The organism is Bosea sp. ANAM02, assembly GCF_011764485.1.
GTDB lineage: Bacteria > Pseudomonadota > Alphaproteobacteria > Rhizobiales > Beijerinckiaceae > Allobosea.
In genome coordinates this window covers 395,526-448,697 of record NZ_AP022849.1, presented here as the reverse complement: position 1 = coordinate 448,697, position 53,172 = coordinate 395,526, and the positions used below count along the sequence as shown (strand labels likewise).

The window sequence follows — 53,172 nt, the reverse complement described above, 5'->3', positions numbered from 1 at the left end:
GGCAGTTCGTCTTCAACGGGGGCTCCGAAAAGGGCGTCGTCGAAGCTGGGCGATTGTGTCGGGGTGGAGCGGCGAAAGACCTCCCTGTCATCTGTGCGGAGGTCGAGAAGGCGGTCGATCGCCGGAATGTGCGGCATCTGGTTGGGAGGTAGCTTGTCGGCTCACGGCCGGGGCGCAGCCCTCGTCAGCGCCATCTCAAGCCGTTCGCGGATCTCGTCCATGCTTGCCAGCTGAGCCTGAAGCCGCTCGACCTGCGGGTCTCGGAGTTCGCGATCGTCCTCGGCGCGGGCGATGATCTGAGCGCCGGCGTTCTCGATGGCGAGGAGGCCTGCATCGATCGTGTCCAGATGGTTGACGTGCTGGCCGTGCTTCTTGGAAGGACCGAGGGTGCGGCCGATGACGTCGAGGCCCTGTTCGAAGGCGAGCAGCTCCCAGAAGCCTTCGACGATCTCGCGAGCGGGTTTGTCCCGGGACTGCTTGCCGAGCGGGCCTGCAGTCGTCAGCCAGCGAGAGAAATTCCCCGACACCGGTGAGCCGCCTTCCTGGTGCTCCAGCACTGAGGCTACCATAGGAATTTCGGTCTGGCGCCCATCGGAGAACGAATATGGCCTGCCACGACCGAGCCTCAGGTCCCGCAGCAAGATGAGCTGCATGGTTGCCAGGTCATCTTTCTCTGACGACCGCCGGGCGAGATCGTCCGCAATGGCCATTACGGTGTTGACGTCCTCGTCGCGTTCGCTTCTTGCCCAGCGCATCGAGACAATCTTGTCCCACGATGAGCGCGCGAAAACAGCGAGGCCGAGGATCTCCTTCACAGGTTCCTTCTGACCCATGATCGCCGAGATGCGGTCGATCGGGTACGCCATCCCGCCATCACGAAAGTTGGTAGCGAGCGCAAAGGCGTCATCAAATTTGGGAAGCCCGACCATGCTCGTGAAAATAGAAGCGGCGAGTTGGCCCGCATGCGGCACGATTTCGCCCATGTCGCCCATCTTGCCGAATATCGGCAGGCTCGCGGGCTCGAAGATGTCGGTGGGCTTGAGCGGGCCGACCGCCAGAGCCGTCAGCGCGTCGGGATAGCCACCGGTGCGACGCTCGACCATGAGGCCGACGACCTCCTCGTGGCGGTCGATGGCGAGGCCGGTGACGCCGTCGTTGACCATGAAGCTGCCCATCTCGCCATCCGTGCCAATTCGAAGGAATCGGGATCGAGTCCTTATCTCCGGTGCAGGATATTGGGCCGATGCGAAAGCGGCAAAGAATGGGGCGCCTCGATCAGCCGAAGCGGGGCTGGGGAGCCTGTGGCTCGATTGCGAAGGCCTGCGCGCGAGGATCGTCGCCTGCGAGGACCTCGGCCACCTTGTCGGGTCCGAACACCAGAATCTGGCCAGCACGGCTGCGGAACGCGAACATGGATCGCGCGCCGACAGGCCGGAGCTCGTCCGAGACTGCCGAGAGTTCTGACCAGGTCCTTCGGCCCACGGGGAGGGTGACGCCGGTGATCGATTCGACTGGCTCCCCGGCCCAATCAGAGAGGCGCTTGCCGTCGGTGACGTCGCGGACTGCGAGGAACCGGGGATCGTAGGAGGCGACCTTGATGAGATCGCCGACGGGAACGAGGGCGCGCGCGGTTGTAGGGTAGTCGCAGGTCAGTCGGCCGGCAGCGACAACAAGCCGGTCGTGGAAGGAACGGAGGTTCTGCGCTCCGTGGACGTTGCCTTCGAAGAAGCAGGAAGCCATGTCGGCACCGTCCTCGATCGTGGCCACAACCGCGCTATGAGGACGGATCATGGTCTCGGCTGGTGAGCCGGGGCGCGGGACATAGATGCCGATCATGGGTTCTCCGATCAGGGAGCTTCAAGGTTTCACCCATACTCGCTACTCTGGGCGCAGGTTTCAATGTGGGATACGGCGATGGCTCTCGTTCTTCTCCCCGGCTCGCCAGCCGGGCGCCATAGGGGCGCACCGGCAGAAGTCGGAGGACATCGTGCATCACAAACGCGTTTCGAGGGCGACCAGGCGCTGCTGCGCGCTGTGCAAGCCCCACAAGCAGCCAAGCTGCAGTAAGCCCGGGAAGAATATGCGCTTCGGAAACCGCCGTCGCTTCGAGGCAGGGCGTGCGCAGTTGAAATGCGAAGGTCTTCGCTCCGGGTCTTAATTGGAGTGAGGGTCTTGAAGGAATGGGAGCGCGCCCTAAATGGATCGTTCGCCCATTCCTGTGGATACCTTCCAGCCTTTGGTTGGACCCGAGAAACGAATCCTTTACCACGGTAAGGTCTTCGCTAAGGGTCCTATCATGTCCGCGCTCAATCAGACCGTCGTCCCCTTCCCTTCCCCGAAGCCCGGAGTTGTTGCGGCGGAGCCGACCAACATCGTCGATCTCGACGGGCGCAGGGCCGAGCATTTCCTGCTGACGTCCGTTGACGTGTTTCTGAAGAATCCTCCCTGCAACGAGTTCGAGCGCGGGTTCTTGGCTGCTCTGACCGCTGTTTACCGGCAAGGCCTGCGCCGTGGAGAAGGCGACGCTCGGCTCATCGCGGCGTCCCGCCTCGTCGGCGTCGTGTGATGCCCATCCCCGGTAAACAGAGGCTGGCAGGTTGTGTCTCGCATAGGGATAGAGATCAATATCATTGATTGAGGGCGCATTCCTTGCGGCGCCCTGAGAGGTGTCGTGATGCCCGTTTTTGAGCCGATTGATCAGTTCGTTCTCGCCCAGGTCATGTCCGCGCCGTATCTCGGCGCTGAAGAAGAGCGCGAGCTCGTTCAGGCGTTCCAGGAGACCGGGTGCACTCGTGCCCGTGATCGGATCGTCCTGTCCCATGGACGCATGGTGCTGAAGGCCGTCAAGAAGATGGCGGGCTACGGCATGTCGGAGACTGATCTCTTCCAGGAAGGACAGATCGGTCTGATCGAGGCCTTGAAGCGCTTCGATCTCGGCAAGCGTGGGGAAGTTGAAGGCGATGCGGGCCCGGCGGCGGGCTATCGGTTCGCGACCTATGCCTCCTATTGGGTCAAGGCGATGCTCAACGACTTCATCATGCGCAATCAGAGCCTCGTGAAGATGGGCACGACCGCGGTCCAGAAGCGGCTGTTTTTCAAGTTGAAGGCGACGGTGCGCGCCATCGAGGCCGAGTTCCCCCACCTGCCCCGTAAGGCGGTGATCGAGCGAGCTGCCGTGCAGCTGAACTGCCTTCCCGCGGAGGCAGCTGCGATGTTCGATCGGCTGAGCAACGCCGACACCTCCCTGAACCTCCGAGTGGGCGAGTCGGAGGACGGCGCCGAGCGGGGTGATTTCCTCGTCGACCCGTCCGATACGCCGGATGTCGTCGTTGGTCGCAAGATCGACAATGAACGCCGCGGCTCGGGCCTCATGGCGGCGGTGGCCGAGCTCGACCCGCGCTCCCGCCGGGTGGTCGAAGCTCGCTACCTGGTCGATTCCGACGATGTCGCCACCCTGGAGACGCTCTCTTTCGAATTCGGGGTGAGCCGCGAACGCATCCGCCAGATCGAGCAGAAGGCCCTGCAGAAGCTGAAGCGCGCTCTCTCTCGGCCGGCGGTGGCGCCTGAGCCCCTGTCGGATGGGGAGGTGGCTGTCGAGACGATCGCGCCCGCCACGAAGAGCTTCCAGATCGCTGAGCACGCGGTTGTGCCGGCAAACGAGGAGGTCGACCCGGCCAAGGTCAAGCACTTCCTCGGGCTCGGGATGAGCGCCTCGTCGATCGCGGCCGAGATCGGTGCCGAAGCGGCCGATGTGATGGCAGTGATCGCGCAGCAGAACATGCGCCGCTCCCGGATGGCACACGCGGCCTGAATTGCTCGTCCACCATTTTGGTGGTCGCCGGCTTGACCACGCGCAGAAGGATTGTCATCCTTGCAGCAGGTTTTGGATCACCCAACCTGCTGCCGGGTTAGACGATCCTTCTGATCACCAAGAATTTCGCTGCAACTTGACCTCGCGGTCCTTTGTGGAATCGGCAGACGACGGACCTCAAAGGTGTTGCATGCGCATTCTGCTCTCTGATGAGATTGTTGCCTCCGTTCGCGCGTCGATCGGCGAGGCATTCCCCGGGACCAAGGCGTCCCATCGTGCCGAAGCCCTCGCTGCTGGGCTCGGCTTCCGAAACAACGCGGCCCTTCTGGTTTATCTGGCGTCCACGCCGCGTCACGAGGTGCGGGCGCGCGAGGTCGTCGCCGGTGCCTTCCTGTCCCGGCTGAGTGAACTCTCTGGAGCTGAGCTCCGAGACAACGGGGCTCTTGAGGCAGCGGCGGATGCTGCGGGCGCGACCGTTCGCACGACCGGCTATGACGAACTCTCGAATTCAGGGCGGGAGAAGTTCTTCGGGCAGTCCCAGGTCGGTGACTGGCGCGCGCCGAACATGAGTAATGCCGAGCGGTTCGCCTACATGGCGTTCCTGCTGCGGTGGCGCATGATGAACGGCGGGATCGCAAACTTCGTCGCCGACTATGCCGATGTCGTGCCGGTTCATCTGCATCTCGCTGCGGCCTGCCAGGCCAACCCGAACTATGATCCGCAGGTGTCCGCCTTCCTCGTCGATTGGCTCGTTGCCGCCGGCGAGCAGGAGGAGGTTGAATGGGGAGATCGTATCTACGAAGCCATGCGCTTCCGGATCAACGCCTACCTCGATGCGCTTTGCCTTTCTTGGGACCAGGCGATCGATCCCATGAGCCTTATGCCGGCGGGCCAGCCGGAGCGCCCCCGCATCAAGGGGGTGCCGACGATTTCGTTGTCTCTCGCGCCGGGAGAGCTGCTTTCCCTGTTCGAGGCGGGGCAAGTCGAGGCCTCCTATCTCGACCTCACCGGGCTTGCGCTGATGGCTCATTGGCGCACGGGCGTCTCGCATGCGGTGCTCCGTCAGATGACCGAGAGACTGCAGCAGGCCTCCCTTGGTATCGGTGTGCCGGCCGAGACTCGGATCGTCAGTGGCGGCGGAGCTGTCGTCTCATGGTCAGAGGCACGCCAGCTTATGCGGCCTCCTCACGCGCTCGATCCGATGGTGCCAGGCAAGGCGGTCGATTGGGACAAGCTGGAGTTGCTGCCCACGGATCGAGCCGGAGCGTCAAAGGCTGCCGAGCTGCTGGAGGCAGGCGGATTGGATTACGCCGTGATCCCGGACGACGACGGCTTCAGCGCCGGCCTCAGGTCGGCCGCGCGTCGTCACGCTTATGCGGTGATTGTCGACATGACCCGACGTGAGGTCTCCGAGATCCTGCCTATCATGATGTCGGGCATCATGGTGATCGCGACCAATCTGGATGTGAACTCGCCGGACACACTGCTCCAACTTCGGGGCTGCAAGGTCCTGTCGCCGGACGGGACTGTCTTCATGGCGTATGGCGTGCCTCCGGAGCTTCCTCCGGGGCACATCGATGAAGCTGAAGCCAAGCCAGTGCTACGGGCATCCCACTTCATCAAGATCGGCGATCGCAAGCCCAACGTCGTCTTCGAGGAAGAGGAGCCGGAGGAAGGGCTCAGGCCGCCGGGGCGAGGCTAGGAGCTGCTCGAAGCCCATCGACCCGTGAGCGAAGCTCCGCTGCCCAGTCCAGCAGGTACGCGCGGTGTCGAACGGGGTCGTTGGGCTTCAGCGACTCGATGGATCTCAGGCCAAGATAAAGATCGGTCTGTGATCCGCCGTTTCCAGACGGATGCGGGAACGAGCCAAGGATATTCACCTCGGTGATCAGCTTCCGCTGAGCGCACCATTTGAGTGCCTCATGCGGCGTCGGGCCGAGGCCAATGAAGAGGCAGTCGGAAGGCAGTTGCTGAAGCGAGGGTATGAAATCCTTCTCGAAGCTCGACCGCATTGCTTTGGATTTCAGGACATCGGCGAAGGAGCCGTTGAAAGGCGCGCCTCTGTGAGAGAAGGCTGCGTGCGGCACAACAGACGTCGCGTGTAGAAGATGGGCGCCGGCGTCCTCCCAGAGCTGCTGCCCGGATTCCAGGCCCAATAGATCGGTTACGCCGGTTCCATCCAGAAGCTTCACCAGGTTGGGGCGGACAGCAGAGCCGCTGAAGGTGGCGTAGCGCTTGATCTTCTCGAAGTCGGACGGATCCTCGGCGCGGATCGCAAGCGAGCGAATGCATCCATAGGCGTCGATGACTTGGGTAGGGCCCGGCGTGATCCCGACCAGGCACAGCCGCGCATTGGGGTTCACGCCCTCAAATGGGGTGTAGACTAAATAGTGGCCGGGGTCGCGTTGGACAACGACGCCGGGCATGGTGGCAGCGTCAACTCCGAAGCGGGTGATCGTGTCTTTGAAGCGGGAAAACAGAGGACGCACGCAGGCTCTCCAACGGTGGCGTCCCCATAAGTTTCCCTGATCCCCAAGCGCGTTCAAGAGGCAGGGCAAGAACCCTTAATGAGTTCTTTCAGGCTTCGTAGGATTTCCAAGGTTTGCGAGCCAATGTCGTAGCAAGGGCGGATCCGCCGTCAGGGTCTGCGGCTTGCGTAGCGCTCGCGCCAGCGACGGGACGAGCACATAGACAGGCATGGGAGCGAGGTAGAGGACGTCGCGGCCGCCGTAGCTCGTCGCGGCCGCAACGTTGACCCGAGAGGTCGGTGTTCGGAGGTCGATTCTCTCCATCAGGCGCTCGCGGGCTAGTCCTGATGCAGGGCGCCACTGGGACGAGTATTCGAGCCTTGAGGTCGAAACCGACGGGACCTCGACCTCGTCGCCGCATTCCGAACCGCAGGCGATTGTCGGCAGAACCCGGAGAATGGTCTGTCGCTGGAGGTAGAAGACCGATCCGATCTTTCCGCTTTCGGCGATCTTGCGCGCTATCGCCTTGCCATCTTGCGACTTTACCAGGACGCTTTCGACGCCTTGCGGGATGCCGGGGAGAAGCTGGGGAACCGTAGGTGCCGCACGACCTGGACCGGAAAGAGCGATCACGGCGATGGTCGAGCCGATCGTGTATATGACCGGGGCCAAGGCTATCGCGGGCGAACGGAGCCAAACCGAGAGCGCAGCAATACCGATGAACACGGCGGGCATCGCCCCGTAGTAGAGCGCCTTGAGCCAGGGTGTGCCGAGACCTGGCACGAACAACTGGCTGGCAATGACGAACGCAGCAAAGCCAGCGAATGCGATGGCGAACCGCATGGCCTCGGAGCGCAGGGCGTGCGGGCGTTCGATGGAGGAGGCCTGATGTCTCAAGGCTGGATCTCTTCACTTAGTGCAGTGCCACCGAGCGCCTGGGTGGGTCTGGGATGACGGTTGAGTTCGTTGGGCCACGATTCGAGGCGCCGTCATGGATCATCCGCGCATTTCCACGGATATCAAAGCGTGGACGGCCAGCTCGGATTGATTGCGGCTCCAATCCTTGGTGCTTAAACCTCTTTGATCACCTGAACCGGAGAAGAGTGGCTGCCAATGGGCTTGCGTGAGGATCTCACCGCCGAGATCGGTCGCCTGAGGGAGCAGTTTGGTTCCTCAGGAGCCAAGGCGGAGGTGGTCGAAGCGCTCAACGAGATCGAGCGCTTCGTGACCGACTATGCCATCGAAGAGATCCCGCCGGCGGATCATATCGACCGGGCTGAGCTTGTGCCCGCGGCCAAAGCGCTCGCGAGCTGGATCGGTTACGCCTGGAACGGTATGGATCGCGGGCGCATCTCGGATCGGGGCCACAGGCCGTGGGTGTACGCGCAGTGGGGCGGACAGCGTTTCCAAGGCGGTCAAGCTGACATCATCGACATGGTCGCGGCCGTGGCGTCGAAGATGAAGGGCGACAAGGCCGGCGCCGGCGGTAGCGCAGCTCTCCTCGGCGAGGTCGCACGCTTGCGGCCGTACTATCAATCCTCGACATGGACAGACCAGGCTCGGCGCCAGCTCCTCGATCACTTCGAGAAGTTCGGACGGCGCGGGGCGGAGCCGACGTCAGAGCCCCTTCTCCCGGTCTTCGCTCCAGGTCAGATCGGCTCGGATCTTCTGGAGGCGGCCGAGCGCTACCTGGACGGCTACGTCTACTCGACCGATGAGACCGAGCACGCGCCGAACGAGTTCGAACGGGGGATGCTGGAGGATTTCTCGAACGGGTTTCTGTCGCAGCCAGAGGTCAATGGCATCCTTCAGAAGGTCGCCCGCGCGCAGAAAGCCGGAGGTTCCGATGTCTGAGTTCTACATCGTCGACGTGCGCCCTGCTTGGGCGAGAGAGCCATACCTGACGATGTGGCGGGCGAATGACGCGGGTTACGCGCAGTCGGTGCCCTGGGCGGGCCTCTACAGCCTTGATGAAATCTCGGCCGGGCACTGTAAGAACGAGGCCGGGCGGATTGTTCGCATGGCGGTTCCCGCGGAAGTCGTCAGGAAGCTCGCCGCGCCGCCGATCCCGGAAAGGCCGATCGACGGTCCGGGGCCGGTCCTGCACAACACGCCGGCGGTCGTGAAGGCATTGAAGCGGGCCCGATTGATTATCAAGGAGGCCGACACCAGCGAGACCTACCCGATAGGAGCGCAGACCAGCATCTTGAGCCCTGCTGGTCGAGGCCTTCTTCATGCCATCGAAGCCGACCGGGGCAAGCGGAATCGACGCTCGCTCGCCTCTAGCTAGTGTCTTTCAGGGTTGCGGGATTGGGTTGTCAGTAGCCCAAGGAATCCGAGTCGATGCACACCATTCGCGCCTACGCTGCCAGGAATCGACCCTTCTCTCCGGCCCCGGAGCGTCCGCACGTCCTGCGGCGCTTCTCGGTCAAGCTGATCGAGTTCGTCCGGCCGGATAGCTATTGGCCGAGCCCCTACAGTCTCGAACAGGCATTCTGCACGCTGCAGCACTTCGTTCGTACGGGATCCGAGCCTCAGTACCAGACGCCCGGACAATGGGGCCGCTCCGGCCCCTGGGAGCTCATGAACGGCAATGGTGTCGTCAGCAGCCCGGGGCTGAATGCGATCACGAGCATTGCTGGGTTGAGAGAGGTCTTTCATCGCGCGCTCCTGGCGCGGCCGGTCTCCGACGGTCAGGTGAATTGGCGCCGCGATCACAAGCTCGATCTTTCCCAATCGCTCGTCATCGCGCAGCGGGTCTACCGTCCGTTCGACGGTGCCAGGCATCTCGGTCTTTCCTGCGAGGCCGACATCCACAGGCGGCTCGAAGAGATGTTCGGCAAGGACGATGCCGGCAAGCAGATGGCTATCTCGCTCAATAGCGTCCACACGGATGTGAGAACGCTCCATGGCATGTCGGTGAAAGTGACCTCGAACGGGTTCCTGTTCTCGCTCAAATATGGCGATCAGCACCCGACCGAGTTTGGAAGCGCTTGGGAAGAAACGCTCGCGATGAGCCGCTCCGGCGAGACGTTCGTCGATACCCTTGATCGGGCCTATCGGGTCTATCGCTGCCTGGTCCATGGCGAGGCGAACAACTGCGACGCCGGCGACATGCATCGCTTCTACAAGCAGGACTACGTTTCTGATCAGATCGTCGCGCTCCACGAGGGCGCTGGTGCCGAACTGTCATCTCCGATGCTGTAGAACTCGTTCGCGGCCGCGCGATAGGGCGCGGTCAGCTCCATCAGATCTTTTGGCGAAATCCCGTCCAGGCGAGCAAAAGACCTGGTCCACGGCAGGGCAGCGGCGATCGACCGAATGCGTCCCCGCTCTTCGGTGTCGAGGAAGTCGTCGTCCCAGTGCTTCCCGACGCCGATCGTGACGCGGCCGAACGCCTTCTCCAGGCCGGCGATCGCATCGCTCAAGTTCATCCGCCCCATGATGTCGACGCAGTCGCCTCGCGGGCGCTCGTTCGGGTACTGGGGCGCGCAGGCAAAGACCGCGTGGAGAAGGCGTCCGTCGGGGCGTGAAATTGTCACGACGTGGTCTGCACCGGAGACTTCGCCCAGCACGGCTGCAAGCTGCAGGCAGTCTCCAAGGGTGAACTTGTGAGCGAGAGAAAAGACGGTTCTGGCGACGAGATCGCCTGACAGCCCGAGATCGTCGCGCAGCTCGAAGAAGTGGCTCATCAGATCACTGGAGAGCAGTCTCTCATGGAGCCAGGTTGTCGCCGAATCGGAATCCATCCACAGAACTTGATGGCTTGAGGCCCGACCGGCAACCCGGGGATGGGTCACGCAGCCTCGGCAGCGGCCTCGAACCCTTCGGCCAGAAGCAGGCGCGAGATGGATTCGGCGCGCGCGGCTTCACCCGCCTCGAGGCATTTTTTCAGCTGCCGCCGGAGGCCGCATTCGCGGCGAGAGGCGCCCTTGTCGCGCCGCGGTAGGTCCGGCCGGAACGAGAAGAGCTCGTAATGCGAGAGGTGCGTGAAATCCCGGCTGCCTGGTCCGTACACTGCCAGCCACCGCGAGTTGATCCCGCCGGCGACAACGGCCCGTGCCAGGCAGCCATTTCTGGTCCGGAAATAGCGCACCGCGCATTGTTCGAGCCGGTTCCCATCGGCATCGCTGCGATCCCAGCAGTCGATTTCGCGATCGGATGGCCATCCATCCTCCCGGCGCTCGAAGCGATTTCGCCCGTTGCGCACGTCAAATGTGCTGTTCCAGGTTGAATTGAAGTAAGCGAGGGGGTCTGGGTTCGCCGAGCTCGGCGGCTCTACGCGCTCCATGCCCTCACGCTCCCAGCTCGCCAGGATCTTGAGCGAAATGTGTTCAAAGGCCTTCCCTAGAAGGTAGGGCATCCGAGCACGCTTATTGAAATCGTAGCGACCACCGTTGCGGTTGACCACGACCAAGTCCTGCCAGAACTCGGCGATGACGCTCATCGAGCAGATCTCGATCCGGACCTTCAGGTCGCCGCGACGGCCCGTGAAATAGTTCCTGCTGATGCAGCGGTGGCGCCTCAGAACCTCCGGGTCGGGTTCGATGTGAAAGCCGTTGGCTCGCATCAGATCGATAGTCCGGTGGGCTAGCTCTCTGTGGCGCTTCTCGCCGTCGTCCCGATGCGGGATATCGATATAGGCGATCAAGCTCGTGTCGTAGGTCTTGAAAGACCCGTGGGTGAGATGGATGTCGTTAGCGATCATGGAGAAGGCCCCTTTCGCCTGAGACATGGATTGTCGACCTGATTCTTGAATGCATCTAGATGCTAGGTAGCCCCCATCCACCGAACGCATTCGACGAAACCGGGTCTGCGCGTAGAATTGTCGGGTCGCCAACGAGTCGGGGTTGCTCTGTGAAGATCGCTTGCGCCGTAATTCTCACTTTGGTCTGCGCGGCAGCATCCGTGGGATCGCGGGCTACGGAAATCGGCGTCCTGAGGAGCTGCTCGTTCGGCGCGTTCGTGACGGATATTGATCCGGCCGGTCTGAATGTTCGGGCGGGACCGGACGCCTCCTCAGCAATCGTCGGGAAGCTCCCGCCGCCGGCTCTGTCGGACGATGACCCGCCGATACGCGCCTATGTCGAGGTCGAGGTCGTTGCCGCGCAAGGGGGCTGGTTCAGGATACGCAATGCGCACGACAACGCTCTTCTGGCGCCACCTGGGCGGAAGGTGTTCAGCGGAGCGGGCTGGGTGTCAGGTCGGCATCTAAGCGTGAAGTCGCAGGCGGCCGTTGGACGGGACGTCGCCAGCGCCAGAGGACGACCGGTCCGGGCGGCAGTCGACTTTGACAGTGACGCCTTCGTTCGATCAGCACGGCTGCACGACTGCGTCGGCCAATGGGTGTTGGTGTCGAGTCCCGAGCATCAGTTCAACGGGTGGCTCAACCGCATCTGCGCAACCCAGGAAACGAGTTGCGACGGTGTTTAAGGCTTTTTGGTACTGCAGTCGTGGAAATCTGTTTCGGCGCTCGATGAGTAAGCAGCAGGCTTGATAATGCCGGCGCAGCAGGCGTTCGCCATCCATTTGCCGAGCTGTATCGCTGCTACCCTCCTGGCTTTCAACGGGATGTGTTACGATTTTTCCGCGGGAATGATGATATTTCCGCAGAGGGAAAGATATGCTGATCCGTGCCATTCGTGAGACCGGCCGCCACGGGTATCGTCAACCGTCCGGGACGGTGCTGACCGGATACTCCGCGCTGATCCATCATTTCGATCTCCCTGTTCCGATGCCGGATATCCTGGCAGTGACGTCGGATGCGCGACAGCGAACGGAGCGCGGCCGGAACCACACCATGGCCGCCGGCGGTTACGCAGTCTACGAGGTCACCTATCGGGGCACCGACGATCGCGAGCGAGGGAGGCTGTTGCGAGGTGACATGACCTTCGCCGAGCACCTGGTCTTCGCGTTGAAGCACGAGGCAACGGATCTCCACGTTCTGCGCAAGCTCTTTCTCAAGGTCGATCCCGAGCTCGTCGCCGATATGATCCGGCAGAGCCCGACCGGCGCTTACGCGCGCCAGGCGTTCTTCTTCTACGAGTGGCTGACGGGCATGAGGCTCGATGTGCCCTCCGCCGGCGGTGGCTACATCGACGCGCTTGACTCCGAGATCTGGCACACCGCCAGCCCTATCAATTCTCCGCGGCATCGCGTTCGTGACAACATTCCCGGCACGCCGGTGTTCTCGCCACTCGTTCGTCGGTCTGCGACCTTCCAAGGGGACCTGCGCGAGGAGTGCAACAGGAAGGCCGGCGCGGCGTTGGCCGAAGGTCCGCCCGGCATCATCACGCGTTTGAGGCGCCGTCTTCTCCTCAGGGACTCGCGATCCACATTCGCGATCGAGAACGAGAACCCCTCCGTCGATCGGTTGGAGAAATGGAGCAACCTGGTTGCCGACTCCGGTAAGACCCGGCTCGATCTGCCTTTCCTGGTCGGTCTGCAAAAGATGATCGTCGACTCCCGCTGGATCACGACCGGGATACGGCATAATGGCGTGTGGCTCGGAGAAGAGGTCGACGGATCGCTGATTCCGAATTGGATCGGCGCGAAAAGTGAGGATCTGAAGGACCTCGTCGAGGGCATCTTTGCCGCCGATGGCCGCATGATGGACACGCCGGGGTTCGACCCCGTCGCGCACGCGACGGCGGTAAGTTTCGGCTGGCTTATGGTTCATCCCTTGGCAGACGGAAACGGCCGGACGCACCGCTACATCCTCAACCACATCCTCAATCAGCATGGGGTGAAGCCGCAGGGCATCACCCTGCCGATCTCGAACGCTATCTTCGCTGACATGGATGGCTACAGGGAGACCCTGACGGCCTTCGACGAGAAGCGTATCGGGCTGATCAAATGGGAAAGGACGCCGAACGGAAACGTCGAGGTCGTGAATGACACGCGCGATCTCTACGGGCACTTCGACGCGAGCCACCAGGCAGCCTTCATTACGAACCGTCTGGCCTATTGCCTCGACTACAGCATCCCGGAGGAGATCACCTCGATCGCTTTGCGAGACAGGATGGTCGAAGGCATGCGTGAGGTGATTGACATGCGGCCAGAGCGACTGGATCTCTTTGCGAAGCTGGTCATGCAGAACAGCGGCCGGCTCTCCAAGGCCAAGCGCGAGAAGATGTTCTCGGAACTCTCCGATGAGGAGCTGGAGGGCATGGAAGCCGTCGTTCAGGAGGTTTATGGCGCCGAAAACGCTCCTTCGAGCGCATTCAAGCCGTAATCGATCGCGATATCGTTTTTCCGCGACACGCCTCAATTATTCGCATTTTTACGCAAGAGTGTCGATTTTTACACGTCTGGGGCTCGGCTATGCGGCGAGCCGTGAGAGAGTGATCGCGGCATTATGCGCGGCGATGAGAGCGCCGGCCACCTCCTGAGGGATGCCGGTGGCGATGCTGGAAATGGGCATGCAGCCGGCCTGAACGGCGGTGTGCGAGTTCCACTGCCAGATCTCGACCAGACCGGCTTCGTTCGGGTCGCTCGCATACCAGAGGTCGCTTGCGTCGTCCGGATAGCCTTGCGGTTGAACCTCCTTCGCGGCGCGCGTCGCTTCAGAGGTCGCGCTGTCGATCGATGCCGCCCAGGCTGGAGCTCGGTTCGCCGCAGCGCGGGTCGCGGAGAGCAGCATCGAGGCGGCGCTGATAGCTCGGGTCAGCAGCTGATTACGTTTGATCTCGCAGTCGACGGAAATCGTGGTCATGCGGCGATCCTGTCGTCATCGGCGACGAAGGCCTTCCCCTCCAATAGGATCGATTCCGGAACGGGCACGGAGAAGGCGATGGCGAAACCGCCCGGAAACTGCCGAGCGACACGTCCGAACAGTCGCTTGCCCACAACAACGGTGTCGCCGAGGCCGGCGGACAGGGTCGTTTTGAGCGCAATGCCGGTTCGGGAGACGTCGATGATCACGGCATCGCGGATGTCTTTGCCGTGCGCGACCGTCGCGATGCGATCGTCCGGAACGAAGCGGTCGTTCATGCGGTGCTCGATACGCTGCTCGGCCGGAAGGCTCACGAGATGCTCGATCTGGCTGGCGAGCTTCAGCCGTTTGCGCACGCTATTGGTCAAGGTCACGGCGAAGGCGCCGTTCGTCGCCCTGATGATCGACCCTTCCAGCCGGCCAAGCCGATCCAGATAGATGACGATGCGGGCGCCGGCGCGCGCAGGATGGCTGCAGGCGACCGCGAGCCCTGTCGCGGAGATGTTCACCGACTCGCAGGGATGCTCGCTCATGTTCTCGAACATGCAGCGACCCTTCAGGCGCAGGTCGTGGCGAGGATACATGCGGCGGGTGGCCGGATCCTGGTCGGCATCGAGACGCAACACGGTCTGCAAGATGCGAGCTACGGGAGTGTCGGCTGTGCGGGTCAAGTCGCGCTCTTCGGAAGTGGACAAGGATAGGCGCTCGTCACTGAAGGATTGGCGGATAATCCTTACAGGCAGCTTGCTACGAATAGCTCAGATTGCGCCTACCCGCAGCCTTTGCCCCTGTTTTCGAGGGCTCGTCCCCTTGTTTTTTGGCCCACCGCTCCAGCGGGCGGGCGACTTCCGGCCTTTGCCGCGAGCTGCGTCTCTATTGATACCCGTTTAAGGCAAAATCAGATTCTGCCTTAAACGAGTATCATCCATCGAGCTGGAGCGCCCCACCCTTGGCTTGCGTCTCAGCAGGGCTAACCGCCATGAATGCGGTGTTGTGAGGTCCCAATGAACGCTCGATTCGCCGCGACTGTTGCTCGCGCCCCGGAGATCTTCCGCCAGCTCGAAGCCAGCGGACCTATCGACCTGAAATCCATTGGGCGCCGGAAGGCGCCGGGGCTCTACGCATTTTTCGAAAACGGTGTCTGCGTCCATGTCGGGCGGACGCGCGATATCGCGCAGCGGATCAGAAGTCACAGAGCCGGTTCCCACTTGAAAGCCACCTTTGCGTTCAAACGAGCGCGTGGCGTTCTCGGGCGTGTGGCGACCTACACGAAGCTCGGATCGCGCGCGCATCTCATGTCCTCCGACGAGGTTTTCGCCGCCGAGTTCCGGCGTCAGGTCGCTCTGGTGGCCGCGATGACGGTGAAGTTCGTCGAGGTCGAGGATCCGCTGGAACAGCATTTCGCAGAGGCGTACTGCGCCCTTGAATGGGGCCTCGATCTCAGCGAATTCTCCACGCACTAGCCTTCAAGGCCGTGGATGGCGTCCCGGCGGATGTGGTCTTAGGTGCGTCACCGTGCGCCAATCAGACCATGACACTGCCTTCGATCCTCTACCACGGCACCTCGACCAAATACCTGCGCCGGAAGCTCAGCGAAGGACTGCTGCCGAGCCACATGACTGGTGCGGTGCTGATGACCTGCCTGACGGATGAGCGCGAGGCGGCGGAGTATCACGCGCATTGCATGGCCGAGTTCGAGTCGGCGCGTCCGATCGTGTTCGCGATCCCGTCCGAGCGCCTCGACGTCGCCGCCTGCACCCTCGAGGACAAGTTCGTCGAGCTCGGGCCCTCGGCCGGGCGCGGGCTCTTCGCGGCCGAGCTCCTCGGCTTTCCGCGATGGCGTGAGGCGCCGTGGACCTGGCGCGCGATGCTCTCCATCGCCGGGGCCGTGGGCTACACGCGGACGATCGCGGTCTCACGTCGCGACATTCTGGCCGTCACCGCCTCAGCTGGGGACCCTTACCAATGACAGGCGCCAGAGTGTTTGGAGAGCTTATTTCCCGAGTCGAGGAAGGCCGTGGGCCGGATCCGGTGCTTGAGTCGCGTGTGTGGCGAGCGCTGGTCGCGAAGGAAGGCGATGTCTGGACCCAGTTCCAGGACCGCTGGCTCCGACGCGATCCGAACGATCTGGTCGCCTACGACAGCGCGCCTGCCATCCTGACCAGCTTCGATGACGCCTTGACCCTCTTCAGGGAGGTGCTGCCTGGTTGGTGGTGGCGCGGCGGAACGTGCTGGGTCTCAAGCGAGTGCAGGATTTGCCCGGACCACGGCTCACCGGAGCACGGAGAGCGCCTGTTGCGTGAGTTTCCGCCGGCCATCGACGTATGGAACGAAGGGCTTGAGGTCGAGCTTCGCCCTGGCTCTGACGAGATGCTAGCTCGAACCCTGGTCGCGGCGATCCTGCGTGTTCAAGAGATCGTGGCTTGCAAGGAAGGCTAGCACACTGCTGTCAAGCAGGAGCTGTCATGACCCATATCGACTTCAAGGATAAAATCGACGCGCCGGATGTTAGCGACGCCGGCCGACGCAAGAACGTGTTCCGCGCCATGGCGAAGGATTTCCTTCTCGCGAAGCGCGAGGGGGTGATCACCGATGGGCCGGGAGCCATCGCCCGCATGATGGAGCAGGCCTACAGGGCGGGCCAGGAGGGGGCGAAGCTGGATCTCTCCGCTGGGCGGGAAGCGCCGCTACCGAGTGCCAGGTTCACGGAGATGGATCTGCCGTCGACATCGAGGGAGGGCCTGAGCTACCTCCGTCAGCACATGTTCGGCGCATGGACAGTGCCCGAGATCAGAGCCTTTCCAAAGCGCACACGCCTGTTCGTGTTCATGCGGCCGCCGCTCGATGGCATCGCAGCCGCGCTCACTCGCGACGAATGGCTGGTCTACTGCCGTGGCGATGTGAATCCAGAGCGCATCTCGAACAAGGCTTTCCTTCCGATGATCCGGGCGGGTCTGTTCGATTACGTCCGCGGGGTTCTCCGAGGCGGATGGGAGGTCGTGAGTCTGACCGAGCGCGGCTACGAGCTTCTAAGGACCGGCGAAACCTGCCGGGGCGACGCTTTCAAGCCCGGCACGACGCGGACCGCTCGTGAGTGGTCCATGATCGCGCTGCCGGAGGACGTGGTGTTGCCTGCCGCAGTTTACATTGCCGGTGTCGAACACGGGCTGATCAAAGAGCGGACCCCGGATCCGGCCCCCAGGTTCTGAGCTAGAGTCCGAAGATCGCGTGCGTGCGGCAGTTGCGGACCATGTCCACGCGCACCCCGTCCCAATGGTAATCGTAATGATCGCCCTGCAGGGGTATCGGGATCAGGTTCGGCCAGAAGATGGCCGCGCACTCGCCGCCGGCGGCCCTCACGCTCTGATAGACGATTCCGTTGGAGCTGTTGGCCCGCAGGACGCGGGCGAGCGCCTGGGGCGCTTCGTAGCTCGTCGCATGATGCATCGCGGGCAAGGCTCGGACATCGTGCAGATCGAGATCGATCGCATTGATCAGGACCCTGAACTGCGACGTCCAGCCTGCTGTCTCGCGGCTGTTCGCCATGGCGCGCCCGAAATGATGTGCAACCTCGCGGATGGCGACCTCCTCCGCATTGGCGGCGCTGTAGACGCCATAGGTGCCATCGGTGAAGCGGCCGGGCCGGTCCGTGCTGATGTGGACGAAGGGCGCCATGAGCAGGCTCGCGCCTGGGCCGCTCACCCGGCGAGACGAGGGCACGAGCTCAAGCCGGCCGATCTGCTCCCAGATGCGCGGATTGGTCTTCGACTCGATGGAGGCGAGCGCTTCCCAGTCGCGCGGGTCGGCGATATCCTCGAATAGATCGATTGGCGGGAAGGCGGAGCGGATGATCCGGTAGGCGCGTGGCCACCGGATGCGAGTGATCGCGGGGGCTGGAGTGCTCACCAGCCACCGCGCTCGGCATCGAGATAGGAGCGGACGCGCGCCAACGAGAACATGCTGCCCTCGGCCATGATCTCCACCGGCGTCCGGCCGCCGAAGGCGTCATTGGGCTTGCTGACCCACGCGTAGCCGCGCTCGGGCTCCGTGAAGAGGATCCGCAGCCCCTTGTGGATGCCCATCAGGAGCGAAAGCCGCGTCGCGAGATCGCGATCGATCCGGCCGAGCTCACCAGTCTTCCATCTGGCGTAGGTCCGCGGGGGGAGGCCTCCCAGGATCTCGCGAGCGATCGCGTCGCCGACCTTCCACCTGTCGAAGAGGTTAATCACGGCCCTCGCCGCTGCTGCGGCCTCCTCCGGAGAAATCTGCGGCACGTCCGGCTGCGCGGCGGTGCGGGGAATCTCAACGAGCATCGTTCTGCCTCACTTTGGCAGAATGTATTCTAGAATATGCCAAACGGCAAGAGGGGGTGTCAGAGGCGCGTGTCCCCGCGCCGCCAGAACTGCCACCAGCGCGGAAGTGTCCACCCGAGCTCGCGCAGCGAGGCGAACTCAGCAACGCGAGCTGCCTCCATGGCCTCGCGGCTTTCGAAGCCCGAGGCGGAGATCGTCCTGTCGCCCCAGCGGATGGAGAAGCCGTATTCTACCTTGGCGCCCGCGCTCATTTCCGCAGACCCGCCCGAGCGAACGCTTCTGTGAATGCATTGCCCGAGTTGGAGCTCTGGCTCTGGATGGGCTTCTTCGGCGCCCGGATCGGGGCGGCGTCCGCCCGGAGCGGCGTCGACTCGTTCGTCTCGCCGAGCCGCATGCTGAGCGAGATGCGCTTCCGAGGCAGGTCAACTTCGACCACGCGCACCCTGACGGCCTCGCCGATTTTCACGACAGAATGCGGGTCCTTGACGAAGCCCTTCGAGGAGAGCTGCGAGACGTGGACGAGTCCGTCGTGATGACAACCCACGTCGATGAAGGCGCCGTAGTTTGTGATGTTCGTCACGATCCCAGGCAGAACCATGTCGGGTTCCAGGTCCTTGATATCCTCCACGCCTTCCGCGAATTCGACGGTCCGGAAATCGGGGCGCGGGTCTCGTCCGGGCTTTGCTAGCTCGGCCAGGATGTCAGTCACCGCCGCCGGCGGAAACTTCTCGTCGGCGAAATCGGACGCGCGCAGCTTGCTGAGCCGGGCCTGGTTGCCGAGGATAGACTTCAGATCGTCGCCGAGCTTGCGAAGGATGCGGTCGACCACGGGATAGGCTTCCGGGTGAACGCCTGAGCGATCGAGCGGCTGGTCGCTATCCTGGATGCGAAGGAAGCCAGCTGCGAGCTCGAACGCCTTGGGGCCGAGCCGGGGCACGTTCCGGAGCGCCTCGCGATTACGGAAGGGGCCGTTCGCGTCGCGATAGGCGACGATGTTCTCCGCGAGGCTCTCGCCGATGCCAGATACGCGAGCAAGAAGCTTCGAAGACGCGGTGTTGAGCTCAACGCCGACGGCATTGACCGTGTCCTCGACCGTCGCGTCGAGACGCTTGGCAAGAAGGGTCTGGCTGACGTCGTGCTGGTAGCTGCCGACACCGATGCTGCGCGGTTCGATCTTGATCAATTCTGCCATCGGGTCTTGAAGACGGCGTCCGATTGACACCGCGCCTCTGATCGAAACGTCGAGATCCGGAAGCTCGCGGGAGGCGTATTCGCTGGCGCTGTAGACGGAGGCGCCCGCTTCCGACACCACCACCTTCGCGGCCTTGATGTCCGGCCAGCGCTTGAGGATCTCAGCGACCAGGCGCTCGGTCTCGCGGGACGCAGTTCCGTTGCCGATCGCGATGAGCTCGACGCTGTGCTTGCGGACGAGGGCGCGGATGCTCTGCTGCGCTTCCTCGGTCCGGTGGTGGGGCACGAACGGGTAAACCGTCGCGAAGTCGAGAACGCGGCCCGTCGCATCCATCACGGCCATCTTCACACCGGCTTTGAACCCGGGATCCAAAGCGAGGACCCTCTTTGAGCCGGCTGGCGCAGCGAACAGCAGGCCTCGAAGGTTGACGGCAAAGAGCTCGATCGCCTCGCGTTCGGCACGCTCCCAGAGATCCATGCGGAGGGCCACGTTGAGGTGAAGCTCGATCTTGGTGCGCCACGCCCAGCGCGCCGTGTCGAGAAGCCAGCGGTCACCCGGCCGGCCTTTGTCGGCGATCCGGAAGTGGCTTGCGATGGCGGAGATGTAGCCGACGGCGCCTTCTTCCGGCTCGGGGCGCAGCCGGACGTCGAGGAAATCTTCCTTCTCGCCTCGGAAGGCCGCGAGCACGCGATGCGAGGGCACCTTCATCAGCGGGCTGGCGTAATCGAAGAGATCCCGGAATTTCGAGCCGGCCTCTTCCTTGCCTTCCTTGACCTTGGCGACGAGCTCCCCCTGGCGCCAGTAGAGGTCGCGCAGGCGGCCGAGCAGCTTGGCGTCTTCCGCGAAGCGTTCGCTGAGGATGGCGCGCGCTCCTTCGAGCGCTGCCTGCGGCGTGTCGATCGCAGCGTCGGGCTTCAAGAAGCCGCCAGCCTGCGCATTCGGGTCACGCTCGGGGTGAGCCAGCAGGGCATCCGCCAACGGCCCCAGGCCCGCCTCCAGGGCGATCTGTGCCTTGGTACGGCGCTTCGGCCTGTACGGCAGATAAAGGTCCTCCAGCTCGGCCTTGGTCGTTGCGCGAAGGATCGAAGCCTTGAGCTCGTCGGTGAGCTTTCCCTGCTCCGAGATGGTTCCGAGAATGGTCTCGCGGCGCTCGTTCATCTCGACGAGGTAGCCGCGGCGCTCCTCGATGACGCGGATCTGCTGATCGTCCAAATCGCCATGGAGATGTTTTCTGTAGCGCGCAATGAACGGGACCGTGGCGCCCTCGCCGAGGAGGTCGATCACCGCTTGAACCTGCTCGGGACGAACCGCGAGCTCGGCGGCAATCTGGTCGGTGATCTGCGTCATGGTCGCGAAGCCTTCGTCGTTACGGCACCGTCGATTCTCGGGCCGTTCTTCCTTCGTTCAGGTTGAGGCGCCCTGACGCGAGCATCAAGCGCCGAATTGCGGCCCTACACAGCGAGTGCCAGGTCCAGCGCTTCCTCCAGCGTGCCGACCGTGCGAACGAGCGGATGGTGCTGGAAAGAGGCGTGGTCCCAGCCGACCGCAAAGACGGGTCGCCCCTGTCGGATAGCGCAGCCGGCCTCGATGAGTGCGCCTGCGTGCTGCTCGTCCGGAAGGCGGAAGAGGATGAGCGCCCGGGCGGCGGCCGCTTCCTTGGCCGATCGAACCCAGAGGTCGGACCAGTCGCTGGTGGCGCCGACTTCGGCTTCGTCGATCCAGGTGGAGATGATTGGAATGCCCGAGGCACGCAGTTCGCGCCAGCGTGGGCCGTGGAGAGCCTTGGATGCAATGTAGATGCCCTCGCCGCCAGTGCTGGGCAGCCAGGCGTGGTCGACAACCATGATCGGCAGCGTCGTCACGAACTGACCGAAATAGCGCAGAGCCTGAAGCAGCGCGTCCCGATCAACCGGCGAAAGGTCCGTTCGAGCGTCGACCTCGGCGAGGAGACGAGCATACGCCTCCGAAGCCGACTCGGCCTCGGCCTCGGCGCGCGCGGTCGCCAAGATCAGCGCCGTGCCTTCCGGAGGCAGGTTCAGTTCCTCGGCGCAGCGGCGGATTTCGTCGCTGGCTTTGGCGTCCAGTTCGAAGGTGTCAGTCAGCATGTGTCCTCACTCGTTGCGATCAAGCATCGGTGGCCGTGGGAAGCACCACAAGCTGTGACGTGGAGAAAGACGTGGACTGGCCTCGCAATTAAGAGAATGCAGCGGCTATCCACCGAATCCTCAAGGACTCGATATCCAATCCTGTTGGCTTTCGACGATCTCATGGATGATGCGTGGATTCGATTTACCGGAGCCGCATGTGGACGCCGTCACCCGCGATGACAGGTCGCTGAGCCCGAATTTCCTGCTGGTCCTTGGGGTCTTCGCAGGAGCGGGTCTTTCGTTGTCGCTCGGCTGGCTGCCAGGGATGCCGCTCGTCTTTGTCTTCGTCGTGTTCGGTTGGCTTCTGGGTCTCTGCTTCCACGAGGGCGCGCACGCCTGGGCGGCGGTGCGCTTCGGCGACGATGAAAGTCGTCACCGATCACACTTGGCGCTGGATCCTGTGAGCTTTACGGACCCGCTCGGGACGTTCCTGCTGCCGCTGGTGTTCCTTCTCGGTGGCTTCTTCGTTCTGCCCGGGGCTCGGGTTTATGTGGATCTCGGCGCCATTCGCCGTCGGCTACACCGATCGCTCGTCTATATCGCGGGCCCGGCCGCAAACTTCGCCTTTCTCGTGGTTCTGGCCTTATTCCATGCGTGCCTGTCGGATGATGTGGCGCTGGAGCTCCGGGCTTCGGTCGTGCTCATGGCATGGCTGCAGGCGAGCTCGGTCGTGATCAACCTTCTGCCGGTGCCATCCTTCGATGGTTTTGGCGCGATTGAGCAGTGGCTTCCGGATGCCTGGCGCCCGGACGGCCTGACGCGGTCGATCGCTGGGTTCACGGCGATCTTCCTCATCTTCATGATCGACCCGATGGCGAAGGCGATGCTCGTCCTGATTTATCTGGTCATCGCGCCGTTCGGCTTCGATCTCCACGATATCCGGACCGGATATTCCGCACTGGCGTTTTGGGCCCGGTGATGGAGCACCCAAACCTCGCTGCTGCCACAAGCAGCCTCGCATGCACGCGAGGATCGTTCGTCACTGTCCGCGCTGAGACGCCCCTAAACCAGCCTGAGAGAACCATGCAACAGGACAACGCTCCCGCCACCGAGCTCCCGCCGGTCGCCTCCTACGTATTGCTCGCGGATAACCGCGGCGCCCCACAGGTCTACCTCGAACGCCGGGGCTACCACGACGAGGACTATTGGGCGATCGCCCGACACGGTTTCGTTCTCGACCGAGAGCATCTCGATTTCGTCTATGAGGGACTGCCTTCAGGTAGAACGGAGGAGCACCTGAAGGCGACGCGATTCACGCTCGCTGAGGCCCTGGTGCTATGGAAGGAAGTCGTCGGCAAGCCGGAGATGCTGCAGTACGGCACTCCGCGTTACGCCTATGGCAGGCCGGCTGCCTGATCAGCCCGGAGTGAGGCTATGGCCGGTGCTGGCGGCCGCCGCATCGATCGCCTCTTCGCAAAGCGACGGAGCGTGCTCGATCTCCCGCAGTTCGGCGATTGTCTGCGAGACCTGTTCGAGTGTGAGGCCGAAGCGCAGAACGTCATGTGGCGTCGCTGGGCGCCAGGTCGCGTCGATCCCGAAATCGACTTCGCCCTCGAGGCATTGATGCGACCAGCCGGTCGCCTGTTCGACGACCCATAGGCCCGGCGCGCAGCGATGGTTCGATAGCGTGTCCTCGGCCGCGCCGGTATCGAAGAAGAGAGCTCCCCTCCCCGTTAGGATATGCGTCCCGTCGTGCTCGTATCGATAAACGAGCGCCTCGTTGGGTTCCGTTCTGGCGCGCGCGGCTCCGACGAGGCGGTCGATCTCCCGGTCGTCGGCCGGGCCGAATTCGAAGGGATTGATCCCGGGGACGGACCACTGGGGCAACGCGGCGCCAATCTCCTCGCGGCTCCGAAAGAAGCGCAGGATGAGGGGATCGACCAGCTCGGCGAGAAACGCCCCTTCCGGTGTCATCTCCAGCTTGATAGAGGCGGCTCCGACCAAATCGCCTGGGCGGGCGTGAAAGCCGTCGGGCAAAGTCACCAGAACATGCTGCCGGTGGAATGCGGCCGAGCCGACGATTTCTCCCTCGAACGGCTTGTCTCGCTCCGAGATCAGGTTCGTGAATTGATCCGATCCTTCATGCGATTGCGCCGCATAGGAAGGGAAGACGAACTCAGCGGTGGCGAGGGCGCCGTCAAAGCGCAGCATGTGCAGCAGGACGGCTGCACGGCCGGCCGAGTTCAGAAGGCGGGCCCACGCAATCGGGAACAGCCCCGTTTGCTCCGTCGGCAGAGGGCCGGCCCAATAGATCTCGCTCGTCAGAGGATCGGTCGGACGGCCATCATGGAGCGGATGTCTGTGGATCTCGCCATGGTCGTCGCGGAGGCTCATGGCGTCGCCGTCGCGCTCGACCAGGACATACGACTTGAGGCTGTGCTCGAAGCCAGGCCAGGGCTTGGCGGATCCGAGTAGGACACGCGAGCCGGCGGAAAGGTGTTGGATGGCGAGTCGCGAGACGCGGCGGCGCATGGGAATTCCCGTTCGATCCAGCGATTACGCGCCGGTCATCAAAGACGGGATGATTCCGTGACAGGACGGGCAATTCAATCTTTGCTGCTTCCCCCGTCCACGGTTCTCTCGTTCCGTCACCTGCTAGAGGGTGGGGCCACCCGTCCGCGCTGCGAGCTCCTCGCGGAACTTCGTCTTCGCTGCTTCGAGCTCGGATGCCGAGCCTGTGTGTTCGTCGCCGGCGAGCGTGTCGTCGAGATCGTCCGGGAATTCGTCGACGTCGAGATCGGCGATCGCGACCGTGACAGAGCCGTTCACCGCGGCAACCGTTGCGATGCCGTCGGAGACCTCGATCAGAACCTCAGGGCGAGCTTCCTTCTGCAAGTCGCGGGTGGCACCGACGATCAGGGAGAGCACGCGCAGGTCAGGGTTCTTGCCGAGAGACGTCGCCTTCACGATCTCGGCGCTGAGCTCGGCAAGGCGTTCGGACGCGGGGCGCGGCTCAACCGCCGCGGGCTCGATGAAGTCCTCGCGCATATGCATGTGGAGGCCGTTGTCGAAAAGGACACTGGTGCTGTAGCCCGGCGGGAAAGTATGCGTGACGACGCCTAGCGCACCCGCAGCGAGAATGGCCTCCGCATTTTCGACGACGCCGTCGCTCGTCCAGGTCCGCCCCGCGGTCCTATTGCGGTTGTCGTTTCGAATTCGAGCGAAGCTCTCGGCGGTGATGGCGACCTGGTCACCGACGGCGTAGCGGATGGGGTTGCGCATAAGGCAGTCTCCTTCAGGCATCACCCTGCCTGACGCCTTTGAAAGCCACAAAAACGCATGGAGGAAAAGCGTGGACGAGGCTTTGCGAGCATGAGGTGACTTTCATGGCGGTTCGCTAAGACAGGATATCGAAGCTTCCCAGCAGGGGTGCCTGTCATGAACACCAACTCGAAGATGATCGCCAACGAAGCCCGCGAGCTCGCTCAGCCGGCCGCCTGGCTCCTTGGTTTCGCACAGCGCCTGTCGGCGATCTCGTCCGAGTTCGTTGGCGAGGCCCCTGCCCGCCTCCTCGACTTCGCCGAGTTCTCGGCCAGTCAGCAGGCTCGCCCTGCGCCGCTCGGCCGCTTCCAGATCATCCAGGGCGGGCGCGCCTAAGGTTCCTCGCGAATTGCCTCTATATAGGCCGCCGGGTCCTCTGCGATCGCTACGCAGGCTGCGCTAACCTCGCGCGCCACGCGCGGCGCCCCCGGCATAATCGAAGACGCTCCCATTGGGAGCATCGCAAGCGCCATAGCTCCAGCCATCGTGTTCAACGGCACATTCGTCGCCTTGGCGATGCTGGGGAGCGCTTTTGATACCCTCGCCATCCGCTCTTCCGCCTTTTTCCGCAAGGCCAGGTCCTGCTGGGTATAAGCTTCGTGAGCGAGTTCGCCGACGCAGCGAGCCGCACGCGCCGCGGGATGGTTCGAGTTGACGAAGTCGCGGGTTTTCGGATCCAGAGCTGCCGAAAAGTCAGGTGCCTGCGCGGCGCCTTGAGAGGCTCCGATAACAACAATTGCAGCGGTGAGGATCACGCGTAACACGGCGCTATTTTGACTCGTAGAGCGCTAACAAACAATCGCCGGCCAGCATTCCTGTGAGAAGGGGTGAACTGCCCCCTGCGCGCGGCGTTCCTCGGTGTTCCGAATGATCCCAGCGCTTCTTGATTGGCTCGCGACGATTGTTCAAACCAACAACCGAAGTGGATGGATTAACAGATCCTTCTTCAAGCCCGGCGATCGGCGGATTCGAGACCGAGATCTTGGTGGATCGCAGTCGCAATCCGTTTGCACCCGCGGATCGTGCATCCTAGACCGGTCAGGCTGCATTCCGCAGCGACTTAGTGGTCGAGCCATGTACGATATTCGATGGATTCGCGCGAACGCTTACGCGTTCGACAGGAGCTTGATGCGACGGGGCCTGGCGCCGCTGTCGTCCTCGCTGCTCGAACTCGATGATGCTCGCCGCTCCTCGATTGGCAAAGCCGAACAAGCTCGGGAGCGACGCAATGCGCTCTCTGGCGAGATCGGCCGGGCGATGGCCGCTAAGGATCTTGACCTGGCTGAGAAGCTGAAGGCCGAGGTCGCCGAACTCAAGAAGCAGCAGCCACAGCTGGAGGCTGAGGAAAAGGCCGCCAAGGACGTGCTCGACGAGAAGCTCGCAGCGATCCCGAACATGCCCTTCGACGACGTGCCGGATGGCGACGACGAGAAGGACAATGTCGTCCGTCACGTTCACGGCGTGAGACCGGAAGAGCGCGGTCTGCTCGTAGGCGTTGTCGATCCGAAACAGCATTTCGAGCTGGGCGAAGCGCTCGGGCAGATGGATTTCGAGAGGGCGGCCAAGCTCTCCGGATCTCGCTTCGTGTTGCTTCAGAGCCAGATTGCTCGGTTGAGCCGCGCGATCGGACAGTTCATGCTCGACACGCACACCGAGGAGCACGGCTTCACGGAGGTGAACCCGCCGCTTCTCGTGCGCGATAACGCGATGTTCGGAACGGCTCAGCTTCCGAAATTTAGGGATGACCAGTTCCGGGCCGGCGACGATCATTGGCTCATCCCGACGGCCGAGGTCCCTCTCACCAATCTGGTCAGGGATGCAATCCTCGACGAGGAAGAGCTGCCGCTGCGTTTCACCGCGTTGACGCCGTGCTTCAGGGCCGAAGCTGGATCGGCCGGCCGTGACGTTCGCGGCATGCTGCGGCAGCATCAATTCGAGAAGGTCGAACTCGTCTCGATCACGGCTCCGGAGAAGGCGCGTGAGGAACACGAGCGCATGCTCGCCGGTGCGGAAGCGGTGCTGAAGAAGCTCGACCTGCACTATCGTGTCATGACGTTGTGCTCCGGTGACATGGGGTTCGCCTCGCAGATGACCTTTGATGTCGAGGTCTGGATGCCAGGGCAGCGGGCCTATCGCGAGATTTCGTCTGTTTCCGTTTGCGGAGAGTTCCAGGCGCGCCGGATGAATGCTCGCTATCGTCCTGCAGAGGGCGGCGTGCCGCGCTTCGTGCACACCCTCAACGGCTCCGGCACCGCAGTCGGGCGCGCGCTGATCGCCGTGATGGAGAACTATCAGAACGCTGATGGCTCGATCACTGTGCCGGAGGTGCTCGTCCCGTATATGCGCGGTCTGACGCGCATCGAGAAGGCAGTCTGAACCTCGCCGCCGCCGACCCGGCTCTCGCTCGGTTGGCGGACGGCCTTGTGCCTCGCCTCCGTCCAGCCGAAAGTGTGGACGAACAGGAGTGACCATGGGCAGCCTCGTAATCTGGACCGACCCGGCGGTTCGCGTCGTCGCAGAGTGGACTAAGCCGGCGATTGGCGCCCGCTCTGGCAGCTATGAGGTCCTGGGTGGCGGAACTGTCGCCGACGGTGTCTGGAGCCCTGAGAAGCGGCAGTCCGCCACCAGCAGGGCTGATGCGCTCGGCAAGGCGCACAAGCTCGCCGTGAAGCTTCGGAAGGCAAATGGCATCGAAGGCGATCCGCCACCGCTTCCGCAAAGTGACGAGGCCTTGGGGAATGGGTTTGCCCCCTAAAGCGCCCGGGACCGCCACCGGCGGCGGGCGGTTCAAGGCGCGTGTCTGTGCCAAATGCGGGAAGCCGAAGGGGACGACCGCCTTCCGCTACGACGTGAATGGGGAATGGAAGCGCGACCACTTCCACCCGAAATGCTTCGAGGCGTTTCTGCTGAGCCTTTCTAACGCTGACGAGGGAAGCGCGCCCCACACATCGGCATCGTAAGATTGCCGGGCCGCAGAAGGATTAGTCACCGGATCTTGTATCGGCCTTTGTTGCGCCGCACACTTTCGGCGCCATGCATCATATAGATCCCTCTCGAATCGAGCCCAATCGCCTCCCGCGCTTCTCGGGAGCTGATGTTCGGATTGCGCGCGCTGGAGACGAATGGAGCGCGACCGTCTCCTCTCCAAACGGAGTCGGGAGTTCATTTCGCGTCACTCTGAGCGGTGGGGTGGTGCATCTCGCCGTTGATGCGCTCGATCGACCGGTCGATCTCGACCAGGCGATGCGTTCAGTTCGGCATCTCGATGCCGGGCGCCCGAGCGAGATGTTCCTGGCCCGAGGTGCGGATATCGAATTCGCGATGGCCGGCGAGCTGCTCGGGTTCCGCGGACACGCGGGCACATTCAGCTTCGGTGCGGTGTTCAAGCCGTACCAGGGTGCGATAACGCTGGCTCCCTGGTACGGCTTCGGGCGGTCTAGGCGCTAGCGCCGGGTCGGTGCCAGCGAGGCCTGCCAGCCGTCTACGCAACGGCGGAAAAATGGGAGATCCCAAAGATTTAGGACGCCATTTGGGGATTCGGCGTCGTGATGTTTGCCTTCGAAGACGATCCACTCGTGCGTGCCGGCGTCGAAGTTGCAGTGAGATGCGACGGCGTCGAGGTCATCCCAGTCCATGCCCTCGGGTGGCTGGATGCCGGGCCAGTGCGTTTTGATCAGCGCGCGATCGAAGCCGCAGGCCTCGTCCTCGGAGTGCAGCATCAGCTGATCGATGCCCAACTCAGACATGCCGAGCTGGTAAAACGCGTCGAGCCCGCCCAGCTCTTCGGCAACGTCACTGACGACGCAGCCGCAGCGCCCGGCGTTAATCGCCTGGACGCTCTCGACGCCTTCGGCCAGGAGGCGGTCGCGGACTGTCTCGATCGCCTTTGTGAGTTGCTCGGCTGGGCTGCTCATGGGCGAGGCCCCGCAGCATCGTCACGTTCGAGCGGCTCGATCTCATGGGACCGGTACGGATAATGGTCCGGTGTCAATGCGACGCCGATCTCGGACGCGAGGGCCTCGATTTCTTCCCCATAGGCAGGGAACGGGTTGCGATTTTGGAAGCCTGTGATCAGCGTGTTCTGGAAGCCCTTGTAGAGCGGCGGATTCTCGTGAGCGTCGGCAGCCAGCATGACCGGGAACGCCGTGGCGCCATCGACGAGCTGCTCCAGCGCGAAGAATCGAACAGGCTTGCTGGCCCGGGTCTCGTCAGCTGCGCGATCCAGCAATTCGCGCTGAAAGAACACGCCGATCGCCGTCTCTCCGGTTTGCTGAACGTAGAAGCCATCCGCTTCGGTTTTGAGTTCGACCCAGCGGCCGGCGTTGGTCTCTAGGACGGTCTTCATCGGGGTTCTCGGTATGCTCGAATGTGGCTTCGACGTTAGCCTCGGTCGACTGCTCGAAATTGACAACCTGGATTACGGCTGTTGCGATCCACGCGGCTGCTTCGAGAAAAGGATTCGACCTCAATGCCTAACCTTGGGCCGTACCCGTCGGAGGTGCAAGCAATCGCTGACGAGCTGTCGGAACTCCTTGTAGGGGAGCGGTATGATGCGGCGTTTTCGATATCTAGGGGTGGGCTATCCGACCTGATGACGATGTCGGATGACGATCTGCAGAAAGCTCTTCGCTTCCTCAAATCGACACCTTCGCAGAGGATCAAGACGCTGGCGAACAAAGCTGCGCATGACGCCGCCCTCTTGATCCTCAGGGCGCGCTATCTCGGGCTTTGTTCCGCGAAGGCCCTGTTTTTTGTGGATCGAATTTATGTCGTTGGTGCCGGCTACCGAGAGGCCGCCGAACGCGGCGCGAGGCACGCGTACAATGAGACCTTGAGGCCCACCCTCGAAGAACTGCTGCCGGCACCCCGCCGACGAGAGCCAGGGTGGGACTGGTAGGTCGAATCTATCGTGCATTAAGGACGATCCACCGATTCATTGAATCACCCTCTTGATTCTTCGTCGCACAGGCTCCAGCTTCGTGGTCACGGAAGCACCGCTAGCTTAGCGGTCCAGAGCACCGAGAGTAATGACCTCGGGGGCAGGGGTTCAATTCCCCTGCGGTGCACCGTCAACTCAAAGGAGTTTTCCATGACCATGATCTCGCATTGACCTGCCGCGGGTCGGCCGCACCGTCGAAAAGACGGAAAATGACGACAAACTCTACATCTACGCGCTGGTTCGCGCAGATCTCCAGATGCCGACAGGGAAGCTGAGTTCCCAGGCCGGCCACGCCTACACCGACGCGCTGTGGGCAGCATACGACCAGAACCCCGATCTCGCGCTCCGCTACAGGCGGGAAGGCGCTGGTGGTTCGAAAGTCACCATCAAAGCGAAGAACCTGGCTGCTCTCGAACGCGCACGGCGCGAATGCGAGGAAGCCGGTGTCCCGCACGCTCTCATCATCGATCGCGATCACGTCCTGCCGCCGTTCTTCGATGGGTCTCCCATCGCGACTGCACTCGGGATTTTCGGCTCGAAGAAAGAGCTGCGCCCGCTTCTGAAGCGCTTTCAGGTCGTTTGAAGGGAGATGAACATGAACCAGTTGCAGAACCAGTCCGTGCCGTGCGTCTCTCTCCTGGAACAGATGCGCTTGTGTGATCAGATGCCCGGTCTGAGCGTTTTGGCGCATGGTGAAATGGTCGAAGCTCGATACCTTGAGCTTATCGGCCACATCAGGGATGGGGCGCCACTCACCAGCGAATGGCGAATGCCCGAATGGATCTATGATCCGATCATCCTGAAGCGTCTTTTGCCGGACGACATGATGAGGACATACCTTCGGTACCACGACGCCGGAAAAATCACCACGAGAACCGTCGACGAAGACGGCCGCGTCCGGTTTCCTGGGCATGCTGAAGCGAGCCGGGACATTTGGCTCGCCATTGGTGGTGATCCTGAGGTGGCCGAATTGATGGCACTCGATATGGAGATCCACCTCCTCAAGGATATCGGCGTGGAAGCGTTTGCGAAGCGTCCTCAGGCGATCGCGCTGCTCCTCGCAGGCTTGAGTGAGGTCCATGCCAATGCTGGCCTTTTCGGTGGACTGGAGAGCGATTCAGCCAAGGCAAAGATCAAAAACATCGATCGCCGAGGAAAGGCGATCCTGAAGAGGCTCGCGGCGTGAAGCCGGGTTGCGCACCCGCGGAGGGGGCTGACGCCTCCTCCGTCCTCCAGAGCCGCGCTGAGGTGTGTCGTATGTGCCCGGCGTGCAAGCGTCGGCCGCACAGCCCTAATGACGTTGCAGGATTCGCAGAGGGCTTCAGGGCCGGCATTGCCGCCTGCGACGGGGCAAGGCGGGCTGAGGAGGCTGAAGCAGAGCGCAAGCGCGAGGCATGGAGGGAGTTCGAAGACGAGTTCCTGCTCGGGCCGGGAGGCGGCCGCGTATCTGCCCATGTCTTCGATGCTTGCGAGCAGGCTTTCGAGCGAGCCTGGCCGGATCGAGCTGCTGCCTCTGAGGCGGCAAAGAAGGCCTTCATCGTCGCCCGAACCGCCGCCTGACCATGTTCCCGCCGGCGGTTCATGCCGGCGGGAATGAATTCCCTACAGCAGACCGAGGGCACTAAGCTTCTCGCGTCCGTACAGACTCACCAGCGCATTGAACTGGCGCTCGTTCAGTCGGAAGGACTCGTCACTGGGATCGGGCGCGGAGATGAGCTCCGCCATGTCTGCCTTGACCAGGTCGGAAGCCACACCGTTCTCGATGACGCCTTCGACGTCCTGGAACACGAAGGATCGCGGGATGATCGCTCCTGGCTTGAGGACGACACCATTCGCTGCAGCCGCGGCGACCAGGGCGTAGGCGCAGCGAGGGCTCGGCGAGCGAGGCTGGCTATGAGGGTGGGTTTTGCGAACCAGAAGCTGGGAAGCGGGCTTGAGATAGACGCTTTTGACGACGCCGACGCTCTGCGCAAAGCGGTTCAGAACGGCACGCTCGGGATTGTCTTCGGGTTCTCCCGAGAGCGTGGCAGCGTGCCGTTCCAGGCTGAAGGGAGCAGCGCCTGAAAGATTGCCGACGCCGCCGGCCAGGTTGGTCAGAATGCCGCCCTCATGCAGGCGCTTGTACAAGCCGATCAGTTCTGCTTCTCGTTCGAGGCAGCGAAGCTGTTCAGCCTCGGCATAGATCGAGTCGATCCGATATGTGATCGCACCGCCCTGCCTCAGGATCTTGCGAATAACGTTCGTCTTAAAGGGGTTCTGGGGGCCCACCGTGTGGGGCCTTCGAGCCTCGGCCTCATGTTCGAGCGCGCGGCGCTTGGTGCCCTTTCCGACGTAGAAGATGCGCCCGTCTGGACGGCACAGCAGGTAGACGTAGTACAGGCCGCGCTGGGTGGCGAGGAAGCGGTCGGCATCGTCGCGGCCACCCTCGAACAAGGGCTCGGTCATTCGGCTTCCCAGCGAAAAGGAGTGAGGTCTGACGGAAGGTAGAGAGGGTGCTCAGGAGCCCCGTTCGCCGTCAAGCGCAGCGCGTGCAGCGGAAGCCCCATTCCTCGGATCTGCTCGAAGCGACTTTGCATCAGCGCCCGGGTTTTCGCTCGGCCTTTCGGCTGTCCCCATGCCGCGACGAGCGTTCCCTCGAACTTCCTGCAGAACTCCGCGGCTGCGTGCAGCGCCTCGTCAGCCATCGGGCCGATCGGGTCTGGGTGATCGACAAGGTCATTCGCGTCGGTCGCGATCGCTGTGGCCGCATTCACGAAGACCAGGTCGCTGTAGCCGAGCCGATTGGCGAAGCCGATGCCTCGGCGGGATGTCGGGTCGTCGCTATCCACGCCTGCGGTCGAAGGATTGTGCAGGATCATCACCAGCGGACGCCCGCTTCCGAAGAGTCCGCCCAGCCGCCGGCGTAGCCACACCCGATGCTGCGGCGAGCTGAAATGCGCGTCCTTCTCGATCCAGTCAGGCAGATGCACGGTCGATCCTTCAGTGAACGACCGCCATGATCCGCTCGGGCTTGGCGCGTATCAAGGATCTTCAGTTGCTGATCCACCAGCCAAGCCGAGCTCGCGTGCCCATTTTCGTGCAGCGGTGACCGAGCCCTTGGGCAAGGAAGGATAGGCCTTCATGATGGCCTCTTCGGAATCCCCCGCACCGAGGTTGTCGAGAACGACCTGTACCGGGATGCGCGTTCCGGCGAAGCACGGCTCGCCGCTCATGATGTCGGGGTCGATGACGATCCCGGGCAAAGCCGAAGGCGGAAGGTCGAGCAGACCGGCATATTTCGGTTTTCGCCCACGGGTTTGCGTCAACGAAGGGTCGAAGGCCTGGTCGGATCCAGGCGATGAGGGCGGCAATTCGCCAGTCAGTTCCTTGATGCGGAGCCAGGCGGTGATTGCGGCGATGACCGATCCCGGGATCGGTGTGCCTTGGAACCAGTTGGTGATCGCGCCCTTGCTAACGCCGAGGGCCGACGCAAGAGCGGACCGGAAGCGCTCCCCGAAGAGAGCAATTCCGGCCCGCTCAAGTTCTTGAGGAGACACCCCGCGCCTCAGCTGCGCAGGAAGTCTGCCATCAGGACCGGCGCCGAGCTGTCGAAGCCGACGATATCCATCATTCCACCGTCGCGAGGATCCGCGATCGTGAAATTGGTGGCCGTCATGCCGACGACGATCAGCTTCGCGTCGATGCCGGTTGCCTTGCGGTACCGCTGCAGTGACTGGTGGGGATGCTCCGTCCGACCGGCGAAGGTCTCGTTGTCGGTATAGACCACGAAGGCGTCGACCTCGATCCCGTGCTCCAGAGCGTACTGCATCGGCAACGAGCAATCCGTCGAAGCGAACGGAAGTCCAGCGATCGCGCGCGCGACCTCTTCGAGATGCATGCCCGCCCTGAGCGGCAGCTTCACGAACGAGTCCGAGAACCCCATGATATGGGTGCGCGGCTCAAGCGCGAGCGTCATCATCGACATCGCCGCCGCGGCCTGCGCTGCCGACAGGTGGGAGTTCATCAGCTTGTTGCTGTTCATCGAGCCGCTGACGTCGAGCCCAACGAGGTGCCTCTTTCCGGTCGGCTCAACAGAGCTGAAGCTGGCGTAGAACGCATCGTCGAGCGCCTTCATGATCTCGGGGATCGGCTCCCAGCGGCTGTTGTTCACCCTCCCCCGACGCCCTGCGGCGATCGGCGTTCCTGCCTTGTAGGCAGAAAGCGCGAGGAGCAGCGCAAACGGATGGATGCGCTCGCGGCTGAGGCGACCGAGGTCCCCGAGCTGGGCAGTGACCATGGCCGTCTCCTGCGACAGCGGCTTCAGCACCCCAAGGCGCGTCAGGCGCCCAAGGTTACGCAGAAGCGCCGTCAGGCCCATGGAGGGCAGCGCGGCCTTCCAGACGGAAGGTTCGACGAGCGCATAAGTGGGCAAAGCCTCCCAGGGGAGGTTCGCGCTCGAAGCGAGTGCAGCGATCTCAGCCACATCCGTGCTCGCCATGGCGCGCTCGTGGGCCTGGACGATCTCGGGCAACGAGCCATCGGTCGAGCCATCGAGCATCCAGCGATACAGCGCACGCCGTGCCACGTCGTCGTCTGCCGGGCGCGGGTGGGTCGTCCGAAGCGCGCGTCCATGGGTCATGTCGTTGCGGCTGCGATACTTGATCGCCTGATAGGCAAGCTTCTCGACGCTCTTCTCAGCGTACCAGTCGGCGACGCAGCGCTTCATGCCGCGGCCCCATCCCTTCCCGAGATGCGATGCGGTCGAGATGAACTCGAAGAGATGGGACGCCGTACGGCAGACCTTGGAAACGGCGCCGAAAGCGAGCTTGCGTGCGCTCTCGCTCTCGCTGAGCGTTCCGAGCGCCAGAGCGAAGATGGCCGGCGAGACACGCGGCGCCGAGCCGGCGAGCGAGATCTCGACGATGCGAGCAACAGTGCGCTCCGGATCGGCTTCGTAACAGCTGATGACCGAGGCCGCGTTCTCGCGGGTCAGCTCGCGCGCCGACTGGTAATAGGTCGAGGCCTCGGTACCAAGGATCAGGAAGCGGTCGAGACGCGCCCAGGCATCGATCGTGAAGACGAAGCCGCCTGCGTTGTTGCGCACCTGGCGCGCATCGGCGCGTTCGGTCTGCGGCGTCGGGCCGGCATAGAGGTGAGCAAGGGCCGTCGTCATGGTTCTGATCCTTCGAAGCGAGAAGGGGGATGCCGGGATGAACGTGGGGGCACGGTCCGTTGGGCGTTTGCTCTACCGGGCTGAGCTATTCCAAAACCGGGGTCTCGGAAGCGGGACTCGAACCCGCGACCTAACGATTATGAGAACAGATCCGCTGGGGCTCACCCCGGCATCCCCCCTGCGGTCGCCCGCGGACAAGCGAACGTAAATTTGCCATCCGGTTTTCGCGCTATCCCCTGGCGGGGGACGCTGACGACCTCCCGAAGGTAACGGAAGGCGGGGGGCTCGCTTGACCGCGAACGATCGCAGGTAGGCTCGAACGTGAAATGCGCATCGGGGTTTTCTGGCAAAGAGAACCGAAGCGCCGGGGCTCGAACCTGAATTGTTCATTTCATGAATAATTAGAGCGTGTCAAGCGCTGACAAATCCGCCGTACAACAATCTTGGGATCAAGCCGGCTCGCTGCCAAAAATGGCGTACATCAGGCCCGATGCGACTGCCAAAATCGGTGGCGAACCCGACCTTAGGTGGGGGAAACAGCAAAAAATTCAGGCGGTTCGCCGGGTTAGGATCGAAATACGGCTCGAAGAGCGATTCGTACTTCGGTCCTCTCTGACAAAAACACTCACGTTCCGGAGGCTTAAAATTGGCCTTTCGGAAGGCTCGAAACGCAGTCGGGAACTCGCGTTCAGAAGCGCCAAACCGTATTATCTGCCAAAATCACCGTACATCACACCAATTCTAGCGGGGATCGCGACGAACGAGGGGAGAAAATGCCCGTTGAGAGCTCGGCCGGCGATTCCACGGGCGGACTTCTTCGTCTCGGCGTCGTTGTCAAAATGGGCGTACATCGCTACCTCGGTCGCCGCGCGCCCTGCGATCGCTAGCGAGCAGGGCCGATGATTTGGTAAGTCGCCTGCAGCCGCGGAAATCCGTTGTTTTTGGACCTTCCGATTGGCACCAAGCTGTCGGATATGCCGTACAACGGTCCTTCGCGAACTGCCATTTTCTGGCGGAAGCTGCTTCTGAGACTAAGGCAAGTCAGAAAAATTCGAGCGCGCGCCGGGGGATTGCCAAAACCTCCGTACATCATGCTCTTTCCCGTTGTCATTTCGGATGCAGGGTATCTCCAGGGCTCGCCATCGATTCTCGCCTTGACCTGGGCGGGTCACCGCGACTCGGTTCCAGGAAGCAGGTCGATCCGAGCGATCTGGCAACGAGGGGCCTGCCAAATCGTTCGTACTTCGGTCTAGCCAAAGCCGTACTTCAATCTGTCGCGGCCGTACAACGATCCGGCAGGACCGTATTTCGCTCCGGAGCGATATGATCAACCCATTGCAACGGCGCAATAAAAGGCGGCCAGGGACGTCTAAAACCTAAGTGAGAAACTGGAAAAACGATTCCTCTAAAACGAGCGAGCAATTTCGCAGCAGATTAGATTTTTGTTAAACCTTTAACGATCAACTTGGCTCTTAGGCTGTGCCCAACGATGAGCGATGTGTCGTCCAGAGCACCAAGCGTCGGCTTCATCATTTAGCTCGTTCGATCGGTGGCATCCGGCTTGAGTGGGCCGACGCGGGCGCAGCGCTGAGAGGCGTCATGTCCGCGCCCGGAAGGTGTCCGAATCTCTCGTTTGCATCAGCTCGGCTTCGGGAGCGCAAGCGAAGGGCATCGAGAGAATCGCACGGGAAATCGCCAAGCTCAGTGCCACGATTCAAGTCGAGCTGAGCGTGACCGGAGAGGGCGTAGTTGCTGGCGATCAAAGCTGGGCTTGGGCGATCTCGTAGCGTCATTCGTTTGTCGGGCGAATCCATACGCATCGCAGCCTAGTGCTGCCGGCGTCCGGTTGTTGATGTCGCCTGGAGGTCACCCAATGGTGTGGCTCGCCAGAATTCCTGAGGCGGCCGCGGCCGCAAAAGCGACCTGCGCTTTCCTAGAATTGCGTGGACGACGAGACGAAAGGATTCATCGGGAGCGTGGTACCTTGCTAAGGAATACGCACTTGGTTCTCTCGGCAGGCGTCGAGATGGAGGTCTGATGTCGGTTGAAATTTCGGTTCGTCACAGCTTTACCCCCGATTCCCAGGGCCATCAGATGGTTGGGATCATGGAGAAGTTCGCTGCCACGATCGATAATTTCGTTTCGACCATCGCCGATGAGCACATCTCTCATTTCGAGGTGATTGCGAGCCTCGACTTCGATGATGATGTGGATGTCGAGCAGGATAGCATCCTCGATTTCGTCGAAGCTTTGCGAGCCCATAAAGGGCAAGCGGGCATTGTCCTCTCCGACAACGAGAACGAGATTCCTCAATGGGGAATCCTCATCGTGCCCCGGGTCGAAGTGATCTTCGACAAGAGAGGCATGCTTCTGCACGCCCGCTGCGACTATCAGGTCGTCGGCGGGTTCGGGATGATCGAGGAAGAGGACGAAGAGCGTCCCGAGCTCCGGCCGCTGTCGGCCTTTGCGGTCGGGGTAAGCCCTGTCATCGAACTCTGGAGCCGCATTGTCGGCGATGGCGCGAGTCGTGCCGGCAAGCCGGTTCTTGAGCATCACATCGTCACAAAAGCTGGGCTCGACCCCACCCTTACGGAGGCCATCCGAGGTATTTTGGCCCCGGTGATCGAAGGGGCTGCAAGCTTTGGGGCGCAATCCGGCCCCTTCCTGACCATCAACGGGATCCATTTCGCCGGAAGTCCGGCGAACCAGGCGGAGGAGCTGCGGGAGCAGGCTCTCCTTCAGCAGATCACTCTGCCGACGCAGTGGCTTTCCCCGATTTCGTGGGAAGGTAGCCCGCGCTTCGGGCACATCGATCCCGAGAACGGCTGCCGCAGTTGGGTTGCGACGACCGACGAGGAACTGGGGGAACTCCGTTCACTCTCGGGTTGGCGTCATGGCAACCCGAAAGCCCTCATGGCGATGGAGGACGGGAGCTATCACATCGCGATCGCCTCGCTGGATGCCGAGGAAGCGGGATCATACCCCATCGCCGTTTACGCCCAGAGGCTTTCACTCGAATTCGAAACCCATGAGGAATCGGACGCGGTCAACCTCGCGCTGGAGTGCGACCAGGTCTGGGGCGACCATGAGGAGCCGGATTTCGTCGAGCATATGGCGGGGCACATGGCGATATTCGCCAAAAGGCTCGCGCGGAATGTCTTCCTGCGCTCGACCGGCGTTCCGCGCAGACTCAGACTTCATATTCACGGCCCCGAGGAACTGATGGAGGCAATCTTGCCTCACATTCCGGATCTTGAGGCCAACATCCGCGAGTTCGCTGAACTTTGCCCGGGCGAGAATTCGCTGGAAAGCATCGACCTCGACGACATCGAGCCGAAGGTCGTCGTGGACGATGGTATGGCTGACCTCGCTGTACACGCCTTGCCGAAGATCGTCACCCTTCCTCTCGATCTGGAGGAGCGCCTCGACGAGCTTGGCGATGTCGAGGGTGAGGGCTGGAACGCGCTCGATCTCGATCCTTTCCCGACAAACTTCGCCAGAGGTCAATGGCTCGACGCGGGTGAAATCGCCGGCAAGCCCACTCGCCTTCCCTTCATCCTGTTCAAGAGCCAGCGGACGGGCGAGGTTGTCGTCTACTCTACGTTGTCCATGAAGAAGGCGCCCGGACTACCGACATCGCTTGGTGCGTCAATGGTGGGCGACCTCGGTACCGCGACGCTCATCGGAATGATGGAGGCCGGCTGCGGCATTGTCTGGAAGGGAAAGGCGCCATCGCGGTCGCGCGCAACCAAGTCGCGGCCCTTTGTGGATCTCCTCGCGAAAACCTTTCCCGACGATCGCTTCTCGCTGGTTCCGTTCAAGCAGGCCTATTTCTCATTAGCGCTGCAGGGGTCGCCGGTTACGGCCGAGATCGTCGTGGATGCTCGGATGCCGGCTGCGGAGCGTCGACATGTTCTCGGCTGCCTCGAGGAGAAACCGGGCCGCAAGGAGCGATCCCGCATCGTGACGGTTCCGGACGTTCCCTGGACACCGGCCAATCTGGAGGTCGCTCTCGGCGAGATGCTGGCGGACTACTCTGTCAGCAATGCTCTTGAGTGTCGCGACGGATCGGAGGACAGCGAAGAGTTCACGCACTTCCTCTCGCTGATCCGAGGTGTCGCTTATGCGATTGCCAACGGGTTGAGCGGTGGTGGTTCGCCATTCACCTTGGCCATGACCACCTATCTGCTGACTGCTGATGGATCGGACAGCCTGGCCGAGGCCGTGTTCCGAGAGATCAAGGAGCGGGATCTGAAGCGATTGCGCTCAATCGAGGATGGCATCGAGCTTGTTCAGGAAGTCTTGGAAGCAGCGATGGAAGCCGATCTGGAGCTCTGACCGGCTCTGCCAAAATCGCCGTACAAGAGTCACACCTCCTATTGCCAAAAATCGAGCCTCGCACATCGATCGCGAGGCTCGATGTCTTAAGGCTTGAACTGCACGAGATCCTCGGTCGTCCGCGCACGGACGAGTTCAGGATCGGGACCAATGAGGGTGCCCGTCGCCGTCTCGATCCACCAGTCGTCCTCGTCTCTGTGGACACCGCCGGCGGCGATCAACGCCTGCATGCCGTCGCGATAGGCGTCCCAGCGCCGGGTGAACTCGACCTCGTCAGCCGCGCTGTCGCCGAGATCAGCAGTGTCGAAGCTGGGCCATGGGGTATTCGTCATCGACGCGACTCCTTTCGTCTAATCGTACACGCTTCAAAGGCGAGGAGTAGCCGGCGCCGGGATAGGTGCGGGCGGCGGAGGAACGGCCGCCAGGGATACCCTGAGAAGGTCTGTGAACTCCTTCACGAATGCCTCCAGTTGCTGACCAGGCTGCCAGGACACGAAGATGGAATGATGGTCGCGGTCCGTGCTAACTCGGTCATCAGTGTGGGAACCGGAGAGCGTCTCTCTGAAACTGTCCGTGTTGCGCCAGGCATCGAACGCTGGCGTGCCCCAGATTAGGCCGAGGCCAGCGAGTTCTTCGCGCTGATAACCACCTATCGCAGCGTGCATCCGCCCAATCCGTCCGCTGACTTCCACCTGGACCAAGCGCTCCGCATGATTGAAGCGCACCCGAGAGTAGTCCTTGTCGCCTTTCAGGTGGACGCCCTCTGGAAGGAACTCGCTGAGGGCGTCCGTCGCCGCGATCAAAATAGCCCGTCTGTCAGCCGCGAGCTTCACATCGCCGGCCTTCGTCCGGATTCCGCCAACCCGGGAAAGCTCTGCATCGGGATCGAAACCAGGCCTGTTAAGAAAGCCGTCGGGCCACTCGATCGCTGAAGCGTCAGTCTCTGGCGGGAGTATGACGATGTTTTCGCTGTCGAGGACGAGCCAGCTCCACGAGACGGAGCGAGCCGAGCTCTCATAGCTGTTGCGGTAGATGATCCCATCAAAGCCGGCGGTCTTGAGCCCCTGGCGGAGTAGTTCGATGATGGCTTTTCGCTCGTAGAATTCACGCGGGAGGAGCTCGCGAATCTGCGCCAGCCTGTCCGCTGGAAGGAAGCGGCGCAACGCCCTAGCCAGGTAGAGCCCCGTCCAGCACCGAGGGTCGTCGGGAAGGAAAATAGGGTTGGCGACGCGCAGCGCGACGGGGATCAGGCGCTCGGGCCCAGGAGCTGCGTCGAGCTCGGCCGGAGACAGGGTCTGCAGCCGGCGCTCAGCTTGGCGACGCGAGCCAAAGTGGTAGCCGAGGTCGGTGCTGTGCCCGAAGCTTTCGAAGATATGGCGCGTGCCGTGCCAGAGCACGAGTGGACGACCGGCGGCGTCGGCCGCGCGCGTCCCCTGAAGGGTCAACGCCTGCTGGGGGGTCAGAATGCTCACGGCGAAGGGGCCGGCGAAGATGGAGTGAGACGGTCGGCAACGCCGGCCGCCGCCGCGAGGTCATCGATCAGGGCGAAAGAGACGCCGGCAGGGCGGGCGGCCAGGACCGCGTTGATAGCACTGCGTATCCCGGTGGACATGCTCGCACCCGCCTGTTCGAGGCGTCTCGCTGTCACGGGTTCAATGATGACGACCTGGTCTTCGTCAACGACCTGGGAGTCGTAGAATGCTTCCAGGACGGCCCTGGCGAGCTCACGGACGGCCGGCGATGGGATTTCGTTGGATCCGGCCGGGAGGACCACCGCATGCTGGTCCAGCTCGCTCGCCAGCTCGATGGTGGAAATACCGCTCGGCAGGAACTGAACGCTGTAGCGGAAGCGGTGTTCATCGTCGGGGTCGATCCGGACGATCTCGCCAACTGCTCCAGCCGCGGCGTAGCGCTCCCCATAGTCACCTTCATCCATGACAGGGCGCTCGGAGCGGATGAACGTGCCGAGAGCCAGCGGGTGAGCGTGCGGCATCAGAATTTTCCCTGTGAGTGGTCTCACAGGATTTTCGTGCGGGCCTGAAACCCACAAGAGGATTAGCCAGTCAGGGCAAGCCTGCGTTCCTGCCTCGCCGTCGGGCGGCAGCGCATGTGGAGCAGCTTATCGTTGCGGCCTTCCTCGATCTCAAGATCGTAGTCTGGAAAGGCCTCGACCTTGGAGGCGGCGACGATCTCCTCGATCGCCGTCCGGAACTTCGAGGAGGGCAGCTTGGAGCCGGAGCGCTTGCGGAGCTCCGAGAGGGAGTAGCGGGCCTCGGTCTCGCCGGCGGCCTTCCGTGCAAGGCGGTAGACGAACTTGGCGATCGGGCGGGTGATGAGGAAGTAGTCTGGGTTCAGCGTGAGGATGGTGGGTTTGCCGTCAGGCCGGACGACACCGTTGTAGACGAAATCTGGGATCTCGATCTCGACCAGGTCGATGCGGTCCTGGTTAGTGCGCGAGACCACACGATATCGGCCGATCATCGGCGAGGCCTCGGTGTCGCGCCGTGAACCCTTGGCGTCCTTCGTCAGGCTGGTGATCTTGATGCGTGTCGCCTGAAGCCGGTCGAGCGCCTTCTCCAGGTCGATATACTGCTTCCCGCCGAGCTCTCGGCGGCAAAAGCGAAGAATGTCGGATGCGGCCGGGCGGTAGACGCGCGGCGGCAAGGTCGGGCGCAGGCCTTTGCGCTCGTCGATGTGATACTGGCGCATCGCCTCAGCGAGATACGAGATCATGTTGATGACGATATCGTAGTCCCAGGCGGTGGCCAGGCCGACCTGCGCACCACCCTCGATGCGGATGATGGCGTCCTTCAGCTCGTAGGTGATGACACCGGCGCTGGATGATTTCGAGAGCGAGAAGGGAGCGATGTCGAGAAGCGAGAACTCGTCCTTAATCGGCGCGTCGTGCACCTGGGGGACGAAGAACTCCATCTGCGGGTGCTCGGTCGGCGGATCCCGCATGATGGCGCCGGCTTCGGGCCTGGAGCGAGCCGCGTCGGGTTTCGATGGGATTTCGTGGCGAGCGACGCGGCAGATCTCTTCCGCCCTGATCGCATCCGACATCCGCTGCAGGGCCTGGCGGATGCCAGGCGACTGAACCTCCTCCAGCTTCAGCTCGGATAGGGTCCGCCGAGCGTAATAGCGGCGCAGGCGGCTGAGCGACTCCTTGTCGAGCGACCGGTAGTCTTCTGGCGCCTCGCCATCCATCTTCTGGATCTGGCGTGCGACATCCTGGAGATAGGCGTTCTTCTCGTGGAGCGATAGCTCCGCGAACTCGGAACGAGCTATCAGGGGGATGCGCTTTGGTGCTGCCATGACCTCACATTGCCGCCCGCTGAATGCTGGCCCCGAGCGCTGACAAGCCGGATCCGGAAGCGATCCCGAATCAGCGCTCGCCGGGCATGATAGCAAAAACCTATTGCGGGAAGCTGGGCCGTTAGTTTGATCGATCCGAGAGCATGGGAGCAACGCCGGCGCCAGCCAAACCCGCGTTGAGCGAGACGTCGTTTGCTGCGCTGACGCCGGCCTCGTAGCCGGTATCGTGGCTCAGGCTGTCCCGACCGCTTCGGGTGTATCGCAGGCTGACGCCGGTTCCCTTCATGGCCGCTTCGACGATGTCCATCTTCCGGAGGATCAAGCCTTTGCCGATGGCCTTCTGCCGAGCCCAGGTGATCTCGTTGATCCGCCGGCAGAGGGTGTCGGTGAGGCCATCCATGAACGCGATGTGACGCCGGCGGCGCACGTTGGGCCTCAGGAGGATCATGTCAGCCAGAAGCTGATCCGAGAGCGAGTTCATGGCCCGGGCGCAAATCTCCAGAAGGTAGATCGCGATCGCAACGTCGGCCTCGTGGCCGAAGAACGTCTCGACTGCAGATTTCATCGCCGTCTTGTGAGACGTCCAGTTCTTCGTGTCGGTGAGTTTGCCGATCGCGTTCGCGACGCGCCAGAGCCGGGCGGAGACCACCTCCTGGTCGGAACGGAATTCCTCGCTGACGAATTCGTCCTTGGGCGCCTCTTCGAGCTCGTCCGCCCGGATGCCATAGCGCTCCAGGAGCTCAGCTGCCTTTGCGGCCGCGGCCGCGGCTTCCGCCTCTGTTGCAGCGTTGCCGACAGTTTTTGCGCGAAGTGCGCGAATGATGTCGAGGATTCTCTGCCGATCCTTCATGGGCTCTCTCGATTCCAACGGCCTATCGTACCGTGGATGAAGGATTCCGGCGCTTGATCAATGCATCGCAGCTGCTGATTTTGGTGGATGAAGGAGAAATCAATGCCGATTCCATCTCTGCCTGCCTACTATCAGCCCCAGGTCTGGATCGACGACCACGCACTGCCTGACGGACCAAAGGTGCAGTTCGACGCAGCGATCGCGTTGTTCGAGCTGCCGAATGAGCCATTCACGGCGGCGGTGCAGTCGATCCTTGCCGGCAACGTCCGCAATCTCGACCCCGTCGGCGAGGCGGCCGTCGAGGAGAGTTTCAACGGTCCCTTCTATGTTCGGATCGAGCGCGACGACTTCGAGACCTGGTGCGGGAAGCTGCAGCTCAATCCGGAGGAGGTCGGCAACCTGGAGCAGGGCTATCGAAAGGAGCTGCTGAAGAAGCTGCAGGCGGCTCATTTCACCGAGATCGCGGACTGGCGTCTCAAAAACGACGACGGCAGTGAGCTGTCAGCCGATCAGCAGAAGCCCTGGCCTGTTACGATTTCGGCTGCGCTGGACGGCGGGATCCTCATCGGTGCGACGGCACCGGATGGCACGGTTCGCGAGCTTCTCATCGAGATCGATCAGGGGCGCTTCAAGGTCGGAGCCTATCTCGACCAGACCGTGGCCGAGGAGCCGACCGTCATGCATGTGCTCGACGACGGCGTCATTGTCAGCCATGGTCGCGAGCTGACGAAGTTCGTGCCGGGTGAAGAAGGTGGAGTCAGTGTCTCAGAGCTTCCCGAGCTCTATGGCTCCCCTGCCCCAGGTTTTCGCCCCTGATGAGTGACGCGGCTCGCGCCGGCATCACTTTGCTCCAGCAAACATCGCCTCGCAGCTTTCGGGCTTCGGGGCGTATGAGCGGCAGAACTGGGTCAGAAGCGCTCTCTGGTCCTCTCGCAGGATGCGGTTTGTCTCCTTAAGCTCCGCGAGTATCCCGGAACTGTTGATCAGGGTCTGCAGGTTGACCGGGACCAGGCAAGTTCCCGCTTGCAGGTTATCGATCTTTTCGCCGCACGAGGTTGCGTTCACCTCGTCTGGCGTATCCGTGTAAGGTCCTTGGCAAACTGCGCCGGTGAAGCTCGTCGAGCCTCGCTGGCAAGAACGCTGCTTGATATCTGCAACGCAGGCCGAAATCGCGGCGGCTCGGCATTTGAGGTCGCGAACGAAAACCTCTTGAGCCGTTGCATCCAAAGCGCTGGTGGATCCAGAGATGAGGACGGTGGCTAAAAGCGCGAAGCGGGCGTGCATAGCTATCTCACTTCGTTCCAGGAAGGGTGTCGTCGCATCTTTCGGGGTGATTACCGATGGATTTGCACAGCTGGTTGAGCAACGCCCGCTGATCCTCGCGGATCGCGCGGTTCGTCTCTCGCATCTCTGCAAGGATCGCTCCCAGGTCTATCTTGACGAGGCACTCATTGGGCCTCGTGTTATCGAATTGCGCAGAACAGGAGTCGACGTGCGTCTTATTTGCGTCGGTTTCGGCCGGGATTGAGGTTGTTTGCCGGCAGTAAGTCGGATTTATGGTCGCATCGCACGCTGAATTATAGGCATTGACGACGCAGGCCCGGATGGCTCGCGCTCGGCATTCCAGATCTCTGACTGCGAAGGATTGAGCGGACGCTGAGATGTCAAAGAGGGCCAAGCCGGCGGAAAATGCGGCTGCTCGCGATGCTATCCGAAGGTCGACGCGCGCCATAAGAGCCCCCTGCCCTGCCGATCGCAGATTTGCAGGTATCTGACGCTGCGGCAAGATGGGCTCAGCCCCCGGCCTCGGCGAGTCGCGCTCGGCCGGCATCGGTGATCTCGTAGCCGCCATGTCGGTAGTCTTCGAGAAGCTCGGCGCCGACGAGGGCACGAGCGTTCCGGTCCCAAGAGACGCGCTCGAAGCCCAGCAAATAGGGGCGGTCGACGAGCCCGAGCTTGTGACCGGCTGCGGTCCTGAGGATGCGCAGCCGGCTTTCTGTCAGGCGGAGGGGCTTGGCCTCAGCCATAGACGATGTCCTCAAGCACGATCATCTGCAGCAGAACGTCGCCAGTGGTCTGGTCGCCCTGGTCGCTGAGCAGGTCCGCGAAGTGCCGCGGTGCCTTCGTCGCCATCAGGACGAGGCCGCGTTCGATGTCGGCGTTTGTGATCACGCGTTCGCCTTCATCGTTGCCTTCCTCCTTCTTCGGATCCTCGAAACGAAGCTTGGCCTTGAAGGGCTGCGCGAACACGGCTTCGTGCCCGTACCAGACGAGATTGCTGTCGGGCTTGCGGTAGCCTTCGACGAGCTCATCCCCATGCAGCCAGTAGTTGGCGCCTCCTTCGAACGCGCTGACGAGCGCATTGTGGATCTTGTCCATCGGAACGGGGATCGAGATTGAAACGGCTTCGACCTGCGACATGGCTGCCTCCTGCAATTCTTGGGGATGAATTGACATAACTCCTGCCATAAGTCAAATGTCGTGAGTGCCGATCAAGGAATCGATTGATGAAACTTGGCTACGTTCGCCTTTCCCGGGCAGGGCCGACATTGGACGCACAGCTTTGCGCGCAGCGAGATGCCGGCGTTCCGCCCTCGATGATCATGATGGATGACCATCGAGGGAGCGCGCCCTACTCGTTCGAGAGCCGCTCCCTGTTGCTGCATTCGCTGAAATCCGGGGACGAGCTCGTCGTCGCTGCTGCGTCGCGCTTGGGGGTGGGCTTAGATGATGTCCTCGGTTTCCTGGCTGATGTCGCGCGTATCGGCGCGACGGTCTTTGACGCCGAGACAGGACAGAGGTTCACCTGGCATCCAGACGCTGCGGGAATCGTGGATTTCGCCCGCCGGGCGACCAGCGGAACGCGGCTGGAGGTCATCGCAAAGATGCAGCGAAACCGAGAGACGTCGGAGCACCTTGGTGGCCCCCGGCCTAAGCTCGATGGAGAGCTGCTGGAGCGCGCTCGCAAGATGTGGGGAGACCCATCCTTGTCGGCTCGGGACATCGCGGACGAGCTGGAGGTCAGCGTGCGGACGCTTTACCGGCATCTCGGCGATCGGAAATGAGTAGGAGTTGAGAGTGGGTAAGCCTTCCCATAACCCCGGTCGGGGCAAGAAATTCGATCAGATCTTCTACGATGTGGAATCGGTCGACGGCGATGACGAAGCCGGGCGGAAAACCACGATCAAGAAGGTCGTGATTGACCTGTATTTGCAGAAGAAGCTCTCTCAGAAAGCCTCCGAGGGGCCTGCCGAAACGACTGCTGCCGGAATCCTCGCGGTATGCGACGAGACCGGTGACACTGAGTTCGGCACCGACATCAACGCCGTAATCGCGGGCATCCGCTCGAAGCTCGATTCCGCCTTTCGCATCGCTTGGGAAAAGTGGCTCGTCGTTACGGTCAATCCTGTCCGTGCATATGGCAAGGATGGCGGCGGTGGCCTTGAGCTGACATGGAAAGAGGTGCAGCGTGGAAAGACGGTCACGGGCGACGTGCTGATGCGCTCGTACAATCTGCACGCTGAATGGTTCAACCGCTGGCAGATTGAGCCGTGGCCTGATCAGGTCCGGGGCGAGGACGGCAGGATTGTGGCCACGATCCCGGCCAGTCCCGAGAACGAGAAGGCGCTGGAGCGCTTCGTCCAGCAGATCAACGAGCTCCGGAAGCGCCTGGCTGCCCTGGTGGCGCCCGGCGAGATCGAGCAGACCCTCGCGGCGATCGCGGCCGGGCCGATCACGGCCCTGATCGGTGCGAAGAACAGTCCCGGTTCGTAGGACTGTCTCGGCGTTCCCTCAAACTAAGAGGGCCCTGCGCTAGGCAGGGCCCTCTCGATCCCCTTTTCGGGATTTGACGCCGATCCCCTCGACAGCTCGACAAGGGCATCTTGAACTGGGCGACTCCGCTTGGGAAGCCCCAACCCTCACTCGAACGGGACGAACTTCCCGCAGGCGATGAGGCCTCGGCCGTCCTCGGTAACGTACTGCGCGGTCGGGTCCGAGCATGAGTCGATCAGCATCGGAGGCTTCCCGGGCAGGAACACTCGCATCTCGCAGAGCTGGCGCCCGCACTGCCCTCCTCCGACGACCATCGAGAGCGTGGCCGGGCCGTACGCGGTCTGCACCTGCGCTGAATAGTGGGTCATGTTGGCGAACAGGTCAGGCGCGTTGCGCTTGATGTCCTGCAGCTCGGGCCATGCCTTCAGCACCTGCCCATCCTTGTCTGCATCCACCGCTTGGAACTTGATCGGCGCGCCAGTCGGCTGGCCTGAGCTCTGTGCGAAGGACGCCGGGCCGCTCGCCAACAAAGCGATGCCGATGGAAAGGCGGGCGAGAAGCAAGATTGATCGGCGCATGCGAGAATCCTCGAAACGATGCCCGAACGATACCACAACCCGTCGCGAGCAAAAGGACGATGGTCGCTGATCCTTACATTTCGGTGAATTGGCGGGACGATCGTTGGAACCTGCAAGGAATGCGGCTAGCCTGATTGAAAGAATCTTGGCTGGCGGCCCTATGAATCGAATCGCAATCCTCTCGGCGCTCCTTGCGACCTGCATTTCGATCCCTGCTTTCGCACAGAGCTCAAGCTCGTCGAGCAGCAGCTCCTCGTCGAGTTCGGGCGGTGGGCAATGCACCGGCGCGCAGGCGTTCGCCGACCGGGTTGCCAAGAGCGAGTCTGCAGGCAGCGGTAACTACCAGGCTCGGAACGGCAACTATTATGGCCGCTATCAGATGGGGCAGTCCGCCCTCGTCGAGGCTGGCTACATGAACCGCAGCGGCGGGTTTACGGGCACGAACGGCGTCAACAGCTGGGGCGACTTCCTCAACAATCCGTCCGCGCAGGACGACGCTTACGGGAAGTACCTCCAGTCGAACTGGCGCCAGGTGAAATCCTTCGGGCTCGACAAATATGTCGGGCAGACGATGCCCAACGGCGAGACGATCACCGAGTCCGGCCTGATGATGTCGATGCAGTTCGGCAACGTCCGCGTGAGGAACTATTTCAACAGCGGGATGCAGTGCTCGGCCGCTTCGTCGGATGGCAACGGCACCTGCGTGGGCACCTATATCTCGCGTGGCAACGGCATCGACATCTCTGACGTCACCGGGAGCAACAGCACCGGCGCGGGTGGGAACTCGTGCAACAACAAGAACGAGAACCAGACCGATAACAATCTCGATAAGACGTCGAAGACCTGCCAACCGACGATCCCGATGCTGCAGGCGATCCCGTGCGAGAAATATCCAGCCGCGCTCCAGGGCTTCTGTCAGCGTTACAAGCCGCTCCAGATGAACATGAGCGACTGCCAGAAGGCGGAGAAATACGCGGAGAGCGCCTCGAAGGGGAACCGCGAGAACGAATGCTCGCAGCAGACCTTCCGCCGCGGCACCTCGGCCTGGTCCTTCGTGCTCGCTTGCTCCTTTGCGAAGACCGACCAGGGCCAGACCGGTAACGGCGAAGAGGCCAAGAACAACTACTCGAAATACGCCAAGAACGGCGGCTCCGGCGGCGGCGGAGGCGGTGGTGGTGGCGGCACCGGCGGTTCCGTCACCGGCGCCGCAGACGACCCGAAGTGCATCGAGCGCCTCAAGGCCAAGATCCCCGACATAAAAGTGCTGGGCCAGCTAAATGCAGGGTCCTATCAAGGGACGGCTTGCACCGTGCCGAGCGCGGTACGCTACCGCGGGAAGGCGGTCGATTTGGGTCGCGAGCTGACCATGGACTGCTCGCTGGCCGAGCAGTGGGAGAACTTCGGCGAGGCGGCCAAGGGTGGCATCGGCCTGACAAAGATCCAATCGCTCGGGACGCTCAGCTGCCGCGGTCAGACGACCAGCAGCGCGAAATTGTCGGCCCATGCTGTCGGGAAGGCCATCGACGTGTCGATTTTCTATGGCAGCACCACGGGCGACACGAGCCAGTATTATTCGAACCCGAGCGTGAAGCAGTATCTGCAGGGTCAGATGCTGCCGATCGCGTGCGGGAAGTTCCGCGGCGTGCTCGGGCCTGTGTTCTATGTGAACCGCGGCGGCTACAAGCACTATCACTTCGACTCGCGCGACAAGGGTACGACGGAATGCGGTGCAATCGGCGTAAAGCCAGGGGGCTGACCTGATGCGGCTTGCTTCCGTTGCCCTGGCGCTAGCCATGCTGGCGCCCCTGCCCGGGCACGCTCAGTTCTTCTTCGACCCCAAGCCACCAGATCTGGAGGTCGAGGTCGGACCTGACGAAATCGCGTCCAAGGCTGCCGGCTTCGAGACGATCCAGACCGGCGACTGGCCCGAGGAAGAGCGGACCAAGATGGTGCACGAGCACTTCGTCCTGCCGCTCGCCCAGGAGGAAGGAGCATCGCAGATCGGGTTGACCGATTACGCGCTCATCGACGTCACGGGCGACGGCTTTGCTGATCTCGTCCTCTTCCCGAGGATCGTCGACTCGAAGAAGACGTTCAGCGGGCCGTCCGACGGGCCCCGGGTCCTCGTCTACGTTTTTGACGGGGAGAACTGGCACCGCGCGCTCGACGCGTATGCCCTTGAAGTCGGGCGCAGGAAGGTTGTCCTGCCAGATGGGACAGAGCGGTACGAGCTTGCGCTGATCCACGACAAGGGCTTCGACCGCTATGTGCTGGACGATAAGTCCTTCAAACGAGCGAACTGACACGGCCCCCGATCACCACATTTCTTCGCGGTCCAAGGAATCCATCGTAGGTTCTTCTTGTGGGACGCATCGGAATCGCGACGATTCCAGGTGTTCTGCGGAGCTCGCCAACGATGGACGCAAAAATCGGAGATCGGGATGAACTCTCCCGTGCCCGTGTCAAGCGGGATGCTGTCGCGCTCCGCGACAGCCAGGATCCGACACGGCTCTACCTGAACGAGATCGGACGCAAGCCGCTTCTCTCGCGCGAGGGTGAGTTGGCGTTGGCCATCCGCATGGACTCTGCTCGCACCCGCATTCTGTTCGAGCTGTTCCGGCTTCGGCTCTGCGTCTCCGTCATCCAGGAATGGATCGATGAAGTCGTAGCGGAGAAGCTGCGACTGGAAACGATATTCGCGCTCCGGGAAGCGCAGGCGCCGGTCGATCCGGACGCGGCCGATCTAGATGCGCCCTCCCCTGCCCCAGCTGAGCCATCAAGCGAGCTCCGAGATCTGCTCCTCGACGCACTGGCGATGATGTCGTCCGCCGGCGATATCGACGAGCAGTCGCGCGTGATGGCCGGGCGGTGGGTAGCTGCGCGTATCGATGCTCTTCGCCTCGAGGAGCTGCTGAAGCCGTTCGATGTGGTTTCGGAGCCGATCGAAGGGATCGGACGAACACTCATTCGGGTGGCTTCCGAGGTCGGGATGGCTCGGATCGACTTCGTCGCGACCTGGCGGCGTCGTCCCGGAAGCTCGGGAGATGACACGCTCTCGCGTTTGGCAGGCCTGTCGCCGGCGTGCGCGGCAAGCGTCGACGAGGTCAACCGTGCTCTTGGCTGCTGGCAAATGAGTTTCGGCCGTTACTCGATGGCGCGGGAGGCTCTGTCGCACGCGAGGCTGGAGCTGAAAACGGCGAAGCAGGAGATGACCGAGTGCAACCTGAGGCTTGTGGTCTCCGTCGCCTGGCCTCTCGTGGAACGAGGCCTCCGGCTCCTTGATCTCGTTCAGGAGGGCAACATCGGTTTGATGCGGGCGATCGACAAGTTCGATGCCTCGCGCGGCTTCAGGTTCGGAACCTATGCCGTGTTCTGGATCCGCCAGGCTATCTCGCGAGCGCTGTCCGACCAGGCGCACACCATTCGCGTCCCGGTGCACACTGCGGAAAAGGCCTCGCAGGTGAAGCGGGCAACGCAGGGGCTCCGGGATCAGCTGGGCCGGGAACCAACTCACGATGAGGTCTCGGTCAAATCCGGGGTTCCGGTTGAGACGGTCCGCCGGATCGGGTTGCTCGTTCGCGACGTCGTCTCGTTGGATATGAAGATCGGGGATGACGGGGACAACTCGCTCGGCGACCTGGTCGTCGATAGGCACAGCCCCTCCCCCGATGCGATAGCGGCTCAAAGCGAGCTGCGTCGTCTCTTGTCGGCCTCGATGCTCTCGCTTTCGGCTCGCGAGGAGCGCGTCGTTCGGATGCGCTATGGGATCGGTGTGACGGAGATGCACACCCTTGAGCAGGTAGCGGATGGCTTCGGTGTGACGCGGGAGCGTGTCCGCCAGATCGAGGTCCGGGCGCTGTCAAAGCTCAAGGCGCACCGTCGTTCGCAGGATCTCGCCGAGCTGCTATAGCTGGAGCAGGCCGATTCGCGAGGTGGTGCATGCGCGACGAGGAACAGGTTTGCGCCGCGCTGGAATGCGTGGTGCGGGTCGGTGACGTCGAAGAAGGCCGGACGGATCGACCGTCGACGGTGGCCATTCGCGAGCTTGCGCTCAAGCAGGGCCTGATTTCCTGGCATCCCGTAGCCGGCCGTTTCGTTCTCACGAGCACGGGGCGCGCGCGTCGCTCTCAACACAGGGCTAGAGCGACGCAAAGTGTGGTCAGCTTCCCGGTCGATCGCCGGCGAGCAGAGCGTCGGAACTAGCCCTCGGCCTTGTCGAGCTTGTTCTGCTGGTAGTACCGCCAGACGTCGCCGAACAGGTCCTTGTACGAGAGCCGCATTTCCCGCGCGTGCTCGATGAAGGAATTGATGTCCTTCAGGTAGAGACGCATGTTGAGCTGCTCGACGATATCGGTGGGCTGGCGCAGGGCGACCTTCTTGGTTGCGCGCGTCACCGGCACAACCTCCACCGGCGCCGCAGCCGGAGCTTCCGGCGCCTCCGCCCCTTCTCGGCTGACGAAACCCATTTCGCGACCAACACGATCAGCCAGCTCTGCGGGCACACTGCGGGGCGCAGATGGCTTGATCTGCGCGACCCGATCTAGCCCGAAGCTGGCCTGGGGCTTCTTTGTTTGTTCCGCCGTCATCGTTGGTCTCCCTATGCGGCTTTCTCGCTGCGCTGCGAGGCGATAACGAGTTCAACGAGCTCATTTGCGATCTCGCGGGCGTTGTCGCGAGCGGCCTGCAGGCCGTTGACGCGCTCCTCGTCCAGCTCTTCGAGAGTCTGACCCCAGGTGAACATGCTGGAGAAGGCAACGCGCTGGTTGAGGTGATTCGTCAGCATCGGGATGTTCTGGGAGCGAAGCTCGTCGAGGATCATCCGTTCATTGCGGGTCTTCACGACCGTGTTGGTCCTCGTCAGGAGAACCCGGTGGGGGATCTCGCGCTTGAACGCTTCTTCCTCTGCCCGGACCAGGTTGAGAGCCTTGGCGGCCTCCTGCGCGTCCACCGCGCTCGCTTGCATCGGGATGACGACCACGTCGGAGCGGCTGAGCGCACGAGAAACCAGCAGAGACGCCGTGCCTTCCAGGTCGATGAAGACGAACTGGACCTTAGCGGCCTGCTCCTCGATCGCGCTGATGATGCTCTTTTCGGTTACGTCACCGATGACATTGACCGTGCTTTGGGTCTGATCGCGGCTTTTCCAGTTAACGATGGGGCGGTTTGGGTCCGCATCGAGGATGGTCACCGTAGCGCCGCCCGCGGCCAAAGTGGTCGCCAGGACGAGGCAGCTCGTGGTTTTGCCGCAGCCGCCCTTTGGCGAAGCTACTGAAATTACTGGCATCGCTGAGCCTCCTGCGCGTTCGCCGAGCCTCTTTGT

At 62.5% G+C, this 53,172-nt stretch carries 62 protein-coding genes and 1 tRNA gene (1 of these 63 cut by a window edge); 30 read left to right on the top strand and 33 right to left on the bottom strand.

Annotated elements, in window-relative coordinates; all coding sequences use genetic code 11:
* Positions 1–152 carry the final stretch of a hypothetical protein gene (locus OCUBac02_RS25880; protein WP_173050628.1) on the top strand. It extends 229 nt beyond the left edge of the window, so the window shows 152 of its 381 coding nt (coding positions 230–381); its start codon lies off the left edge, out of view; it ends in the stop codon at positions 150–152.
* A gap of 9 nt (positions 153–161) precedes the next feature.
* Here OCUBac02_RS25880 and OCUBac02_RS25875 read toward each other — a convergent pair whose 3' ends face one another.
* Positions 162–1,175, bottom strand: coding sequence for a hypothetical protein (locus OCUBac02_RS25875; protein ID WP_173050626.1), 1,014 nt, complete (start codon positions 1,173–1,175; stop codon positions 162–164).
* Positions 1,176–1,275: 100 nt separating this feature from the next.
* On the bottom strand, positions 1,276–1,836 hold the full coding sequence (locus tag OCUBac02_RS25870) for a hypothetical protein (protein WP_173050624.1): 561 nt from the start codon (positions 1,834–1,836) through the stop codon (positions 1,276–1,278).
* A gap of 460 nt (positions 1,837–2,296) precedes the next feature.
* Between OCUBac02_RS25870 and OCUBac02_RS25865 the strand changes: the two genes are divergently transcribed.
* From OCUBac02_RS25865 to OCUBac02_RS25855, 3 genes are all read left to right on the top strand, one after another.
* On the top strand, positions 2,297–2,566 hold the full coding sequence (locus OCUBac02_RS25865) for a hypothetical protein (protein ID WP_173050622.1): 270 nt from the start codon (positions 2,297–2,299) through the stop codon (positions 2,564–2,566).
* 108 nt (positions 2,567–2,674) lie between these two features.
* Positions 2,675–3,811 (top strand): sigma-70 family RNA polymerase sigma factor, encoded by a 1,137-nt coding sequence (locus OCUBac02_RS25860; protein WP_173050620.1) that lies wholly within the window; start codon positions 2,675–2,677, stop codon positions 3,809–3,811.
* 190 nt (positions 3,812–4,001) lie between these two features.
* A complete protein-coding gene (locus OCUBac02_RS25855) occupies positions 4,002–5,513 on the top strand; it encodes a hypothetical protein (RefSeq protein WP_173050618.1) in 1,512 nt (503 codons plus the stop codon).
* Here the strand turns inward: OCUBac02_RS25855 and OCUBac02_RS25850 are convergent.
* Together OCUBac02_RS25850 and OCUBac02_RS25845 are read right to left on the bottom strand one after the other, a co-directional pair.
* Positions 5,491–6,300, bottom strand: a complete 810-nt coding sequence (locus OCUBac02_RS25850; RefSeq protein ID WP_173050616.1) for a hypothetical protein — start codon at positions 6,298–6,300, stop codon at positions 5,491–5,493. The two genes, OCUBac02_RS25855 and OCUBac02_RS25850, sit on opposite strands and share 23 nt — an antisense overlap.
* 75 nt (positions 6,301–6,375) lie before the next feature.
* Positions 6,376–7,176 carry a hypothetical protein gene (locus tag OCUBac02_RS25845; RefSeq protein ID WP_173050614.1) on the bottom strand — a complete coding sequence of 267 codons (801 nt, stop codon included), beginning with the start codon at positions 7,174–7,176 and terminating at the stop codon, positions 6,376–6,378.
* A gap of 216 nt (positions 7,177–7,392) precedes the next feature.
* On the opposite strand from OCUBac02_RS25845, the gene OCUBac02_RS25840 reads away from it, so the two are divergent.
* The 3 genes from OCUBac02_RS25840 (at position 7,393) to OCUBac02_RS25830 (ending at position 9,486) form a co-directional block, all read left to right on the top strand.
* Positions 7,393–8,133, top strand: coding sequence for a hypothetical protein (locus tag OCUBac02_RS25840; RefSeq protein ID WP_173050612.1), 741 nt, complete (start codon positions 7,393–7,395; stop codon positions 8,131–8,133).
* Positions 8,126–8,569 (top strand): hypothetical protein, encoded by a 444-nt coding sequence (locus tag OCUBac02_RS25835; RefSeq protein ID WP_173050610.1) that lies wholly within the window; start codon positions 8,126–8,128, stop codon positions 8,567–8,569. Before OCUBac02_RS25840 ends, OCUBac02_RS25835 begins: the two co-directional genes overlap by 8 nt.
* 293 nt (positions 8,570–8,862) lie before the next feature.
* Positions 8,863–9,486 carry a hypothetical protein gene (locus OCUBac02_RS25830; RefSeq protein ID WP_173050608.1) on the top strand — a complete coding sequence of 208 codons (624 nt, stop codon included), beginning with the start codon at positions 8,863–8,865 and terminating at the stop codon, positions 9,484–9,486.
* Here the strand turns inward: OCUBac02_RS25830 and OCUBac02_RS25825 are convergent.
* Positions 9,429–10,028: a hypothetical protein gene (locus OCUBac02_RS25825; RefSeq protein ID WP_173050606.1), complete on the bottom strand. Its 600-nt coding sequence runs from the start codon at positions 10,026–10,028 to the stop codon at positions 9,429–9,431. The two genes, OCUBac02_RS25830 and OCUBac02_RS25825, sit on opposite strands and share 58 nt — an antisense overlap.
* A 47-nt stretch (positions 10,029–10,075) precedes the next feature.
* The gene (locus tag OCUBac02_RS25820; RefSeq protein WP_173050604.1) at positions 10,076–10,987 is read right to left on the bottom strand and encodes a hypothetical protein; all 912 of its coding nucleotides are present in this window, start codon (positions 10,985–10,987) and stop codon (positions 10,076–10,078) included.
* A 915-nt stretch (positions 10,988–11,902) separates the two neighbouring features.
* Here OCUBac02_RS25820 and OCUBac02_RS25815 point away from each other — a divergent pair.
* Entirely contained in the window at positions 11,903–13,513 is a 1,611-nt protein-coding gene (locus OCUBac02_RS25815) for a Fic family protein (protein WP_173050602.1), read from the top strand.
* 87 nt (positions 13,514–13,600) lie between these two features.
* On the opposite strand, the gene OCUBac02_RS25810 is transcribed toward OCUBac02_RS25815, so the two are convergent.
* Positions 13,601–13,993, bottom strand: a complete 393-nt coding sequence (locus OCUBac02_RS25810) for a hypothetical protein (protein ID WP_173050600.1) — start codon at positions 13,991–13,993, stop codon at positions 13,601–13,603.
* On the bottom strand, positions 13,990–14,664 hold the full coding sequence (locus tag OCUBac02_RS25805; RefSeq protein WP_173050598.1) for a PilZ domain-containing protein: 675 nt from the start codon (positions 14,662–14,664) through the stop codon (positions 13,990–13,992). The genes OCUBac02_RS25810 and OCUBac02_RS25805 overlap by 4 nt, the downstream gene beginning before the upstream one ends.
* Before the next feature lie 333 nt (positions 14,665–14,997).
* Between OCUBac02_RS25805 and OCUBac02_RS25800 the strand changes: the two genes are divergently transcribed.
* The 4 genes from OCUBac02_RS25800 to OCUBac02_RS25785 all read left to right on the top strand — a co-directional run bounded on the left by OCUBac02_RS25800 (position 14,998) and on the right by OCUBac02_RS25785 (position 17,202).
* Positions 14,998–15,456, top strand: coding sequence for a GIY-YIG nuclease family protein (locus tag OCUBac02_RS25800; protein ID WP_173050597.1), 459 nt, complete (start codon positions 14,998–15,000; stop codon positions 15,454–15,456).
* Between the two features lie 68 nt (positions 15,457–15,524).
* Positions 15,525–15,962 (top strand): RNA 2'-phosphotransferase family protein, encoded by a 438-nt coding sequence (locus OCUBac02_RS25795; protein WP_173050594.1) that lies wholly within the window; start codon positions 15,525–15,527, stop codon positions 15,960–15,962.
* Complete coding sequence (locus tag OCUBac02_RS25790) at positions 15,959–16,432, top strand: hypothetical protein (RefSeq protein WP_173050592.1); 474 nt, start codon at positions 15,959–15,961, stop codon at positions 16,430–16,432. Before OCUBac02_RS25795 ends, OCUBac02_RS25790 begins: the two co-directional genes overlap by 4 nt.
* Before the next feature lie 26 nt (positions 16,433–16,458).
* Positions 16,459–17,202, top strand: a complete 744-nt coding sequence (locus tag OCUBac02_RS25785; RefSeq protein ID WP_173050590.1) for a hypothetical protein — start codon at positions 16,459–16,461, stop codon at positions 17,200–17,202.
* Position 17,203: 1 nt separating this feature from the next.
* Here the strand turns inward: OCUBac02_RS25785 and OCUBac02_RS25780 are convergent, their stop codons facing one another.
* The 5 genes from OCUBac02_RS25780 to OCUBac02_RS25760 form a co-directional block, all read right to left on the bottom strand.
* Positions 17,204–17,902, bottom strand: a complete 699-nt coding sequence (locus OCUBac02_RS25780; protein WP_173051173.1) for an RES family NAD+ phosphorylase — start codon at positions 17,900–17,902, stop codon at positions 17,204–17,206.
* The gene (locus OCUBac02_RS25775) at positions 17,896–18,306 is read right to left on the bottom strand and encodes an MbcA/ParS/Xre antitoxin family protein (RefSeq protein WP_173050588.1); all 411 of its coding nucleotides are present in this window, start codon (positions 18,304–18,306) and stop codon (positions 17,896–17,898) included. The genes OCUBac02_RS25780 and OCUBac02_RS25775 overlap by 7 nt, the downstream gene beginning before the upstream one ends.
* 59 nt (positions 18,307–18,365) lie before the next feature.
* Positions 18,366–18,557: a hypothetical protein gene (locus OCUBac02_RS25770; RefSeq protein ID WP_173050586.1), complete on the bottom strand. Its 192-nt coding sequence runs from the start codon at positions 18,555–18,557 to the stop codon at positions 18,366–18,368.
* Positions 18,554–20,845, bottom strand: a complete 2,292-nt coding sequence (locus OCUBac02_RS25765; RefSeq protein WP_173050584.1) for a Tex family protein — start codon at positions 20,843–20,845, stop codon at positions 18,554–18,556. Before OCUBac02_RS25765 ends, OCUBac02_RS25770 begins: the two co-directional genes overlap by 4 nt.
* Before the next feature lie 104 nt (positions 20,846–20,949).
* A complete protein-coding gene (locus OCUBac02_RS25760) occupies positions 20,950–21,603 on the bottom strand; it encodes a hypothetical protein (protein WP_173050582.1) in 654 nt (217 codons plus the stop codon).
* A gap of 166 nt (positions 21,604–21,769) precedes the next feature.
* Between OCUBac02_RS25760 and OCUBac02_RS25755 the strand changes: the two genes are divergently transcribed.
* Together OCUBac02_RS25755 and OCUBac02_RS25750 are read left to right on the top strand one after the other, a co-directional pair.
* A complete protein-coding gene (locus OCUBac02_RS25755; protein WP_173050580.1) occupies positions 21,770–22,564 on the top strand; it encodes a site-2 protease family protein in 795 nt (264 codons plus the stop codon).
* Positions 22,565–22,668: 104 nt separating this feature from the next.
* Positions 22,669–23,001, top strand: coding sequence for a hypothetical protein (locus OCUBac02_RS25750; RefSeq protein ID WP_173050579.1), 333 nt, complete (start codon positions 22,669–22,671; stop codon positions 22,999–23,001).
* Here OCUBac02_RS25750 and OCUBac02_RS25745 read toward each other — a convergent pair whose 3' ends face one another.
* Complete coding sequence (locus OCUBac02_RS25745) at positions 23,002–24,117, bottom strand: hypothetical protein (protein WP_173050577.1); 1,116 nt, start codon at positions 24,115–24,117, stop codon at positions 23,002–23,004.
* Positions 24,118–24,240: 123 nt separating this feature from the next.
* A complete protein-coding gene (locus tag OCUBac02_RS25740; RefSeq protein ID WP_173050575.1) occupies positions 24,241–24,867 on the bottom strand; it encodes a hypothetical protein in 627 nt (208 codons plus the stop codon).
* A gap of 156 nt (positions 24,868–25,023) precedes the next feature.
* Between OCUBac02_RS25740 and OCUBac02_RS25735 the strand changes: the two genes are divergently transcribed.
* The gene (locus OCUBac02_RS25735) at positions 25,024–25,242 is read left to right on the top strand and encodes a hypothetical protein (protein ID WP_173050573.1); all 219 of its coding nucleotides are present in this window, start codon (positions 25,024–25,026) and stop codon (positions 25,240–25,242) included.
* Here the strand turns inward: OCUBac02_RS25735 and OCUBac02_RS25730 are convergent.
* Entirely contained in the window at positions 25,239–25,670 is a 432-nt protein-coding gene (locus OCUBac02_RS25730; RefSeq protein WP_173050571.1) for a hypothetical protein, read from the bottom strand. The genes OCUBac02_RS25735 and OCUBac02_RS25730 overlap by 4 nt on opposite strands.
* A gap of 310 nt (positions 25,671–25,980) precedes the next feature.
* Between OCUBac02_RS25730 and serS the strand changes: the two genes are divergently transcribed.
* The 3 genes from serS (at position 25,981) to OCUBac02_RS25715 (ending at position 28,353) form a co-directional block, all read left to right on the top strand.
* The gene (gene serS, locus OCUBac02_RS25725) at positions 25,981–27,282 is read left to right on the top strand and encodes a serine--tRNA ligase (RefSeq protein WP_173051171.1); all 1,302 of its coding nucleotides are present in this window, start codon (positions 25,981–25,983) and stop codon (positions 27,280–27,282) included.
* Between the two features lie 94 nt (positions 27,283–27,376).
* Positions 27,377–27,661, top strand: a complete 285-nt coding sequence (locus OCUBac02_RS25720; protein WP_173050569.1) for a hypothetical protein — start codon at positions 27,377–27,379, stop codon at positions 27,659–27,661.
* A gap of 437 nt (positions 27,662–28,098) precedes the next feature.
* Positions 28,099–28,353, top strand: a complete 255-nt coding sequence (locus OCUBac02_RS25715; protein ID WP_173050567.1) for a hypothetical protein — start codon at positions 28,099–28,101, stop codon at positions 28,351–28,353.
* On the opposite strand, the gene OCUBac02_RS25710 is transcribed toward OCUBac02_RS25715, so the two are convergent.
* Entirely contained in the window at positions 28,350–28,820 is a 471-nt protein-coding gene (locus OCUBac02_RS25710; RefSeq protein WP_173050566.1) for a hypothetical protein, read from the bottom strand. The two genes, OCUBac02_RS25715 and OCUBac02_RS25710, sit on opposite strands and share 4 nt — an antisense overlap.
* The gene (locus OCUBac02_RS25705; protein WP_173050564.1) at positions 28,817–29,251 is read right to left on the bottom strand and encodes a hypothetical protein; all 435 of its coding nucleotides are present in this window, start codon (positions 29,249–29,251) and stop codon (positions 28,817–28,819) included. Before OCUBac02_RS25705 ends, OCUBac02_RS25710 begins: the two co-directional genes overlap by 4 nt.
* Before the next feature lie 246 nt (positions 29,252–29,497).
* Here OCUBac02_RS25705 and OCUBac02_RS25700 point away from each other — a divergent pair, with 246 nt between their 5' ends.
* The 4 genes from OCUBac02_RS25700 to OCUBac02_RS25685 all read left to right on the top strand — a co-directional run bounded on the left by OCUBac02_RS25700 (position 29,498) and on the right by OCUBac02_RS25685 (position 31,031).
* The gene (locus OCUBac02_RS25700; RefSeq protein WP_173050562.1) at positions 29,498–29,803 is read left to right on the top strand and encodes a hypothetical protein; all 306 of its coding nucleotides are present in this window, start codon (positions 29,498–29,500) and stop codon (positions 29,801–29,803) included.
* A gap of 94 nt (positions 29,804–29,897) precedes the next feature.
* A tRNA-Ile gene (locus tag OCUBac02_RS25695) sits at positions 29,898–29,972 on the top strand.
* Positions 29,973–30,011: 39 nt separating this feature from the next.
* On the top strand, positions 30,012–30,428 hold the full coding sequence (locus OCUBac02_RS25690; protein WP_348521663.1) for an aminoacyl-tRNA hydrolase: 417 nt from the start codon (positions 30,012–30,014) through the stop codon (positions 30,426–30,428).
* Positions 30,429–30,440: 12 nt separating this feature from the next.
* On the top strand, positions 30,441–31,031 hold the full coding sequence (locus tag OCUBac02_RS25685; RefSeq protein WP_244639298.1) for a hypothetical protein: 591 nt from the start codon (positions 30,441–30,443) through the stop codon (positions 31,029–31,031).
* A 416-nt stretch (positions 31,032–31,447) separates the two neighbouring features.
* On the opposite strand, the gene OCUBac02_RS25680 is transcribed toward OCUBac02_RS25685, so the two are convergent.
* The 4 genes from OCUBac02_RS25680 to OCUBac02_RS25660 are packed head-to-tail and all read right to left on the bottom strand — an operon-like array spanning position 31,448 to position 34,997.
* On the bottom strand, positions 31,448–32,290 hold the full coding sequence (locus OCUBac02_RS25680; protein WP_173050559.1) for a GIY-YIG nuclease family protein: 843 nt from the start codon (positions 32,288–32,290) through the stop codon (positions 31,448–31,450).
* Positions 32,287–32,814 (bottom strand): DUF1643 domain-containing protein, encoded by a 528-nt coding sequence (locus OCUBac02_RS25675; protein ID WP_173050557.1) that lies wholly within the window; start codon positions 32,812–32,814, stop codon positions 32,287–32,289. Before OCUBac02_RS25675 ends, OCUBac02_RS25680 begins: the two co-directional genes overlap by 4 nt.
* 51 nt (positions 32,815–32,865) lie before the next feature.
* Positions 32,866–33,381, bottom strand: coding sequence for a DUF433 domain-containing protein (locus OCUBac02_RS27420; RefSeq protein ID WP_244639296.1), 516 nt, complete (start codon positions 33,379–33,381; stop codon positions 32,866–32,868).
* Between the two features lie 8 nt (positions 33,382–33,389).
* Positions 33,390–34,997, bottom strand: a complete 1,608-nt coding sequence (locus OCUBac02_RS25660) for a TROVE domain-containing protein (protein WP_173050555.1) — start codon at positions 34,995–34,997, stop codon at positions 33,390–33,392.
* Positions 34,998–37,034: 2,037 nt separating this feature from the next.
* On the opposite strand from OCUBac02_RS25660, the gene OCUBac02_RS25655 reads away from it, so the two are divergent.
* Positions 37,035–39,335, top strand: a complete 2,301-nt coding sequence (locus OCUBac02_RS25655; RefSeq protein ID WP_173050552.1) for a hypothetical protein — start codon at positions 37,035–37,037, stop codon at positions 39,333–39,335.
* 86 nt (positions 39,336–39,421) lie between these two features.
* Here OCUBac02_RS25655 and OCUBac02_RS25650 read toward each other — a convergent pair whose 3' ends face one another.
* The 5 genes from OCUBac02_RS25650 to OCUBac02_RS25630 all read right to left on the bottom strand — a co-directional run bounded on the left by OCUBac02_RS25650 (position 39,422) and on the right by OCUBac02_RS25630 (position 43,500).
* Positions 39,422–39,667, bottom strand: a complete 246-nt coding sequence (locus OCUBac02_RS25650) for a hypothetical protein (protein ID WP_173050551.1) — start codon at positions 39,665–39,667, stop codon at positions 39,422–39,424.
* Between the two features lie 33 nt (positions 39,668–39,700).
* Positions 39,701–40,807, bottom strand: a complete 1,107-nt coding sequence (locus OCUBac02_RS25645) for a hypothetical protein (protein WP_173050549.1) — start codon at positions 40,805–40,807, stop codon at positions 39,701–39,703.
* Positions 40,804–41,328, bottom strand: coding sequence for a hypothetical protein (locus OCUBac02_RS25640; RefSeq protein WP_173050547.1), 525 nt, complete (start codon positions 41,326–41,328; stop codon positions 40,804–40,806). The genes OCUBac02_RS25645 and OCUBac02_RS25640 overlap by 4 nt, the downstream gene beginning before the upstream one ends.
* Before the next feature lie 62 nt (positions 41,329–41,390).
* The gene (locus OCUBac02_RS25635; RefSeq protein ID WP_173050545.1) at positions 41,391–42,650 is read right to left on the bottom strand and encodes a replication initiator protein A; all 1,260 of its coding nucleotides are present in this window, start codon (positions 42,648–42,650) and stop codon (positions 41,391–41,393) included.
* A 121-nt stretch (positions 42,651–42,771) separates the two neighbouring features.
* The gene (locus tag OCUBac02_RS25630; protein WP_173050543.1) at positions 42,772–43,500 is read right to left on the bottom strand and encodes a DUF7168 domain-containing protein; all 729 of its coding nucleotides are present in this window, start codon (positions 43,498–43,500) and stop codon (positions 42,772–42,774) included.
* Between the two features lie 102 nt (positions 43,501–43,602).
* Between OCUBac02_RS25630 and OCUBac02_RS25625 the strand changes: the two genes are divergently transcribed.
* Entirely contained in the window at positions 43,603–44,316 is a 714-nt protein-coding gene (locus OCUBac02_RS25625; protein ID WP_173050541.1) for a hypothetical protein, read from the top strand.
* A gap of 24 nt (positions 44,317–44,340) precedes the next feature.
* Here the strand turns inward: OCUBac02_RS25625 and OCUBac02_RS25620 are convergent, their stop codons facing one another.
* The 3 genes from OCUBac02_RS25620 to OCUBac02_RS25610 form a co-directional block, all read right to left on the bottom strand.
* Positions 44,341–44,784: a hypothetical protein gene (locus tag OCUBac02_RS25620; protein ID WP_173050539.1), complete on the bottom strand. Its 444-nt coding sequence runs from the start codon at positions 44,782–44,784 to the stop codon at positions 44,341–44,343.
* Positions 44,785–45,293: 509 nt separating this feature from the next.
* Positions 45,294–45,527 carry a hypothetical protein gene (locus OCUBac02_RS25615; RefSeq protein ID WP_173050536.1) on the bottom strand — a complete coding sequence of 78 codons (234 nt, stop codon included), beginning with the start codon at positions 45,525–45,527 and terminating at the stop codon, positions 45,294–45,296.
* On the bottom strand, positions 45,520–45,921 hold the full coding sequence (locus tag OCUBac02_RS25610; protein ID WP_173050534.1) for a hypothetical protein: 402 nt from the start codon (positions 45,919–45,921) through the stop codon (positions 45,520–45,522). Before OCUBac02_RS25610 ends, OCUBac02_RS25615 begins: the two co-directional genes overlap by 8 nt.
* A gap of 86 nt (positions 45,922–46,007) precedes the next feature.
* Between OCUBac02_RS25610 and OCUBac02_RS25605 the strand changes: the two genes are divergently transcribed.
* A complete protein-coding gene (locus tag OCUBac02_RS25605; protein WP_173050532.1) occupies positions 46,008–46,565 on the top strand; it encodes a hypothetical protein in 558 nt (185 codons plus the stop codon).
* Positions 46,566–46,578: 13 nt separating this feature from the next.
* Positions 46,579–47,274: a hypothetical protein gene (locus OCUBac02_RS25600; protein ID WP_173050530.1), complete on the top strand. Its 696-nt coding sequence runs from the start codon at positions 46,579–46,581 to the stop codon at positions 47,272–47,274.
* A gap of 146 nt (positions 47,275–47,420) precedes the next feature.
* On the opposite strand, the gene OCUBac02_RS25595 is transcribed toward OCUBac02_RS25600, so the two are convergent.
* Complete coding sequence (locus OCUBac02_RS25595) at positions 47,421–47,852, bottom strand: hypothetical protein (protein WP_173050528.1); 432 nt, start codon at positions 47,850–47,852, stop codon at positions 47,421–47,423.
* Positions 47,853–48,012: 160 nt separating this feature from the next.
* On the opposite strand from OCUBac02_RS25595, the gene OCUBac02_RS25590 reads away from it, so the two are divergent.
* From OCUBac02_RS25590 to OCUBac02_RS25575, 4 genes are all read left to right on the top strand, one after another.
* Positions 48,013–49,608 carry an extensin family protein gene (locus tag OCUBac02_RS25590; protein ID WP_173050526.1) on the top strand — a complete coding sequence of 532 codons (1,596 nt, stop codon included), beginning with the start codon at positions 48,013–48,015 and terminating at the stop codon, positions 49,606–49,608.
* Between the two features lie 37 nt (positions 49,609–49,645).
* Positions 49,646–50,155 carry a hypothetical protein gene (locus OCUBac02_RS25585; RefSeq protein WP_173050525.1) on the top strand — a complete coding sequence of 170 codons (510 nt, stop codon included), beginning with the start codon at positions 49,646–49,648 and terminating at the stop codon, positions 50,153–50,155.
* Between the two features lie 113 nt (positions 50,156–50,268).
* Complete coding sequence (locus OCUBac02_RS25580; RefSeq protein ID WP_173050523.1) at positions 50,269–51,762, top strand: sigma-70 family RNA polymerase sigma factor; 1,494 nt, start codon at positions 50,269–50,271, stop codon at positions 51,760–51,762.
* A gap of 29 nt (positions 51,763–51,791) precedes the next feature.
* Complete coding sequence (locus OCUBac02_RS25575; RefSeq protein ID WP_173050521.1) at positions 51,792–52,055, top strand: hypothetical protein; 264 nt, start codon at positions 51,792–51,794, stop codon at positions 52,053–52,055.
* Here OCUBac02_RS25575 and OCUBac02_RS25570 read toward each other — a convergent pair.
* Both OCUBac02_RS25570 and OCUBac02_RS25565 read right to left on the bottom strand, forming a co-directional pair.
* On the bottom strand, positions 52,052–52,438 hold the full coding sequence (locus tag OCUBac02_RS25570; RefSeq protein ID WP_173050519.1) for a hypothetical protein: 387 nt from the start codon (positions 52,436–52,438) through the stop codon (positions 52,052–52,054). The two genes, OCUBac02_RS25575 and OCUBac02_RS25570, sit on opposite strands and share 4 nt — an antisense overlap.
* Positions 52,439–52,449: 11 nt before the next feature.
* On the bottom strand, positions 52,450–53,136 hold the full coding sequence (locus OCUBac02_RS25565; RefSeq protein ID WP_173050517.1) for a ParA family protein: 687 nt from the start codon (positions 53,134–53,136) through the stop codon (positions 52,450–52,452).
* Positions 53,137–53,172: the final 36 nt, after the last annotated feature.

Excerpts from the sequence above, each read along its gene's own strand:
- OCUBac02_RS25875 (WP_173050626.1), bottom strand. The coding sequence starts at position 1,175 with ATGGGCAGCTTCATGGTCAACGACGGCGTCACCGGCCTCGCCATCGAC.
- OCUBac02_RS25870 (WP_173050624.1), bottom strand. The coding sequence starts at position 1,836 with ATGATCGGCATCTATGTCCCGCGCCCCGGCTCACCAGCCGAGACCATG.
- OCUBac02_RS25865 (WP_173050622.1), top strand. The coding sequence starts at position 2,297 with ATGTCCGCGCTCAATCAGACCGTCGTCCCCTTCCCTTCCCCGAAGCCC.
- OCUBac02_RS25860 (WP_173050620.1), top strand. The coding sequence starts at position 2,675 with ATGCCCGTTTTTGAGCCGATTGATCAGTTCGTTCTCGCCCAGGTCATG.
- OCUBac02_RS25855 (WP_173050618.1), top strand. The coding sequence starts at position 4,002 with ATGCGCATTCTGCTCTCTGATGAGATTGTTGCCTCCGTTCGCGCGTCG.
- OCUBac02_RS25840 (WP_173050612.1), top strand. The coding sequence starts at position 7,393 with ATGGGCTTGCGTGAGGATCTCACCGCCGAGATCGGTCGCCTGAGGGAG.
- OCUBac02_RS25835 (WP_173050610.1), top strand. The coding sequence starts at position 8,126 with ATGTCTGAGTTCTACATCGTCGACGTGCGCCCTGCTTGGGCGAGAGAG.
- OCUBac02_RS25830 (WP_173050608.1), top strand. The coding sequence starts at position 8,863 with ATGAACGGCAATGGTGTCGTCAGCAGCCCGGGGCTGAATGCGATCACG.
- OCUBac02_RS25825 (WP_173050606.1), bottom strand. The coding sequence starts at position 10,028 with ATGGATTCCGATTCGGCGACAACCTGGCTCCATGAGAGACTGCTCTCC.
- OCUBac02_RS25820 (WP_173050604.1), bottom strand. The coding sequence starts at position 10,987 with ATGATCGCTAACGACATCCATCTCACCCACGGGTCTTTCAAGACCTAC.
- OCUBac02_RS25815 (WP_173050602.1), top strand. The coding sequence starts at position 11,903 with ATGCTGATCCGTGCCATTCGTGAGACCGGCCGCCACGGGTATCGTCAA.
- OCUBac02_RS25810 (WP_173050600.1), bottom strand. The coding sequence starts at position 13,993 with ATGACCACGATTTCCGTCGACTGCGAGATCAAACGTAATCAGCTGCTG.
- OCUBac02_RS25800 (WP_173050597.1), top strand. The coding sequence starts at position 14,998 with ATGAACGCTCGATTCGCCGCGACTGTTGCTCGCGCCCCGGAGATCTTC.
- OCUBac02_RS25795 (WP_173050594.1), top strand. The coding sequence starts at position 15,525 with ATGACACTGCCTTCGATCCTCTACCACGGCACCTCGACCAAATACCTG.
- OCUBac02_RS25790 (WP_173050592.1), top strand. The coding sequence starts at position 15,959 with ATGACAGGCGCCAGAGTGTTTGGAGAGCTTATTTCCCGAGTCGAGGAA.
- OCUBac02_RS25785 (WP_173050590.1), top strand. The coding sequence starts at position 16,459 with ATGACCCATATCGACTTCAAGGATAAAATCGACGCGCCGGATGTTAGC.
- OCUBac02_RS25775 (WP_173050588.1), bottom strand. The coding sequence starts at position 18,306 with ATGCTCGTTGAGATTCCCCGCACCGCCGCGCAGCCGGACGTGCCGCAG.
- OCUBac02_RS25770 (WP_173050586.1), bottom strand. The coding sequence starts at position 18,557 with ATGAGCGCGGGCGCCAAGGTAGAATACGGCTTCTCCATCCGCTGGGGC.
- OCUBac02_RS25765 (WP_173050584.1), bottom strand. The coding sequence starts at position 20,845 with ATGACGCAGATCACCGACCAGATTGCCGCCGAGCTCGCGGTTCGTCCC.
- OCUBac02_RS25760 (WP_173050582.1), bottom strand. The coding sequence starts at position 21,603 with ATGCTGACTGACACCTTCGAACTGGACGCCAAAGCCAGCGACGAAATC.
- OCUBac02_RS25755 (WP_173050580.1), top strand. The coding sequence starts at position 21,770 with ATGATGCGTGGATTCGATTTACCGGAGCCGCATGTGGACGCCGTCACC.
- OCUBac02_RS25750 (WP_173050579.1), top strand. The coding sequence starts at position 22,669 with ATGCAACAGGACAACGCTCCCGCCACCGAGCTCCCGCCGGTCGCCTCC.
- OCUBac02_RS25745 (WP_173050577.1), bottom strand. The coding sequence starts at position 24,117 with ATGCGCCGCCGCGTCTCGCGACTCGCCATCCAACACCTTTCCGCCGGC.
- OCUBac02_RS25740 (WP_173050575.1), bottom strand. The coding sequence starts at position 24,867 with ATGCGCAACCCCATCCGCTACGCCGTCGGTGACCAGGTCGCCATCACC.
- OCUBac02_RS25735 (WP_173050573.1), top strand. The coding sequence starts at position 25,024 with ATGAACACCAACTCGAAGATGATCGCCAACGAAGCCCGCGAGCTCGCT.
- serS (WP_173051171.1), top strand. The coding sequence starts at position 25,981 with ATGTACGATATTCGATGGATTCGCGCGAACGCTTACGCGTTCGACAGG.
- OCUBac02_RS25720 (WP_173050569.1), top strand. The coding sequence starts at position 27,377 with ATGGGCAGCCTCGTAATCTGGACCGACCCGGCGGTTCGCGTCGTCGCA.
- OCUBac02_RS25710 (WP_173050566.1), bottom strand. The coding sequence starts at position 28,820 with ATGAGCAGCCCAGCCGAGCAACTCACAAAGGCGATCGAGACAGTCCGC.
- OCUBac02_RS25705 (WP_173050564.1), bottom strand. The coding sequence starts at position 29,251 with ATGAAGACCGTCCTAGAGACCAACGCCGGCCGCTGGGTCGAACTCAAA.
- OCUBac02_RS25700 (WP_173050562.1), top strand. The coding sequence starts at position 29,498 with ATGACGATGTCGGATGACGATCTGCAGAAAGCTCTTCGCTTCCTCAAA.
- OCUBac02_RS25685 (WP_244639298.1), top strand. The coding sequence starts at position 30,441 with ATGAACCAGTTGCAGAACCAGTCCGTGCCGTGCGTCTCTCTCCTGGAA.
- OCUBac02_RS25680 (WP_173050559.1), bottom strand. The coding sequence starts at position 32,290 with ATGACCGAGCCCTTGTTCGAGGGTGGCCGCGACGATGCCGACCGCTTC.
- OCUBac02_RS25660 (WP_173050555.1), bottom strand. The coding sequence starts at position 34,997 with ATGACGACGGCCCTTGCTCACCTCTATGCCGGCCCGACGCCGCAGACC.
- OCUBac02_RS25655 (WP_173050552.1), top strand. The coding sequence starts at position 37,035 with ATGTCGGTTGAAATTTCGGTTCGTCACAGCTTTACCCCCGATTCCCAG.
- OCUBac02_RS25650 (WP_173050551.1), bottom strand. The coding sequence starts at position 39,667 with ATGACGAATACCCCATGGCCCAGCTTCGACACTGCTGATCTCGGCGAC.
- OCUBac02_RS25640 (WP_173050547.1), bottom strand. The coding sequence starts at position 41,328 with ATGCCGCACGCTCACCCGCTGGCTCTCGGCACGTTCATCCGCTCCGAG.
- OCUBac02_RS25635 (WP_173050545.1), bottom strand. The coding sequence starts at position 42,650 with ATGGCAGCACCAAAGCGCATCCCCCTGATAGCTCGTTCCGAGTTCGCG.
- OCUBac02_RS25630 (WP_173050543.1), bottom strand. The coding sequence starts at position 43,500 with ATGAAGGATCGGCAGAGAATCCTCGACATCATTCGCGCACTTCGCGCA.
- OCUBac02_RS25625 (WP_173050541.1), top strand. The coding sequence starts at position 43,603 with ATGCCGATTCCATCTCTGCCTGCCTACTATCAGCCCCAGGTCTGGATC.
- OCUBac02_RS25620 (WP_173050539.1), bottom strand. The coding sequence starts at position 44,784 with ATGCACGCCCGCTTCGCGCTTTTAGCCACCGTCCTCATCTCTGGATCC.
- OCUBac02_RS25615 (WP_173050536.1), bottom strand. The coding sequence starts at position 45,527 with ATGGCTGAGGCCAAGCCCCTCCGCCTGACAGAAAGCCGGCTGCGCATC.
- OCUBac02_RS25610 (WP_173050534.1), bottom strand. The coding sequence starts at position 45,921 with ATGTCGCAGGTCGAAGCCGTTTCAATCTCGATCCCCGTTCCGATGGAC.
- OCUBac02_RS25605 (WP_173050532.1), top strand. The coding sequence starts at position 46,008 with ATGAAACTTGGCTACGTTCGCCTTTCCCGGGCAGGGCCGACATTGGAC.
- OCUBac02_RS25595 (WP_173050528.1), bottom strand. The coding sequence starts at position 47,852 with ATGCGCCGATCAATCTTGCTTCTCGCCCGCCTTTCCATCGGCATCGCT.
- OCUBac02_RS25590 (WP_173050526.1), top strand. The coding sequence starts at position 48,013 with ATGAATCGAATCGCAATCCTCTCGGCGCTCCTTGCGACCTGCATTTCG.
- OCUBac02_RS25585 (WP_173050525.1), top strand. The coding sequence starts at position 49,646 with ATGCTGGCGCCCCTGCCCGGGCACGCTCAGTTCTTCTTCGACCCCAAG.
- OCUBac02_RS25580 (WP_173050523.1), top strand. The coding sequence starts at position 50,269 with ATGGACGCAAAAATCGGAGATCGGGATGAACTCTCCCGTGCCCGTGTC.
- OCUBac02_RS25575 (WP_173050521.1), top strand. The coding sequence starts at position 51,792 with ATGCGCGACGAGGAACAGGTTTGCGCCGCGCTGGAATGCGTGGTGCGG.
- OCUBac02_RS25570 (WP_173050519.1), bottom strand. The coding sequence starts at position 52,438 with ATGACGGCGGAACAAACAAAGAAGCCCCAGGCCAGCTTCGGGCTAGAT.
- OCUBac02_RS25565 (WP_173050517.1), bottom strand. The coding sequence starts at position 53,136 with ATGCCAGTAATTTCAGTAGCTTCGCCAAAGGGCGGCTGCGGCAAAACC.